This is a genomic window from Gordonia sp. NPDC127522 (assembly GCF_042672305.1).
GTDB classification, from domain to species: Bacteria; Actinomycetota; Actinomycetes; order Mycobacteriales; family Mycobacteriaceae; genus Gordonia; species Gordonia hongkongensis.
Map to the genome: position 1 here is coordinate 112,630 of NZ_JBHXVK010000008.1, position 47,161 is coordinate 159,790.

General features: G+C 68.3%; 39 protein-coding genes and 1 pseudogene (1 of these 40 cut by a window edge). 24 read left to right on the forward strand and 16 right to left on the reverse strand.

The genetic code is table 11. The features are described 5' to 3' along the window. Nucleotides 1-126, forward strand: partial view of an SDR family oxidoreductase gene (locus ACFVHY_RS15070; protein WP_259935351.1) — the 3' portion only. Its footprint begins 735 nt before the window's first position; only the last 126 of its 861 coding nucleotides appear in the window; the start codon falls outside the window, past its left edge; its stop codon occupies nucleotides 124-126. A 9-nt stretch (nucleotides 127-135) separates the two neighbouring features. On the opposite strand, the gene ACFVHY_RS15075 is transcribed toward ACFVHY_RS15070, so the two are convergent. Further along, on the reverse strand, nucleotides 136-1,422 hold the full coding sequence (locus ACFVHY_RS15075; protein WP_390273148.1) for a lipase family protein: 1,287 nt from the start codon (nucleotides 1,420-1,422) through the stop codon (nucleotides 136-138). Nucleotides 1,423-1,512: 90 nt separating this feature from the next. On the opposite strand from ACFVHY_RS15075, the gene ACFVHY_RS15080 reads away from it, so the two are divergent. The 4 genes from ACFVHY_RS15080 to thpD all read left to right on the forward strand — a co-directional run bounded on the left by ACFVHY_RS15080 (nucleotide 1,513) and on the right by thpD (nucleotide 5,966). Continuing rightward, nucleotides 1,513-2,187, forward strand: coding sequence for a FadR/GntR family transcriptional regulator (locus ACFVHY_RS15080; protein ID WP_083207500.1), 675 nt, complete (start codon nucleotides 1,513-1,515; stop codon nucleotides 2,185-2,187). Further along, nucleotides 2,184-3,371: a CynX/NimT family MFS transporter gene (locus ACFVHY_RS15085; RefSeq protein WP_390273151.1), complete on the forward strand. Its 1,188-nt coding sequence runs from the start codon at nucleotides 2,184-2,186 to the stop codon at nucleotides 3,369-3,371. Before ACFVHY_RS15080 ends, ACFVHY_RS15085 begins: the two co-directional genes overlap by 4 nt. Before the next feature lie 74 nt (nucleotides 3,372-3,445). After that, on the forward strand, nucleotides 3,446-4,795 hold the full coding sequence (hpnE, locus tag ACFVHY_RS15090; protein WP_390273154.1) for a hydroxysqualene dehydroxylase HpnE: 1,350 nt from the start codon (nucleotides 3,446-3,448) through the stop codon (nucleotides 4,793-4,795). 235 nt (nucleotides 4,796-5,030) lie between these two features. Beyond that, nucleotides 5,031-5,966, forward strand: a complete 936-nt coding sequence (gene thpD / locus ACFVHY_RS15095) for an ectoine hydroxylase (protein ID WP_390273157.1) — start codon at nucleotides 5,031-5,033, stop codon at nucleotides 5,964-5,966. A gap of 32 nt (nucleotides 5,967-5,998) precedes the next feature. Here the strand turns inward: thpD and ACFVHY_RS15100 are convergent, their stop codons facing one another. Genes ACFVHY_RS15100 through ACFVHY_RS15110 form a run of 3 tightly spaced genes read right to left on the reverse strand, consistent with a single transcriptional unit; the run spans nucleotide 5,999 to nucleotide 9,058 of the window. After that, nucleotides 5,999-7,138: a CoA transferase gene (locus ACFVHY_RS15100; protein WP_390273159.1), complete on the reverse strand. Its 1,140-nt coding sequence runs from the start codon at nucleotides 7,136-7,138 to the stop codon at nucleotides 5,999-6,001. Nucleotides 7,139-7,181: 43 nt separating this feature from the next. Continuing rightward, complete coding sequence (locus ACFVHY_RS15105; RefSeq protein ID WP_390273162.1) at nucleotides 7,182-8,189, reverse strand: MaoC family dehydratase; 1,008 nt, start codon at nucleotides 8,187-8,189, stop codon at nucleotides 7,182-7,184. Further along, the gene (locus ACFVHY_RS15110; RefSeq protein WP_390273165.1) at nucleotides 8,186-9,058 is read right to left on the reverse strand and encodes an HpcH/HpaI aldolase/citrate lyase family protein; all 873 of its coding nucleotides are present in this window, start codon (nucleotides 9,056-9,058) and stop codon (nucleotides 8,186-8,188) included. The genes ACFVHY_RS15105 and ACFVHY_RS15110 overlap by 4 nt, the downstream gene beginning before the upstream one ends. A 117-nt stretch (nucleotides 9,059-9,175) precedes the next feature. Here ACFVHY_RS15110 and ACFVHY_RS15115 point away from each other — a divergent pair, with 117 nt between their 5' ends. Together ACFVHY_RS15115 and ACFVHY_RS15120 are read left to right on the forward strand one after the other, a co-directional pair. Continuing rightward, nucleotides 9,176-10,327, forward strand: coding sequence for an acyl-CoA dehydrogenase family protein (locus ACFVHY_RS15115; protein WP_390273168.1), 1,152 nt, complete (start codon nucleotides 9,176-9,178; stop codon nucleotides 10,325-10,327). Between the two features lie 35 nt (nucleotides 10,328-10,362). Next, entirely contained in the window at nucleotides 10,363-11,118 is a 756-nt protein-coding gene (locus ACFVHY_RS15120; RefSeq protein ID WP_390273171.1) for a GntR family transcriptional regulator, read from the forward strand. A gap of 264 nt (nucleotides 11,119-11,382) precedes the next feature. On the opposite strand, the gene ACFVHY_RS15125 is transcribed toward ACFVHY_RS15120, so the two are convergent. Next, the gene (locus ACFVHY_RS15125) at nucleotides 11,383-12,864 is read right to left on the reverse strand and encodes an MFS transporter (protein WP_390273174.1); all 1,482 of its coding nucleotides are present in this window, start codon (nucleotides 12,862-12,864) and stop codon (nucleotides 11,383-11,385) included. A 93-nt stretch (nucleotides 12,865-12,957) separates the two neighbouring features. On the opposite strand from ACFVHY_RS15125, the gene ACFVHY_RS15130 reads away from it, so the two are divergent. Both ACFVHY_RS15130 and ACFVHY_RS15135 read left to right on the forward strand, forming a co-directional pair. Continuing rightward, nucleotides 12,958-13,449: a MarR family winged helix-turn-helix transcriptional regulator gene (locus ACFVHY_RS15130; protein ID WP_390273176.1), complete on the forward strand. Its 492-nt coding sequence runs from the start codon at nucleotides 12,958-12,960 to the stop codon at nucleotides 13,447-13,449. Next, the gene (locus tag ACFVHY_RS15135) at nucleotides 13,446-13,577 is read left to right on the forward strand and encodes a hypothetical protein (protein WP_390273178.1); all 132 of its coding nucleotides are present in this window, start codon (nucleotides 13,446-13,448) and stop codon (nucleotides 13,575-13,577) included. The genes ACFVHY_RS15130 and ACFVHY_RS15135 overlap by 4 nt, the downstream gene beginning before the upstream one ends. A 107-nt stretch (nucleotides 13,578-13,684) precedes the next feature. Here the strand turns inward: ACFVHY_RS15135 and ACFVHY_RS15140 are convergent, their stop codons facing one another. Further along, nucleotides 13,685-14,557: a siderophore-interacting protein gene (locus ACFVHY_RS15140; RefSeq protein ID WP_390273180.1), complete on the reverse strand. Its 873-nt coding sequence runs from the start codon at nucleotides 14,555-14,557 to the stop codon at nucleotides 13,685-13,687. An 88-nt stretch (nucleotides 14,558-14,645) separates the two neighbouring features. On the opposite strand from ACFVHY_RS15140, the gene ACFVHY_RS15145 reads away from it, so the two are divergent. Both ACFVHY_RS15145 and ACFVHY_RS15150 read left to right on the forward strand, forming a co-directional pair. Beyond that, nucleotides 14,646-15,707, forward strand: a complete 1,062-nt coding sequence (locus ACFVHY_RS15145) for an enoyl-CoA hydratase/isomerase family protein (RefSeq protein ID WP_390273182.1) — start codon at nucleotides 14,646-14,648, stop codon at nucleotides 15,705-15,707. Nucleotides 15,708-15,777: 70 nt separating this feature from the next. Next, nucleotides 15,778-16,554, forward strand: coding sequence for an enoyl-CoA hydratase (locus ACFVHY_RS15150; RefSeq protein ID WP_058249749.1), 777 nt, complete (start codon nucleotides 15,778-15,780; stop codon nucleotides 16,552-16,554). A 90-nt stretch (nucleotides 16,555-16,644) separates the two neighbouring features. Here ACFVHY_RS15150 and ACFVHY_RS15155 read toward each other — a convergent pair whose 3' ends face one another. Beyond that, complete coding sequence (locus ACFVHY_RS15155; RefSeq protein WP_390273185.1) at nucleotides 16,645-17,532, reverse strand: LysR substrate-binding domain-containing protein; 888 nt, start codon at nucleotides 17,530-17,532, stop codon at nucleotides 16,645-16,647. A 91-nt stretch (nucleotides 17,533-17,623) separates the two neighbouring features. On the opposite strand from ACFVHY_RS15155, the gene ACFVHY_RS15160 reads away from it, so the two are divergent. From ACFVHY_RS15160 to ACFVHY_RS15180, 5 genes are all read left to right on the forward strand, one after another. After that, nucleotides 17,624-18,862: an acetyl-CoA C-acetyltransferase gene (locus tag ACFVHY_RS15160; RefSeq protein WP_390273188.1), complete on the forward strand. Its 1,239-nt coding sequence runs from the start codon at nucleotides 17,624-17,626 to the stop codon at nucleotides 18,860-18,862. After that, nucleotides 18,859-19,626: a 3-oxoadipate enol-lactonase gene (pcaD, locus tag ACFVHY_RS15165; protein ID WP_390273191.1), complete on the forward strand. Its 768-nt coding sequence runs from the start codon at nucleotides 18,859-18,861 to the stop codon at nucleotides 19,624-19,626. Before ACFVHY_RS15160 ends, pcaD begins: the two co-directional genes overlap by 4 nt. Continuing rightward, complete coding sequence (locus ACFVHY_RS15170) at nucleotides 19,623-20,456, forward strand: CoA transferase subunit A (protein ID WP_390273194.1); 834 nt, start codon at nucleotides 19,623-19,625, stop codon at nucleotides 20,454-20,456. The genes pcaD and ACFVHY_RS15170 overlap by 4 nt, the downstream gene beginning before the upstream one ends. 10 nt (nucleotides 20,457-20,466) lie before the next feature. After that, complete coding sequence (locus tag ACFVHY_RS15175) at nucleotides 20,467-21,126, forward strand: 3-oxoacid CoA-transferase subunit B (RefSeq protein ID WP_390273196.1); 660 nt, start codon at nucleotides 20,467-20,469, stop codon at nucleotides 21,124-21,126. Nucleotides 21,127-21,533: 407 nt separating this feature from the next. Further along, entirely contained in the window at nucleotides 21,534-23,051 is a 1,518-nt protein-coding gene (locus ACFVHY_RS15180; protein ID WP_390273199.1) for a tannase/feruloyl esterase family alpha/beta hydrolase, read from the forward strand. A gap of 332 nt (nucleotides 23,052-23,383) precedes the next feature. Here ACFVHY_RS15180 and ACFVHY_RS15185 read toward each other — a convergent pair whose 3' ends face one another. The 4 genes from ACFVHY_RS15185 to benA form a co-directional block, all read right to left on the reverse strand. Further along, on the reverse strand, nucleotides 23,384-26,128 hold the full coding sequence (locus ACFVHY_RS15185) for an AAA family ATPase (RefSeq protein ID WP_390273201.1): 2,745 nt from the start codon (nucleotides 26,126-26,128) through the stop codon (nucleotides 23,384-23,386). Between the two features lie 29 nt (nucleotides 26,129-26,157). Next, on the reverse strand, nucleotides 26,158-28,992 hold the full coding sequence (gene benC, locus ACFVHY_RS15190) for a benzoate 1,2-dioxygenase electron transfer component BenC (protein WP_390273204.1): 2,835 nt from the start codon (nucleotides 28,990-28,992) through the stop codon (nucleotides 26,158-26,160). Nucleotides 28,993-29,077: 85 nt separating this feature from the next. Beyond that, nucleotides 29,078-29,635: a benzoate 1,2-dioxygenase small subunit gene (gene benB, locus ACFVHY_RS15195; RefSeq protein ID WP_390273207.1), complete on the reverse strand. Its 558-nt coding sequence runs from the start codon at nucleotides 29,633-29,635 to the stop codon at nucleotides 29,078-29,080. Nucleotides 29,636-29,670: 35 nt separating this feature from the next. Next, nucleotides 29,671-31,065 (reverse strand): benzoate 1,2-dioxygenase large subunit, encoded by a 1,395-nt coding sequence (gene benA / locus ACFVHY_RS15200; RefSeq protein ID WP_390273209.1) that lies wholly within the window; start codon nucleotides 31,063-31,065, stop codon nucleotides 29,671-29,673. A 220-nt stretch (nucleotides 31,066-31,285) separates the two neighbouring features. Here benA and ACFVHY_RS15205 point away from each other — a divergent pair, with 220 nt between their 5' ends. From ACFVHY_RS15205 to catC, 4 genes are all read left to right on the forward strand, one after another. Next, the gene (locus tag ACFVHY_RS15205) at nucleotides 31,286-32,269 is read left to right on the forward strand and encodes a LysR family transcriptional regulator (RefSeq protein ID WP_390273211.1); all 984 of its coding nucleotides are present in this window, start codon (nucleotides 31,286-31,288) and stop codon (nucleotides 32,267-32,269) included. Then, a complete protein-coding gene (locus ACFVHY_RS15210) occupies nucleotides 32,266-33,369 on the forward strand; it encodes a mandelate racemase/muconate lactonizing enzyme family protein (RefSeq protein WP_390273214.1) in 1,104 nt (367 codons plus the stop codon). Before ACFVHY_RS15205 ends, ACFVHY_RS15210 begins: the two co-directional genes overlap by 4 nt. Nucleotides 33,370-33,431: 62 nt before the next feature. Further along, nucleotides 33,432-34,298: a catechol 1,2-dioxygenase gene (gene catA, locus ACFVHY_RS15215; protein WP_390273217.1), complete on the forward strand. Its 867-nt coding sequence runs from the start codon at nucleotides 33,432-33,434 to the stop codon at nucleotides 34,296-34,298. Next, nucleotides 34,298-34,579, forward strand: a complete 282-nt coding sequence (catC, locus tag ACFVHY_RS15220) for a muconolactone Delta-isomerase (RefSeq protein ID WP_165629568.1) — start codon at nucleotides 34,298-34,300, stop codon at nucleotides 34,577-34,579. The genes catA and catC overlap by 1 nt, the downstream gene beginning before the upstream one ends. 268 nt (nucleotides 34,580-34,847) lie before the next feature. On the opposite strand, the gene ACFVHY_RS15225 is transcribed toward catC, so the two are convergent. Beyond that, nucleotides 34,848-36,017, reverse strand: a complete 1,170-nt coding sequence (locus ACFVHY_RS15225; protein WP_390273220.1) for a metallophosphoesterase — start codon at nucleotides 36,015-36,017, stop codon at nucleotides 34,848-34,850. A 108-nt stretch (nucleotides 36,018-36,125) separates the two neighbouring features. Between ACFVHY_RS15225 and ACFVHY_RS15230 the strand changes: the two genes are divergently transcribed. Continuing rightward, nucleotides 36,126-36,968 carry a sulfurtransferase gene (locus tag ACFVHY_RS15230; RefSeq protein ID WP_390273222.1) on the forward strand — a complete coding sequence of 281 codons (843 nt, stop codon included), beginning with the start codon at nucleotides 36,126-36,128 and terminating at the stop codon, nucleotides 36,966-36,968. 248 nt (nucleotides 36,969-37,216) lie between these two features. Here the strand turns inward: ACFVHY_RS15230 and ACFVHY_RS15235 are convergent. Continuing rightward, nucleotides 37,217-37,818: pseudogene (locus tag ACFVHY_RS15235) on the reverse strand (TauD/TfdA dioxygenase family protein); the annotation flags it as partial. Nucleotides 37,819-38,229: 411 nt separating this feature from the next. Here ACFVHY_RS15235 and ACFVHY_RS15240 point away from each other — a divergent pair. Further along, nucleotides 38,230-40,383 (forward strand): acyl-CoA dehydrogenase, encoded by a 2,154-nt coding sequence (locus ACFVHY_RS15240; RefSeq protein ID WP_390273248.1) that lies wholly within the window; start codon nucleotides 38,230-38,232, stop codon nucleotides 40,381-40,383. Between the two features lie 249 nt (nucleotides 40,384-40,632). Here the strand turns inward: ACFVHY_RS15240 and ACFVHY_RS15245 are convergent, their stop codons facing one another. The 3 genes from ACFVHY_RS15245 to ACFVHY_RS15255 all read right to left on the reverse strand — a co-directional run bounded on the left by ACFVHY_RS15245 (nucleotide 40,633) and on the right by ACFVHY_RS15255 (nucleotide 44,033). After that, nucleotides 40,633-40,950 (reverse strand): hypothetical protein, encoded by a 318-nt coding sequence (locus ACFVHY_RS15245; RefSeq protein ID WP_010842754.1) that lies wholly within the window; start codon nucleotides 40,948-40,950, stop codon nucleotides 40,633-40,635. A gap of 77 nt (nucleotides 40,951-41,027) precedes the next feature. Beyond that, entirely contained in the window at nucleotides 41,028-42,929 is a 1,902-nt protein-coding gene (locus ACFVHY_RS15250; protein WP_390273225.1) for an alkyl/aryl-sulfatase, read from the reverse strand. 111 nt (nucleotides 42,930-43,040) lie between these two features. Beyond that, a complete protein-coding gene (locus ACFVHY_RS15255; RefSeq protein ID WP_390273228.1) occupies nucleotides 43,041-44,033 on the reverse strand; it encodes a TIGR00341 family protein in 993 nt (330 codons plus the stop codon). A gap of 119 nt (nucleotides 44,034-44,152) precedes the next feature. Here ACFVHY_RS15255 and ACFVHY_RS15260 point away from each other — a divergent pair, with 119 nt between their 5' ends. Together ACFVHY_RS15260 and ACFVHY_RS15265 are read left to right on the forward strand one after the other, a co-directional pair. After that, nucleotides 44,153-45,268 (forward strand): ADP-ribosylglycohydrolase family protein, encoded by a 1,116-nt coding sequence (locus ACFVHY_RS15260; RefSeq protein WP_390273230.1) that lies wholly within the window; start codon nucleotides 44,153-44,155, stop codon nucleotides 45,266-45,268. Between the two features lie 142 nt (nucleotides 45,269-45,410). Further along, nucleotides 45,411-46,712, forward strand: coding sequence for an MFS transporter (locus ACFVHY_RS15265; protein ID WP_390273232.1), 1,302 nt, complete (start codon nucleotides 45,411-45,413; stop codon nucleotides 46,710-46,712). The last annotated feature ends 449 nt before the right edge of the window (nucleotides 46,713-47,161 follow it).

Here is a 47,161-nt window from a genome sequence, read left to right on the forward strand (position 1 = left end):
ATGGGACGGGCGGCCCAGCCCGACGAGATCGCGCCGTCGTACGTGTTCTTCGCGGCCGAGCAGCTCTCGTCGTACTACACCGGCGAGGTGCTGGCCCCGATCGGCGGTGAGACGCTGCCGGGGTAGGCCGTCGGGTCAGGGCACCGGGAGCGGCGCCAGGCTGTTCCCGCGCGGCAGCGAACCGCAGTTGCTCTGCGTCGGGGCACCCGCGAACCGCTCGGTGAGGTACTGCAGTGCCAGCGGTTCGAACGGGAGGAACGCCTCCTGATGGGTCAGGCCGTTGAGCTGCCGGTAGGTGATGTCCACGCCGCGTGAGCAGTACTCGTTCGCGAGGCCGATCACGTCACCGGTGATCATCAGGGTGTCCCCGATCGCGTTGTAGTGGCCCACCGCGAGAAGCATCTTCGTCGACGGGGTGCCCGACCGTCCCATGATGTTGTCGTTGATCGCCCGCACCACCTGCGGGACGTCGAGCAGGCCGGTGTACGGCGGCCTGACCATGTCCGCGCTGGTGAGTCCCGGATACTTCGACGCGAACTCCGAGATGCACTCGTCGCTGACGTCCTGGGCGACCTGTCGGCCGCGGGTCGAGAGGAACGTCGAGGTGTCGAGCCGGTAGGTCCGCTGGTAGGCGACCACGAGCGCCGGGATGACACCCGCCCACTTCGCACTGCCGTTGATGTAGGGCAGGTTGTGCGCGAGGTCCACCGGCAATCCGCCCGCGGCGGCGCCGACGATGTTCAGTTCGGGCGCGTAGCGCGGCGCGACCTCGGCGCCGAACTGCGTGGGGATGGACCCGCCGGAATATCCGACGAGGCCGACCGGGGTCGACCGCGGCAGCCGCAGGAACGACTGTGCGGCGCGGACGCCGTCGAGTGCGGCATAGCCCGACTGCCGGCCGATGGTCCACTGCAGCTTCTCACCCTCGTAGTCCGGGACCACGACGGTGTACCCAGCGGCGAGATAGCCTGCGATGACGCCCTGTTCGGCGGTCGCGGTGCCGTTGGTGTAACCCCCGCTGAGTGTGTACGACGGATCGCACTGAGACCCGAGCGCGTCGTAGGCCATGTGGTACGAGACCAGGCGCGTCGGCCCCGGGGTCAGCGGTCGCAACACGGTGGCGACCGTCACCACGCTCTCGCCGAACTGGTCGGTGGTGCGATAGAGCACCTGCGAGCCGGTGATCGGGGTGGACATCGTGGGTGTCTGGAACCGCATGGGACGGCTGCGGAGCACCGCTCCGGGAGCCACGCCCGACAGTGAGGCGTCGTAACGGTAGAACGGGTCGGCCGACGGCAGTGGCGAGCCCGGCCCGGGTGCGGCCTGGGCGGGGGGCGTGCCCGCGAACACGCCGAGCAGCACGCCGACGACCACACCGATGACACCCACGCGCAGCCAACTCGTGCGCACCCCGAACGACATGGCTCATCTAAGCATCGAACGGGCCGTCCCGTCCGGGAAAGGCATGCTACCGGTCGGGTCGCTCAAACATGGGATGTTAGGTTGTTTGGCGTGTCCGGACCCATCAACCCGCCCCAGCGAACGAGCGAACTCGTGGTGCAGCGCATGCAGGAGTTGATCGCAGCCGGTACCTGGCCCCTGGGCGAGCGGATTCCTGCTGAGCCCGAGCTCGTGGCGCAGTTCGGCGTCGGGCGCAACACGATCCGGGAGGCCGCGCGCGCACTGGAACACGCGGGCATGCTCGAGCCCCGACGGGGCGACGGCACGTATGTGCGCGGCCGGAGCCCACTCGCCGGTGCGATCGCGCGGACCTCCGCGCCGTCGGAGCTCCGCGATCTGCTCGAAGTGCGACGTGCACTGGAGAGCGAGGCCTCGGCCGGTGCGGCCGCCCGGGGCGACGCCGCCGACGTCGAACGTCTCCGCCTGTTGCTGGCGTGCACCGAGGACGCTATGGCCGACGGTGATCTGGATCGATACACCGAGGCGGACATCGCATTCCACGCCGAGCTCGTCGTCGCGTCCCGCAACGCGCTGCTCATCGCAATGTACGACGGAATCGCCGAGGCGATCGCCCGGACTCATCCGTCGGTCTTGCGACGTCCGCTGGCCGAGCAGTCGCACCCGCGCGGTCATCGGGACGTCGTCGACGCGATCGAGCGCGGCGACGCCGACGCGGCGCGCGCGGCGGTGTATGCCTACGTCGACTTCACCGAGGTGTCGGGATGAGTGCGCAGGCGCTGTCCACGCGCGAGAAGTCCGGCGTCGGGGTCATCGTCACCGCGGTCGGAGTGATGCTGGTCGCCGCGAACCTGCGACCGGCCGTGGTGGCCGTCGGACCGCTCATCGGCGTGATCTCCGACGACGCCGGCTTCAGCAGCGCCGTCGCCGGTCTGCTGACCGCGCTGCCGGTGCTGTTCTTCGGGATCTCGGCGCCGGTGGCTCCCCGTCTGGCCAACCGGTTCGGCATCGAACGGGTCATCTTCGGGGCCCTGCTCGTCTTGATCGTCGGCATCCTCGTCCGGCTCATCCCGTCGCCGGCCGCCCTGTTCGGGGGTTCGGCGGTCATCGGCGCCGCCATCGGCACCTGCAACGTCGTGCTCCCGGCGCTGATCAAACGCGACTTCGCGCACCGCTCCGGGCTCATGACCGGCCTCTATTCGATGACTCTCTCCGGCGGGGCGGCGGTCGCGTCCGGGGTGAGCGTGCCGATCAACGACGCACTCGGCGGGGACTGGCGACTGGCGTTGGCCGCGTGGTCGCTGCTCGCGGTGGTCGCCGTGGTCGTCTGGATTCCGCAGCTGCCGCTGGTTCACCGGGTGACCTCGGCGGCGCCGACATCGTCGTTGCTGACGAACCCGATCGCGTGGGCGATCACGGTCTTCATGGGCACGCAGTCGATGATCTTCTACACGTTCGTGGCCTGGCTGCCGCAGTACCTCGTCGACGACGGTATGTCGCCGCTGCGGGCGGGTGCGGTCCTGGCGTCGGCGCAGGTGGTCGCCCTGATGATGTCGCTGGTCGCGCCGATCGTCGCCGGCCGCTTCGCCGGCCAGCGGGTCGTGACCCTGACGGTGCTCGCGGTGTGCGCCGTCGGATTCGTAGGCCTCCTGAGCACGGATGTGTGGCCGGGTTTCTGGGCGGCCTGCGTCATGGTCGGGCCCGGTTCGTCGATCAGTCTGGCCCTGCTCTTCATGGTGCTGCGCAGCTCGGGATCCGAACAGACGGGCCAGGTGTCCGGGATGGCGCAGTGCGTCGGCTACCTGGCGGCGGCGGCCGGCCCGATCGTCATCGGCGCCATCCACGACGTCACCGGCTCGTGGACCCTGGCCATGGCGGTGCTCGGTCTCGTGCTGGTGCCCCAGGCCCTCTCCGTCCTCGGCGCCGCCAAGGACGTCAAGATGACCGGCTGACGAGGTCTGCGCCGGGCCCCGGACAATTCGTCGCACAGCCGGTATCGGTCAGCCCTGACCGCTAATCTGTCGCCATGCATTGTGTGGTCGTGGGTGGGGGACTGGCCGGACTGGCGTCGGCGATCTGGCTGTCGGAGGCGGGGCAACGCGTCACCCTGCTCGAACGTCGGGGTGCACTCGGCGGCCGCACCATCTCGATGCCGCTGCACGCCGTCGACGACGTGCCCGACAACGGGCAGCACGTCTTCGCCAGCGGGTACGAGCACCTCATGCGCTATCTGGACAGCGTCGGTACGCGGGAGCATGTGGCCTTCCCGGGTCACATGACGGTCCGGATGCCGGGTGGGGCGACGCGCCGATCGGCGTTCACCGGCCTGCCCGGACTGCGGGCCGCACTCGGCGACCTGCCCGGGGTGACCGGCCTCGACCGGTTACGCACGGCGCGTGCGCAGATCAGGTTGATACGGCAGGCATTTCGGCAACCCGACTGGCTCGACGACGTGACCGCCGATGAATGGTTCCGTCGCAGCGGACTGCCGCAGGCGGCACGGGATGCGTTGTGGGACGGCATCGTCATCGGCCTCACCGGCGACAAGCCCGACATCTCCTCGGCCAAGGTCCCGGCCGATCTGCTCGTCACGGGAGCCCGCCGGGCGCGGGAGACGCGTACGCCGATCTCGATCGGGTATCCCACCGTCGATCTCGACACGTTGTTCATCGACGGCGCCGAGAAGCGCTTCGCCGACGCCGGTGTGGAGGTCCGACACCGTGCGGTGGTCTCGTCGATCGACGTCACCGACGGGACGGTGAGCGGGGTGACGCTGGCCGACGGCGAGAAGATCGCAGCCGATGCCGTCATCTGCGCGGTACCGGTGTGGAGCGTGAAGGGTCTGCTCGACCAGGTGCCCGGGCACGAGCGGATCTATCGCGCCGTCGAGAACCTGACCCCGGTGCCCATCGTCAGTGTGAACCTCTACCTCGACCGCTCGATCGGGATGATCGACTGGGGCGAGATCCTCTACGGCGGAGAGGGAGTGCTCGAACAGGTCTGGGACCGCCAGCGCATGCACGGGCGCACACCGAGGGACAACTATTTCTACTCGACGACGGTGTCGGCGTCCTACGATCTGATCTCGAAGACGAACGCCGAGATCACCGAGATCCAGATGGACATGCTGCGCCGCTACTTTCCGCAGGCGGCTGGTGCCGAGGTGGTCCACAGCCACGTGGTCCGGATGCCGAAATCGACCTTCGCGCAACGACCCGGGACCGCGGGCCTCCGCCCCGACCAGCGCACCGAGGTCGACGGCCTCGCCCTCGCCGGTGACTGGACCCGCACCAACTGGACCACGACGATGGAAGGCGCGTGTCAGAGCGCGGCGCGGGCCGTCGACATCATCCTGGAGTTCGCCCGGCGCGGTTGAGTCGAGGACTTTCCCCGCGGCGCATACCAGCATGGTTGCGGGGGTTTGTCGTCCCTGGCAGGGTGCACATATACGGCCGTTTCCCGAAGGGCGTGCAGAACTCCGCGCCGCGGACGCCGTACCTCGCGACGCGTCGTCGTGCGACGGTCGCGCACAACACAATCACCTTGCCTGCCGCCGGGGCAGAACTGCTCCGCGAGCGGCCTGCCGGATGAGGGAAAGGACCGTTGCGATCGTGGTAACTCACACAGCAGCCAGAACTCCAGAAGCCGCCGATGTCTCGCCCGGCGCGCAGTCGACGAGCACACCCGTCGACGTCTACCGCACCCGGCTCGCGCAGCGCAGCCAGATCGAACCGCGCCCACACAACACCGTGTGGGGGAGCATGGGAAACCCGGGCCCGCTGTCCGCGCCCGAACTCCGGCACTATGCCGATCGCGGATACCACACGGAGACAAACATTCTCGCGGACGCCGACATCGCCGACTGCCTACGCGAGGTGGAGTCGATCACCGAGCGGCTCGGCGACGACGATCGGGTGATCCGCGAATCGTCGAGCGGGCAGGTGCGATCGCTGTTCGCGGTGCATCAGCTCAGTGACGTCATCGCCGAGATCTGTTCGCGTGAAACGATTGCCGGGGTGGCCCGGCAGATCCTCGACGACGACGTCACGATCCACCAGAGCCGCATCAACCTGAAACCCGGGTTCGCGGGCGGTCCGTTCTACTGGCACTCGGACTTCGAGACGTGGCACGCCGAGGACGGCATGCCCGCCCCACGTGCGCTGAGCGTCTCGCTGGCCTTGACGCCGAACCACACCACCAACGGTCCGCTGATGATCATCCCGGGTTCGCACCGCCGGTTCGTCAGCTGCGTGGGCGAGACACCTGATGACTACCACCGGGAATCGCTGACGTCGTATCGGCCGCCATTCGGGACACCGGAGGAGGAGGACGTCGCGAGCCTCGCCGACGAACTGGGCATCGACACGATCACCGGCCCCGCCGGGTCCGCACTGTATTTCGACTCGAACTGCCTGCACGCGTCCGGCGGGAACATCACGCCCTTCCCGCGCAGCAATCTGTTCGTCGTCTTCAACGCGAAATCGAACGCCCTCCAGGCGCCGTTCGGCGGGACCGCGCCACGCCCGGATCATCTGGCGCACAGGTGAGTTGATGGGGGCGAGCGAGGGGTGGTCGCTCCTCAGAACCCCGTCGACGAGCCCAGCTCCGGGGCCGGCCCGGCGAAGTAGTGCTCACCGTCGAAAATGGCCGGCAGGCCGGCGGCCAGGTAGGTGCCGATGCCGGGCTGCTCCAGCTCGGTGAAGAGCGGATTGCGCTGCAGAACACCTGATTCGACGACCTCGTCAAAAGTCCGGTAACGCTCCCAGAGCACGGAGGTCTGCGCCAGCGCGGCCTCGACCTCGGCAGACGTGTGTCGCGCGAACCACGCCGCGAACAGCGGTGTGAGGACACCGCGGTGAATGTATCGGTCGTCCTCCCTGGCGAAGTCCGCTCTCAGCGCCCGTTCGACGGCCGCGACCGCCTCGCCGGTCCCGGTCATCTCGACCAGACCGCGGAAATGCCGCGGGGTCAGGGCGACGAGCATGAAGCGAGAGTCATCCGCGGTGACGAAATCGGTTCCGTAGGTGCCGTATACGTCGTTCCCGGTGGCCGGTCGGGTGCCGCCACTCAGCTGCGGCTCGGTGAGATAGCCGAGCGTCCCGGCGATCGCGAGAGCGGTGTCCTCCAGGGGCAGGGTGATCTGCGCCCCCACCCCGTTCTGGTCGCGGCGCCGGACGGCGGCAGTGATCGCCAGTGCGGCATAGAGGCCGCACGCGACATCCCACGCCGGCAGTACGTGATTGACGACGCCGGCGTAGTCGGTGGGGCCGGTGATCGACGGGAATCCGAGTGCCGCGTTGACCGTGTAGTCGACTCCGGGAGTGCCGTCGGTCCGGCCGAGCAGTTCCAGGGTGATGACGTCGGAGCGCCGCGCCGACAGCGTCTGGTGACTCATCCACGACCGTCCGCCCGCGTTGGTGACCAGGATTCCGCCGCCCGGCCCGCTGTCGATGACAAGATCTTGAATCATCGTCTGTCCCTGAGGGTCACGGAAGTCGACGGTGACGGACTTCTTGCCGCGGTTGAGACCGGTCCAGTAGATCGAGTTGCCGTCATCGGTGACCGGCCAACGGTTGATGTCGGCGGCCCCGCCGATCGGGTCGACACGGATCACCTCGGCGCCGAGCTGCGACAGGGTCAGGCCGCACAGCGGTGAGGCGACGAAACTCGACACCTCCACGACGCGGAGGCCTTCGAGCGGACGGGGATGCGAGCTCATGCGCGGAAACTCCTGGAGTGTGGAATGGGGATTCGGCAGACGATCACGCCATCAGGACGCGGAAACGCCAATCGAGGACCTCGCGATCGGAGTCGTCAACGTGTGCGACGACGGTGGAGCGCAGGCGCAGGACGCCGCCGCCGGCGGCGAGCGGCGTCGCCTCCTCGACGAGGATCGTCGAACTGAGGGTGTCGCCCTCGTGCACCGGTCCGGTGTGGTCGCACGAGTCCCAGCCGGTCACCGTCACCAGGTTCGGCAGCGCCCGGTTCGCCTGCGCGAGGGCCAGTCCGATGGTGTGCCCGCCGTAGACCAGCCGACCGCCGGCGGCCGCACCGGCCACCCGCTCGTCGTGGTGGGTGGCTGCGATGTTCAGCGAGAGCCGGGCGAGTTCGGGTGCGCTGGACACCACGTCGGCGCTGGAGGAGAAGGCGCGTCCGGCCAACTCGGGTGAGAAATGTTGTCCGCGTGCGGATTCGCGATAGGTGTCGAGGTCCCATTCGGGGATGAACGGTTGCGCATCGTCTCCCGGTCCGATGGTGCTCAGGTCGTCCGCGTGCACGGTCCGCCCGGGATCGGCGTCGGGTGACAACGGCAGCATCGCGCACCGGTAGAAGTCGAGGACGGTGACGCCGGTCTGATCGGTGGTGACCATGTGGAGCGCGGCGAGCCCGGTCGGCGCACGTCCTGGCTTCGGTGTGTTCTCGCGCAGCCCGACCACTTCGGTGACGGTCGTCAACGTGTCGCCGATCCGGGGGTGGCTCAGGAACCGCAGGCCGCGGTAGAAGAGGTTCGCCTTCACGTGGTGGGTGGCCAGCGTGGATTGACCGATCGCGACGTCGGTGACCAGGCCGGGATGGGCGAGGACGCCACCCACCACGCGATCCGAGAGATGGGCGTCGAGCGATAGTCGAAGGCGGTCACCGAGAATCGCTTGGTGCGTCGCGGCGAGACCGGATGTCAACGTGAGCGACGGCGCGTCGTCGAACAACTGTCCATGGGACAGTTCGTCGAAGAACGGGCCGCCCACGGCGACCGGCTCGGACGCGCTCATTCGGACGCAGCCTTGGCGAGGACGCGCCGCGCGGACACGGCGAGCGCCTCGTCGAGCATTCGGCCGTCGAGCTCGGCCGCACCGGCACCCGCGGCGGCTGCCTGCTCAAGTGCGTCGAGCACCCGTCGTGCGTCCTCCACGGCGGCGGCGTCCGGGGTGAAGATGTCGATGGCGGACTGCAGTTGAGCCGGATGGATCACCCAGGTGCCGTCGAAGCCGAGGTCGCGGACCCAGCGCTTGGCGCCGCGGAAGGTGTCGTCGTCGGCGATCGTCAGATGCGGTCCGTCGATGACGTCCACGCCGGCCGCGCGCGCGGCGAGCAACACCGAGTCCTGGACGACGTGCCACGTCCGCATCGGCAGGCCGGGGCTGCGTCCCAATGATGCGGCGAGATCGGCGTAACCGATGAGGACGGCATCGAGCCGGTTTGTGGCCGCGCAGATGGCGCCGGCGTCACGGATGCCGCGCGGTGATTCGAGCAACGCCTGCAGGCGGACCGGCGCTCGGCCGAGCTGCTCGTCGGCCGACCGGAGGTCGGCGGGCGAGTCGGCCTTCGGCAGCACCACCGACATCAGGTTCGGCATCTGGACGCAGGCGGCGAGATCGGCGGCGGCCCAGGGCGTGTCGATCGCGTTGATGCGCAGGGAGATCGCGCGGTCGGCGCCGAACTCGGCGACCAGGTCGGCGGCCGCTGCGCGTGCGGAGCCCTTGTTCGCCGGGGTCACCGCGTCCTCGAGGTCGAGGACGACCTCGTCGGCGATCGAAGCCAGCGCCTTACGGGCCTTGCGGTCGTCGGAGGCGGGCGCGACCAGGACGGCTCGTCTTCTCTGCACGGTTGCTCCAGGGGTCGAGATCAAATGTGCGGCCATATGTGATGCGGTTCCGGTTGTATCAGACCGCGGCGAGCTTTGGGAAGTGTTGACAGGTGCGGCGGGGATCGACAAAATGGCCGTACAAATCTGGCCGTAGATCGTAGGGACACAGTCATGAGCTCGCTTTCCGCCGAAGAGGCGTTTCTGGTCGACACCGTGCGATCCTTCGTCGACCGCGAGGTGAAGCCCTCGGTCCAGGATGTCGAGCACGCCAACGAATACCCCGAGAAGTGGATCGACCAGATGAAGCAGATCGGCATCTACGGTCTCGCGGTGCCCGAGGAGTTCGGTGGCTCACCGGTGTCGATGCCGTGCTATGCGCGGGTCACCCAGGAACTCGCGCGCGGGTGGATGAGCCTCGCCGGTGCCATGGGCGGGCACACCGTCGTCGCGAAACTGCTCACGCTGTTCGGTACCGACGAGCAGAAGCAGCGCTATCTGCCGCGGATGGCGACCGGCGAACTGCGCGCCACCATGGCGCTCACCGAGCCGGGCGGCGGCTCCGATCTGCAGGCGATGACCACCGTGGCGAAGCTCGATGGCGACGAGTTGGTCATCAGCGGGGCGAAGACCTGGATCAGCAACGCGCGGCGCTCCGGCTTGATCGCCCTGATGTGCAAGACCGATCCGGGGGCGCAGCCGCGGCACCAGGGCATCTCCATCGTGCTCGTCGAACACGGTCCGGGACTGACCGTCTCGCGCGACCTGCCCAAGCTCGGCTACAAGGGCGTCGAGAGCTGCGAACTGTCCTTCGACGGCTACCGTGCGCCACGGTCGGCGATCCTGGGCGCGGTTCCCGGCAAGGGGTTCGGCCAGATGATGAAAGGGCTGGAGACCGGTCGTATCCAGGTGGCGTGCCGCGCGTTGGGGGTGGCGACCGCCGCCCTGGACGACTCACTCGCCTACGCGCAGCAGCGGGAGTCGTTCGGTCAGCCCATCTGGAAGCACCAGTCGATCGGTAACTACCTGGCCGACATGGCGACGAAGCTCACCGCGGCGCGTCAGCTGACCTGGCACGCGGCCGAACAGTACGACCGGGGTGAGCGCTGCGACATGGAGGCGGGGATGGCCAAGCTCTACGCCTCCGAGGTGGCGATGGAGATCGCCCTGAACGCCGTCCGCATCCACGGTGGTTACGGGTACTCCACCGAGTTCGACGTCGAGCGATACTTCCGGGACGCGCCCCTGATGATCGTCGGCGAGGGTACCAACGAGATCCAACGCAATGTCATTGCGGCGCAACTCGTGTCGCGGGGCGGGATCTGATCGGCACGCCGTCGTCCGGCGGGAGAGTGGGTTCCATGCGCGAGTCCGAGCAGTCCGCACCTGCGTACAAGACGCTGGCCGCGGAACTGCGCGCGCAGATCGTCGCGGGCAGATACGCCGGCGGTGTGCGGCTGCCGACCGAATCCGAGCTCTCCCAGGAGTACGGGCTCAGCCGGCAGACCGTCCGCCGCGCATTCCTCGAACTGGTGACCGAGGGCTCGGTGTACCGCGTGCCCGGCCGGGGAACGTTCGCGACCGAGACCGCGGGTCAGTACCTGCGCCAGCTGGGTTCGATCGAGGACCTGATGAACCTGTCGACGGACACCGAGATGCAGGTGATCGAATCACCCTCGCGCCGCGTGGATCTCGAGGCGGCCGGTCGTCTGCGACTGGACACCGACGTGGTGTACCGCATCGTCTTCCAGCGATTCCACGACGGCGTTCCGTTCGTGGTGACCACCGTGTGGTGGCCGGAGTCGGTCGCACGCCTCGTGATCGACGCCCCGGAAGTCGAGACCGGAGCGCGGAGTGATCACACGATGATCGGCCTGCTGGAACCTCATCTGGTGCACCCGATCGAGGAGTGTGCGCAGTCGATCACCGCCACCGTCGCCGATGCCGAGACCGCCGCCCGGCTCGGATGCCCGGTGGGGCACACGGTGCTGCGTGTCGACCGGCTGTACACCGATTCACGCGGCCGGGCAGTCGAACTCGCGGTCAGCCACTTCCTCCCCGAGCACTACACGTATCGGGTGACGCTCCGTCGCACCGCCGACCCGCGGCCGGAGTGAGCCGGCGCCCTCTGCTCCTTGAGGAGCGCCCGGAGCTTGCGAAGGGCGCGTCACGAAGGGTCTTGGTGAGTCGGGTTGCGAAGACCCTTCGTGACGCTCGCAAGCTCGCTCCTCAGGGAGCGGGGGTGACGCTCGCAAGCTCGCTCCTCAGGGAGCAGGGGTGACGCTCGCAAGCTCGCTCCTCAGGGAGCCGGGGGTGACGCTCGCAAGCTCGCTCCTCAGGGAGCAGGGGGCCATGCGCCCTCTAACGAAGCGGTACCCGCATCAGCCCCGAGCCGGAAGCAGTTGCTGCTCCGGCACATTCGACGATCCGCGACGCGATGGGATGGTCAGTGTGATCGCCATCCCGACGAAGGCGGCGGCCGCGGCGACGAGGAAGCACCAGGTGAACGTCGACTCGTCGGGCACCTCGGTGCCGCCGAGCGAGATCGTGGCGCTGGCCAGAATCAGTGCCATCACGGCGGAGGCGACGGTGGTGCCCAGCGAACGCATGAGTCCGTTGAGTCCCACGGCGGCACCGGCTTCGGTGGCCGGCACCGATCCCATGATCAGGGTCGGCATCGCCGCGTAACCGACCCCCACACCGATGGCACACACTATCGAGGCCAGCATCAGCTTCCAGGCCGCGTCCATGAGGAAGAAGGCGAGCAGGTAGCCGCATCCCAGGATGGCGGCGCCGATGGCCAGGGTGATCTTGGCGCCGATCCGGTTGATGAGGATGCCCGAGATGGGCGCGAAGATCATCATCATCAGTCCGCCGGGCGCCATCCACAGGCCCGCGGCCAGAAGCGACTGTCCCAGACCGTAACCGGTGGCCTCCGGGAGGCGGAGCAGCATCGGCAGCACGATGGACTGGGCCATCATGCCGAAGCCGATCGCCGCGGCGGCGATGTTGGTCAGCAGGACGGCGGGCCGTGCGGTGGTGCGCAGGTCGACGAGCGGCTCACGCTGGCGCAGTTCGAAGAATCCCCATCCGATCAGCACCAGGATTCCGCCGATGCCGAGTCCCAATGTGGCGCCGGACGTCCAGCCCCAGTCGTTGGCCTTCGACACCGCGATGAGGAAGGCGGACAGTCCCACGGCCAACCCGATGGCGCCGGGGATGTCGATGCGGCCGCCCGCGGCGTCGTTCACGCGCGGGACCAGGACGAGGACCGCGACCGTGACGAGGACGCCGAGACCGGCTGCCACGTAGAACAGGGCGTGCCAATCCCAGGTCTGCACGATCCAGGCCGCCAGCGGTAAGCCGATCGCACCGCCGACGCCGAGCGTGGCACTCATCGCGGCGACGGCCATCGAGGTGATCCGGGGCGGAGTGATCTCTCGGATGAGGCTCATACCGACGGGGATGAATCCCATGGCCAGGCCCTGCACGCCGCGTCCGATGATCAGCGGGATGAGCGAATCACCCAGCGCGCAGATCAGCGAACCGACCGTGAGCAGCACCGCACTCACCAAGAGGACACGCTGCTTGCCGAACATGTCGCCGAGGCGTCCGGCGATCGGCATGGCCACGGCGGCCGCGAGCAGGGTCGCGGTGATGATCCACGATGCGTTGCCGATCGACGTCCCGAGCAGACGGGGCAGGTCGGGCTGGATCGGGATGATCAGCGTCTGCATCAGCGAGGCGACCAGGCCGCCGAAACACAGCACCACGACGCTGCCGATCGCGCCGGCGGGTGCCTTCTCGACGGCGTCGGACGCGTCGTCGGTCAGCTCGGGCGCGGAACCTCGTACCTGGGTCATGGGAGAGACCTCCTTCGAGGTATGCAGCATACATATGTACTGTACACATGCAAATCGGACAGTAGATTGTCCACGTCGAGAGATGGAGGAGAGATGTCGGAGGACCATGCGCCCTGGCAGTCGCCGGTGCATCGTGACCTGGCGCAGGAGTTGCTGCGGATGTCGCGGCGTCGCAGCCTGGTGCACCCCGGCGTCGGGCTGGAACGCTCGGCCTTCGCGATCCTCTGGATTCTCTCCGACGGTCGGCCGCGGACGTTGCGGGAGCTGACCGCCGACCTCCAGCTCGAACAGTCGACGGTCAACCGGCAGGTCAACGCCGCCATCAAACACGGCTACGTCGAGCGGTTCGAGGTCGAGGACTCGTTGTCGAAATTGATCCGCCCGACGGAGGCCGGGCGAGAAGCGTTCCGGCGCGACGGTCTGCTGCGTGCCGAACGGCTCGAGCAGGTCTTCGCCGATCTGGCCCCGGGCTCGCCGCAGGCCCTGCTCCACGAGCTGCGTGCCTTCAACGACGCCTACGAGCGGACCCAGCACCGGCACGGCGCGGCCGATGAATCCGACACTGGGAGAAGGGGATTGGCGTGACCCGGTTGCACATAGGTGGTGACGGGTCGGAGTCGGGGATGGATTCGGCGGTGGCCGCCGCCTTGCGCGCGGACGGTCACACCGTGATCGGGGTCGATCAGCGCGACGCCGAGGTCATCGCGATCTGACGGCACCCGAGGGGGCCACCCGGGTGGTCCGACGCCGGCGCAGCGGCACGGGCCCGGTGGCGTATGCGTCGTCGAAGATCGTGCTCCCGCGGCATGGTCGTCGAGTACTAGAGCCCGGCCCGTTCGAGCGCCTCGTCGAATTCTTCGGACGCCTGCTTCTCGCTCTTGCCGTCGTCGAGCGCCTGTCGATAGACGGCGAACAGTTCCGCGCCCCGCTCCACATAGGCCTGCGTCCATCGCTCGGCGTCGACACGCCAGTAGCCGATGATGTCGTAGGACCGGCGGTCCCAGCGAAGATTGCCGCGCAGGTGCTTGCGGATCGCGCGCGACTCCGCCGCCTCGCCGGCGAACCAGCAGTACGCGCCCGAGGTCGGCAGGGTGAGTCCGCAGACCGTGTCCGCGAGACGGCTCGGCGTGCGGGAGTTGCCGCCGACGAGCGTGATCAGCTCGACGTCGCGCTCGGGCAGATAGACCAGTTCGGTCGGGGCGGGCACCTCGACCACGGCGGTGACACCGTCGGTCGACGGCAGTTCGTCGAGGATTCGGGCCAGGGCAGGGAGTCCGGCCAGATCGGCGGCGAGGATCAGGCGTTCGACGCCGGCGGGTGGTGCGTACCAGCACCGCGCGTGCGTCATCACCACGTCGTGCCCCGCTTCGGCGCGCTGGGCCCACAGTGTTGCAGGGCCGGCCGCGTGGATGACGAAGTCGACGACCATGGTGCCGGCGGAGTGGTCGACCGAGCGGATCGAGTAGTTGCGGCCGTCGGGTGCGGGGTCGGTGTCGTAATAGGCCCACGTGCCGTCGCGACATTCCATATCCGGTGTGACACGCTCGGGGTCGTGTGGGAAGTAGATGCCCACGGCTTCGTCGGCGCCGCCGGGCAAGCCGAGTCCTGGCAGATCGTTCACGTCGAAGACGATGCGACGCAGATTGGGCGTCAGGTCGGCGACGTCGGCAACGCGTGCTCTGGAATAGCCCATGAGGTAACCCTAACCTGAGTCGGGCTGGACCCCGGTTACTAGGATATGCAACCATCGGAGAACTGTCGGTGTGGAGAGGAGTTCGCCCGTGTCGGAACCATCGGTCTTGACGGAGGAGAACGGGTCGGCGCGGTCGCTGATCCTGAACCGTCCGAAGTCCATCAACGCGATCGATCACGAGATGGTCGGCTCGATGGCCGAGCACCTCGCGGCCTGGGCCGCCGATGACGCGGTCGATGTCGTCGTACTCTCCGGCGCCGGTGAGCGGGGCCTCTGCGCCGGTGGCGACATCGTCGCCATCCATCGCGACGCGTCCGCGTTGAGCGGTAATCCCCAGTCGACCGATCGTGACGCAGAGCAGTCGCCGTCGGCGAAGTTCTGGTTCGACGAATACCGTCTGAACGCGCTGATCTCGGGCTATCCCAAGCCCTACGTCGCGATCATGGACGGCATCGTGATGGGCGGCGGGGTGGGGGTCTCCGCGCACGGCGACATCCGCATCGTCACCGACCGCACGAAACTCGCGATGCCCGAGGTCGGTATCGGCTTTGTGCCCGATGTCGGTGGCACGCATCTTCTCTCACGCGTTCCGGACGGACTCGGAACCTACGCCGGCCTCACCGCCGGTCACCTGCGCGGCGCCGACGCCATCGCGATGGGCCTGGCCGATCACTTCGTCCCGTCGGAGTCGCTGCCGGCGTTCCGCGCCGCCATCGGCGAGTCGGGAATCGAGGCGGCACTGTCCGCGCACGCCGTCGACGCACCGGCCTCCGAGCTCGCCGAACACCGTGAATGGATCACGGAAGCGTTTGCGGCCGATACGGTCTCGGAGATCGTCGAACGATGCCGCGCGGTGGGTTCGCCCTTCGCGGACAAGACCGCCGACGCGATCGAGGCGAAGAGCCCGACCGCACTGGCCGTCACCCTGCGTTCGCTGCGCGAGGCAGCCGGCGACGCGACCCTGGAGGACACCTTGGTGCGCGAGTATCGCGTGTCGGTGCGTTGCCTGCTGCATCCCGACATGGCCGAGGGCATCCGCGCCCAGGTGATCGACAAGGACCGCGATCCGAAGTGGGCCACGTTCTCCGAGGACGCCGTCGACGCCTTCTTCGCGCCGCTGCCCGACGACCTCACGTTTCCGACCGCCTGACCGAGACCTTCCCCGGGTGGGGGTCAGCCCGTAACATCCCGCCCGTCATCGAACCGAAAGAGGACTCACCGTGACCGAACACCAGACCATCATCGTCGAGACCAGCGGCCGGGTGGGCATCATCACCCTCAACCGCCCCAAGGCACTGAACGCCCTCAACACCGAGCTGATGAACGAAGTGGTCGGTGCCGTCCGGGAGTTCGACGTCGACCAGGGGATCGGCGCCATCGTGATCACCGGCTCGGAGAAGGCGTTCGCCGCGGGTGCCGACATCAAAGAGATGTCGTCGAAGTCCTACGCGGACGTGGTGAACGAGCAGTTCTTCGGTGCCTGGGATGAGCTGTCGCGGGCGCGCACGCCGATCATCGCCGCAGTCACCGGCTACGCCCTCGGCGGCGGCTGCGAGCTCGCGATGCTGTGCGACACCATCATCGCCGGCGACAACGCCGTCTTCGGTCAGCCCGAGATCAACCTCGGCGTCATCCCCGGGATCGGCGGTTCGCAGCGTCTCACCCGCGCGGTCGGCAAGGCCAAGGCGATGGACATGGTGCTGACCGGGCGGCAGATGAAGGTCGACGAGGCCGAACGCCTCGGCCTCGTCTCGCGCGTCGTACCCAAGGAGGACTGCCGCGCCGCCGCCATCGAGGTCGCCGAGGTCATCGCCTCGAAGTCGCTGATCGCGTCCGCCGCCGCCAAGGACGCGGTCAATCGCGCCTTCGAGTCGAGCCTCGTCGAGGGTGTCCGCGCCGAGCGTGCGCTGTTCTACTCCACGTTCGCGACCGACGACCAGACCGAGGGCATGGCTGCCTTCGTCGAGAAGCGGGACCCGAACTTCACCCACCGCTGATCCGAGACATTCGCAAACCCACCTTTTTTCGGTGTTTCCACCCCCTGTGTGGCGGGTGGAAATACCGAAAAGGGGTGGGGTTTGCGGCGTTCAGGAGAGGGTGCGCAACACCGCCAGGGCCCGCTCGACGAGTGGGGTCCGACGCCCGTCGGGTAACGCGACGGCCAGTTCGACCTCGTCGTCGGTGTCGAGCGGGCGGTAGACGACGCCGGGCACTCCGAGCGCCGAGGTGGGTTCGGGGACCAGGGCGACTCCCACCCGCGCTGCGACGAGTGTCACCAGCGTCGACGTCTCCTCGACTTCGTGCCGGATGCGGGGGACGAATCCCGCGCGTCCGGCGGCCGCCGACAACACCCCGTGCATGATCGACTTCCCGCTGCCCGCGTGCACGATGAAGTCGTCGCCCGCCAGCAGCGCGAGGTCGACGGGCGTATCCGATGCGCCGTGGGCGAGCGGATGATCGTGGGGCAGAGCGACGATGAGGCGGTCGCGGCGGATCGACTCGACCCGCAGTCCGGTGGTGTTGATGGGCATGCGCAGTAAGGCAAGGTCGATGTCCCCGGACGCGAGCGCGGCGATCTGTGCCGGTGCCAGCATCTCGCCGCGAACGCGGACGTCCACATCGGGGAGTTCGTCGCTCAGTGCGCGTACGAGCGCGGGCAACAACGAGTAGGTGGCCGAACCCACGCACCCGATCGCGAGGTTTCCCTGCCGCCCGTCGGCGATCCGCTGCGCCTGCTGGGCGGCGGCGTCGACCGAGTCCAGGATCGCGACGGCGCGCTGCAGGTAATCCGCACCTGCCGGGGTCAGCTCGACACGACGCGTCGACCGGACCAGCAGTGCGACACCGAGCTCGTCCTCCAGCTGGCGGATCTGCTGAGACAGCGGTGGCTGGGCCATGTGGAGCCGCTCGGCGGCCCGGCCGAAGTGCAACTCCTCGGCGACGGCGCGAAAGTAGCGCAGGTGTCGCAGTTCCATGGAGTCAGTCTAGAGCGTTGATATCTGCTGCATATCAAACACCGCAATACGGATACTTCTGCATATCGCTGCGTGTTCCTAGGGTGGACTCATGGCTTCTCTCACCACGGACGCGGGTACCGACATCGTTGTCTGTTCGCCACTGCGTACCCCGGTCGGGCGCATGGGCGGGGCGCTGTCGACCGTGCCCGTCACCCGCCTGGCCACCGACCTCCTTCGCGAACTCGTCGGGCGCACCGGACTCGAGGAGGGTGATGTCGACGACGTGATCCTCGGGCAGGGCTATGCCAACGGTGAGTCGCCGGCGCTCGGTCGCATCGCGGCTCTGGACGCCGGTCTGGGAGTCGGGGTACCCGGAATGCAGATCGACCGTCGCTGCGGTTCGGGGTTACAGGCGATCCTGACCGGGGCGTCGATGGTCGCAACCGGGGGCGCGCGGCTCGTCGTCGCCGGTGGCGCCGAGTCGATGTCAACCGTCGAGCACTACGCGCTGGGCCTGCGGTCGGGGATCAAGCAGGGTGGCGTGGAACTCCGCGATCGCCTCGACCGCGGGCGTCTGACCGCGGGCGGCGAGTCGCACCCGGTTCCGGGCGGGATGATCGAGACCGCCGAGAATCTCCGTGCGCGGTACGGCATCTCGCGGACCGAGCAGGACGAGTTCGCCGCCCGATCCCACGAACGGGCGATCGCGGCGCACGACAGCGGTCGCTTCGCCGACGAATTGGTGCCCGTCACCATCCCGGGCCGACGCGGCCGTCCCGACACCGTCGTCCATCGCGACGAACACCCGCGAGCGGACGCGACTGCGGCATCGCTTGCAGCGCTGCGTCCCATCAGGCTCAAGATCGACGCGGAGTCGACGGTCACGGCCGGAAACGCCTCGGGCCAGAACGACGGTGCGGCCATGGCCGTGGTCACCACGCGCGCCGAGGCGGAGAGCCGCGGACTGGAACCCCTTCTCGCACTGCGCTCGTGGGCCGTCACCGGGTGCGAGCCCGAGGTGATGGGCATCGGCCCGGTCGGTGCCACCGCCGCCGCCCTCGACCGCGCCGGCCTCACGCTGGACGACATCGATCTCATCGAACTCAACGAAGCCTTCGCCGCCCAGGTGCTCGCCTGCCTGGCGGAGTGGAAGGTCGACCCGACCGATGAACGACTGAACCCCAACGGGTCCGGCATCTCACTGGGTCATCCCATCGGAGCCACCGGCGCCCGCATCCTCGCCACCGCGGCGTACGAAGCGCGCCGGCGCGACGCCCGGTACGTCCTGGAGACGATGTGCATCGGCGGCGGACAGGGACTCGCCGCGATCTTCGAGGCGACCCGATGAGCGCGCAGGTCTACGCCGTCGTCACCGGGCGCCCCGACGGACCGGCGGTCGTACTGTCCAACTCGCTGGGGTCGACGCATCGGATGTGGGACGCCCAGATGGCCGCGCTCGAAGAGCGGTTCCGCGTGGTGCGCTATGACACCCGCGGGCACGGCGATTCGCCAGTGCCACCGGGGCCGTACTCGATCGACGAGCTGGCCGACGACGTGATCGCGCTGCTGGACCGCCTCGACATAGAACGAGCACACCTCGTCGGCCTCTCGCTCGGAGGGATGACCATGATGCGCGTCGCCGCACGCAATCCCGAACGAGTGGATCGGCTGGCCCTGCTGTGCACGGCGGCGTATCTGCCACCGGCGCAGGGTTGGACGGACCGTGCCGCGCTCGTGAGAGCCGAGGGCACCTCGGCGGTCGCCACGGCCGTGGTCCAGCGGTGGTTCACTCCTGGCTACCTCGCCGCGAACACCGACGCGCGACAGGGGTTCGAGGCGATGGTCGCCGCCACCCCCGCCGAGGGATACGCGGCCTGCTGTGAAGCGATCGCCGCCATGGATCAGCGATCCGGCCTGTCGTCGATCATCGCCCCCACGCTGGCGATCGCCGGTGCCGACGACCCGGCCACCCCGCCGGATCTGTTGCGCGACGTCGTCGATGCCGTGCCGAACGGCCGCCTGCTGGTGGTCCCGGACTCGGCCCACCTGGCCAACGCGGAACAAGCCGACACCATCACTCCCGCACTCATCGAACATCTGGAGCAGCCATGAGCACTCGCGACAGTGCCGCCACGACAACGGTTCTCGACCGTCCCGGCGGTCCGATCAAACTCGCGGCGTCGGCGGCCGAGGCGGTCGCCGACATCCCCGACGGTGCGAGTATCGCGGTCGGGGGCTTCGGGCTGGCCGGCATCCCCGGCTTCCTGATCGACGCGCTCCTCGAGCAGGGGGCGGCGAACCTGACCATCGTCTCCAACAACTGCGGAGCCGACGGTGCGGGTCTGGGTCTGCTGCTGGAGGCCCGGCGCATCGATCGGGTCGTCGCGTCCTACATCGGTGAGAACAAGGAGTTCGGGCGCCAGTTCCTGTCCGGCGAGGTCACCGTCGAACTCACGCCTCAGGGCACCCTCGCCGAACGGATGCGCGCCGGCGGAAGCGGGATCGGGGCGTTCTTCACCCCCACCGGCGTCGGTACGCTCGTCGCCGAAGGCGGACTGCCCTGGCGTTACCACTCCGACGGCACCATCGCGGAGGCGTCCCCGCCCAAGGAGGTGCGGACCTTCCACGGTCGGGAGATGGTCCTCGAGGAGTCGATCGTCACCGACTACGCGCTCATCCGGGCCGCCGTCGTCGACACTGACGGCAACTGCCGATTCCACGCCGCCGCCCGAAATTTCAACCCGCCGGCGGCGATGGCCGGGCGCATCACGATCGTCGAGGCGGAGAAGGTGGTCGGGGTCGGCGAGCTCGGACCCGACGAGATCCATCTGCCGGGCATCTTCGTGCAGCGGATCGTCGAGCTCGCCCCGGAGCAGGTCGCGCGCAAGGGGATCGAGAAGCGTACCGTCCGTGAACGTCCCACCGCATCGCCGTCAGCCTAGGAGTGTCGACATGACCTGGACCCGTACCGAGATGGCCGCCCGCGCCGCCCGCGAACTCACCCCCGGCGACTACGTCAATCTGGGGATCGGTTTGCCCACCATGATTCCCGACCTCATGCCCGACAACTCCGGCGTCCACCTGCATGCGGAGAACGGCATTCTCGGCGTCGGCCCGTTTCCCTACGACGACGAGGTCGACCCCGACCTCATCAACGCGGGCAAGCAGACCGTGTCGGTGCTGCCCGGGGCGTCGTACTTCGATTCGGCTACGAGCTTCGCGATGATCCGCGGCGGCCACGTCGACGTCGCGGTCCTGGGTGGCATGCAGGTCGCGATGAACGGCGACCTGGCCAACTGGATGGTGCCCGGGGCGCTCGTCAAAGGTATCGGTGGCGCCATGGACCTCGTCAACGGTGCAGGCCGGGTCATCGTGCTGATGGACCACGTCACCAAGAAGGGGGAGCCCAAGCTCTTGGAGCACTGCGCGCTCCCGCTGACCGGCCGCGGCGTGGTGAGTCGCGTGATCACCGACCTCGGTGTGTTCGACATCGCCGGAACGGGATTCGACGTCGTCGAGTTCGCCCCGGGCGTGGACCTGGGGACGGTCGAGGACCGGACCCGTGCGCCGGTCACCGACCGTACCGAGGCCTACGCGACGGCCGGGGCGTAGGCCTGCCGCAGGTACAGGCCGTCGGGTGCTGGTGATCCGTACCGGATCATCGACCGGGCGTTCGGTGCGGCCGTCCATTCGGTCGGCGTGTATGGCCGCACCCGTTGATCAGCGGAGTCGCGTGGCCAGATGACTGGGCGGTGTCCGAGGATCCGAAAACCGGTGCTGGGCTGGATTGCATGTTCGATCCGTCGCAGTGATGAGTCGGTTCGGCGCCCCTTGGTCGGCACTAGGCATTTCCCGTAGTCGTACCACGGATATGTCTTGTTACCGTGCAGGTCGGATGGTTCGTACTCGCGACGGGCCCGGTGACGCGCTGCGTCGAGACTGTATGGCGCAGAGAATAGTTGAGAGGACTTTTTCGAATGCAGGAGATAGGCCGTGTGTCGGCGGGTCAATGGATCACCATGCCGGACGACGTCGACGTGGAGAATCGCGTTCTCGCCAATTGTGATGTCGACACCATTTCGGCCGCGTTGGCGGGTTTTCCGGGTGTGACCGTGACGGATGTGTCCGTCAACCGTTCGGGCACAGTCGAAATCCCCGAACACGTACTCGGGATACCGGGCTTCACCGCGGAATCGATGCCGGACTATTGCGCCGTGCACATCGAACGTGCATGTTCGGACAAGCACACCGAGAAGATCACGGTGTGGGTGCCGCTGGTGTGGAATGGTCGGTTCATGGGCACGGCCGGCGGCGGCAATCGGTTGACGGTGGGACTGTCGCCGTTGGTCGCGGCGGTGAAGAATGGTTTCTCGGCCGCGAACACCGATGGGGCTGTCGGTGGGGATGACCGGGTGTTCGATTGGCAGTTCGATCTTTCGTCGGGTGCCAATGACGATGTCCTGGTCGACAACTGGGTGCATGAGAGCACCCATCAGATGACGGTGATCGGCAAGGCCGTGACGGCCGCCATCCATGGCGAGGCGCCGCGGGTGTCGTATTTCCAGGGTGGGTCGGGCGGGGGACGGCAGGGTATGGCCTCGGCGATGTTGCATCCCGATGATTACGACGGCATCTGGTCGCAGATGCCCGCGATGAACTGGACGCGGTTCATTCCGGCGGAGTTGTGGCCGGCGCTGGTCATGAAGGAACTCGGTGTTCTGGCTGTGGCGAAACTCGAGGCGTTCCGTGAGGCCGCGGTGGCCGAGTTCAACGCCGAGCACGGCCTGGGGTGGGCGTTCATCGCCAGTCCCGACACCCCGTCGTTCGACCCCTATACCGTTGTCGGCCAGGACACGAGTGCCGGGCCGATCACCGACAACGATGCGCGTGTGATGAAGACGATCTGGGACGGACCGCATACACCCGACGGGCAGCGACTGTGGTTCGGGCTCCGACCGGGAGTCGAGTCGTGGGGAGCGATCGCGCCGGGTCTCGGGTTGTGCTGTGTGAAGTCCGATGCAGATGGACAGTTGACGCCGGACCCGGTGCCGGTGGCGGTGTCGTGGTTCCAGACATGGCTGCTCGAGGACCCGACCTGGGACTGGACGAGTCTGGACTTCGACGAATACGCCCGGCTGTTCGAGTTCGGTCAGGAGAAGTTCGCGCATGTCGCCATCGACGATCCTGATCTCACGGCCTTCCGGGACAACGGATCGAAACTGCTGATCACCCATGGAACCGATGACGAGGTCATCTTCGTGCAGGGCACCTGCCACTACTACGATCGCCTGCTCGAGACCATGGGTGGTTTCGACGAGGTCGGGCAGTTCGCCCGACTACTCCTGTGTTCCGGGGAGGGCCACGGGTTCCCGATCACCGACGGCGCCAACATCGATCTGGCCGCTGGGATGGCCGCGTTGATGAAGTGGGTGGAGCAGGGCGTTGCTCCCGACCACATCGATCCGGTCGGTCCCGCAGTGAGTGATGTGGAATCGGCCCGCGGACTCGTTGTCACCTACGGCGTGAAACGAGCCTGAGACAGCGCACTGCTCACCGTCACGTGCTCGCCACCGCCCCGCGATCTGACAGGACGTGGGGCGGTGGCACTTCCGCTGAGAGCCAACGTTCTCTGCCCATGCAATCGGAAGTGCCTCACGCGTGAGCAGGGCAGCGAACTCGCTCGACACGCTCAGTTCACCGTCGCGCCCGGAACCGCAGCGCACTCTGCCGAACAGCGCCCGCCGAGGGTCATGGCTCAACCTCGTCGACATGGAGTGCCGCGGGCGGCGAGCCCCTTCTTCTGGGCGGCGTCGCACTCTCGGCACGATCAGCCGTACTCAGCCGGGCGGCAAATGCGCACGGAGCGAGGTCATCTGCGGGTGGCGGCCAGCTCGGCGCGGGACCGGACGCCGAGCTTCGCGTAGATCCGGGTCAGGTGATACTGCACCGTCTTCGGTGAGATGTAGAGTTCGGCCGCAACTTCCCGATTCGACAGACCGCGCGCGACGAGGGCGGTCACTGCCTCCTCCTGAGGAGTGAGTTCGACGGCATCCTTTACAGCGGCGCGGTTCTCACCACGCGACGTCGCGAGACCGCCGGCTTTCAGCTCGCGTTCACAGCGATCGACGTAGGTGGTCGCGCCGAGCGACAGGTACAGGTCGCGGGCGGTCCCGATGACAGTGTCGGCGGCCCGGCGCTTGCCCGCACGTCGCAACGTCTGACCATAGGCGAAGTTCACCCGCGCCTGGTCGTAGCGCAGGCCGAGACCGTCGAGGAGTTCGATGCCCTCTTCGAAGGTGCGTCGTGCTCCGTGGATGTCACCGGTCGCGCCGAGGTGGCGGCCGCGTGCGTATTTCATCCGGGCTGCCGACGACCGGTGGCCCCGCTCGGCAGACCGGATCTCATAGCGTCGCAGCAGGTCGTCGGCGGCCTCGTGCCGTCCCTCGAGAACCAGTGCGTTGGCGAGGACGTCGACCCACGGCCACAGGCCCGGCTCGGACAGGGCCGGGACGGACTCGGCCATCGCGACCAGCGGTGTCAGTATTCGCCGGACCCTGCCGTAGTCGGCCGCGGCCTCCGCCAGCTGGGCCCGGGCCAGCAGGTCGGGTATCCGCATGATCTCGTAGTCGCCGATGGAGGTGCTGCTCTGCGCGATACTCCCATGCGCGTCCTCCCAGTTCCCGCGCAGCGAATGGATCTGGCTCGCAGTCCAGTTGAGCAGGGGCGTCGTGAGCGCGATGCCGCTGCTGCGGGCCAGCGCGCGACCGGTCTCGACGCCACGCAGGGCCTCGTCCCAGTCGCCGGTGAGGAACTGGACCCGGGCGAGCCAGGCCATCGCCCACAACGTGATCCGGGTGGAGCCACCGAGCTGCGCCATCGACACGGCGGTTTCGAGATCGGTACGCGCCGCGTCGATCTCGTCGAGGCCGAGCTCGAGCCAACCGCGTCCCATGATCGCGCGCTGCGCCTGCGCGCCGTACCGAACTCGTTCGGAGACGGTCTTGTACTCGGCGCGTGCGGCATCCGGGTGTCCCGACCACGCCAGTCCCAGCCCGCGGATGACGGCGGCCTCCACCCGGGCTGCCGACCCGGCGTCGGCCATCGCATTCGCACGATCGGCCCAGTCGACCAGTTCGGTGCCCTGGCACCGGACCAGATTGTGCAGGACGTAACGCTGCGCGATCAGGGCGGCGACATCGGGCTCGCGCTCGACGTTGACGATCGCCCACGCCCGGTCGAGACGCAGCTGTGCCTCCGCGGACCGGCCCCGCAGGATGGCGAGGTACGCCAGGGTCGCGTTGCGCAGCGGTGTCTCGCGCAGGCTCTCCACGGTCGGGACCAGCGCGCCGGCGCCGGTACAGTCGCCTGCGGCGAGCAGCGAATCGACCGCGAGCGTCACCCGTGTGTCGCGCTGCAACGGATCGGGGGTGAGCCGGCCCGCCTGACGGTACAGCCCGGCCGCCTCGGCCCACGCACCGTCGGCGCCGCGGGCACGTGCCAGGTCGACGAGGGCGTCGGCGAGAGCGGCGTCGACCGTCGAGGTGGCCGCGACGCGGTGATGGAGCTGTCGGGCGGGGTCGTCGACCAGGTCCGCGGCCCGGCGGTGGGCGTCGCCCACGGTCTTCATGCCGAGGACCTCGAGGACGGCGGCCCGCACCAGGGGGCCGGCGAGCCGCGGTTGCGCCTCCGCGGGTGTCAGCGCCCCGTCGTCCGTCACCAGACCGGTTGCCTGCGCGGCGTCGATCGCGGCAAGGGGGTCGGTGATCCCGGCGAGCGCGATCGCGGTGGCGAGGGGCTCAGCGGGGTCGAGGATGGCGAGCGCCTCGATGAGCGCCCGTCCCGGTGTCCCGGTGTCCGGCAACCGGCCGCGGACCGTCGTGACCACATGGGCCGGCGCGGGCAACCCCACACCGGTGCGGGACCAGGCGCCCGCCGGGACCTCATCGAGCAGGGCCACGATGTCGCGCGGATTCCCGCCGGTGTGCCGGGCCAGTTCCTCGCGCATCGCCGGGTGCAACACGATGCCGCGCTGCGCGGCGATGTCCGCCGTACCCGGTGCGTCCAGGCCCTCGAGTCGTAGCTCGTCGAGTGTGTTGCCGACGAGCCGGGCACCCGGCCGAGACATGGTGATGACGGCGAGGATTCGGCGATCACGGTGTTCGCGGGTGAGCGAGACCAACGCCTGCAGCGACTCCTCGTCGGCGAGGTCGGCATCGTCGACGGCGATGAGTACGGCTGTGTCGCCGGGCATCTGGGTCGATGTCTCCGCAGTGGCGGTGACCGCTGCGAGCAGTGCGTCGAGCAGGTCGTGCGGGGTCGGGTCGGTAGCTGTGACGGTAGCGGTCGCGGGTGTGGCGTCGAGCCGGTCCTGTACCAACTGCCGGATGAGCGCGCCGGGTGTGTGGGCTCGCCACGGTGAGACCGCGGCCCACAACGTGGGTCCGATTGTCGGAGCGGCCAGTCGCCGCCGGACCAGGTGCCTCAACAGCGTCGACTTGCCGATGCCGGGATCTCCCGTGACGGCCAGAAAACCCGACTCCGACACGGCGTCCAGCCGCGACGACAGCAACTCGATCTCGCGGTCGCGGCCGACACACCCGCCGGTGACCATCATCGGTCCATACTAGGGGCTCGCAGGGCGGCTCAACCCTGGTCACCGCCGGCGACGGGCAGCACGGTCCCGGTGATGTACGACGCCTCGTCCGAGGCGAGGAAGCAGATGGCGGCCGACTGCTCGTCGAGGGTGCCGTACCGGTGCATCGTCGACGACGAGAGGGTCTGGTCGATGTGTGCCTGGTACCACCGCGCTTCGGTGTCGCTGCGCGGTTCGGGGGTGCCACGAGAGATGCGGCGCGGTGGTGCGTCGGTTCCGCCTGGTGCCGTGGCGACGACCCGGATGCCCTCGTCGGCGTACTCCAGCGCCAGGGACGCGGTGAGCGCGTTGACCGCGCCCTTGGCCGCGGAGTAGGGAATCCGGTGGATTCCCCGGGTCGCGGCGGACGAGACGTTGACGATCACACCGCGCCCCGATCGCACCATCGACGGCAAGACCGCGCGACAGGTGAAGAGCGTGGTCATCAGCGACCGGTCGATCTCGGCGCGGATCTGCTCGTCGGTGAACTCGGTGAACGGCTTGAAGTTGATCGCGCCGCCCACGTTGTTGATGAGGACGTCGACGCGGCCGTAGGAGTCGATCGCACGCCGGACGACGGCCTCGGCACCGCCGAAGGTCTCGAGGTCGGCGACGGCCGACACCGCACCGGGCCCGGTGCCGGCGAGTTCGCGGGCGACGTCGTCGACGAGTACGGAGCGGTCGGCCAGCACGACCTGCCCGCCCTCGGCGCTGATCCGCCGCGCGGTCTGCTCCCCGATACCCTGCGCGGCACCGGTGATCACCACGACCTTGCCGGTGAACCGGCCCGGAGTGACGAAACGTGGTCGCCGAGAGCCGATCTCGTCGGACATCGCTCGTCGCATGGTCTGCTTGGAGCGGTCGGCGTGGGCGACGATCAGATCCCGGGCGGCGTCGTGGTCGCCGGAGGTGAACGCGGTCACGATGTCGAGGTGGTCCTGAGCGCACAGCGGGTGACACCATGTCGCGTTCCGCAACACCTCGCTCATGCGGCCTTTCACACCGAGGGCCTTGTAGGCCTCGAGCAGGTGATCATTGCCGGTGAGCAGGAACAGATAGTCGTGGAACGCGGCGTTGGTCTCGGTGTACTCGGCGGAATCGACGAACCGGTCGCCGTCGACGTGGGGCACCGTGGCGTCGGCGAGCAACCGGTAGCCCGCCAGCTGTTGCGTCGTCAGTCGGCCGAAGGTCAATTCCAGAGCGCCGAGTTCGAGTGCGGCTCGCGCCTCGAAGAGGGCGTCGGACTCCGAGATCCCCGGATGTTCCTCGCCGATCTGATACCCCTGCGAGCCGACAACGGTCGGCGGGGGAGACTCGTCACCGCCGGGAGACGCCGGCACCACGGCCGGAATGTACTCGTGGAGTTGCGAGATGTCCGATGCGCCGAAGACCTCTTGTCCGGCTATCGAACGCGCCGGGCCGCCCGGCTGTGATGCAGTGAGCTGCACCGCACCTGCATCGTGGTCCAGGATCGCCTCGCCCGACCCGCTGCGCCAGATCGGCTGACCGGCGATCGCGCACCGTGTGTCGTCGATGGTGCCAGGGCGGGGGCCCGACCACGGGTCGAGTTCGGTGGACGGGAGCGTCTCTTGTCCCGCGATCGCTCGTGCATCCGGTGCGAGCAGCACTGTGTCGTCGATGGCCGGTGAGTCGACCGGCGGCAGCGGAATCGTCGGCGGTGAGTCACTGTCGGGCACCTCGTCGCGGATGACCACGGTGTCTGTCACACTGCCCGGATCCGCGCAGGCATCGGCCTCCGGTGTTTCTTGCGCGGCGAGCGCGAACTTTTCGTAGTAGAAGCCGGTCGGTTCGATTCCGGCCTGCGTGACATGCTGCCGGACCGATTCCACCATCGGTGGAGGGCCGCAGAGATAGATCGCCACGTCGCCGTCGTTGAGGTGGCGCGGGCCGATCAAGCTCATCACGTAACCCTTGTTGGGTGCCGAGCTCGCCGGATCGGAGACACAGTGGTCCCAGGTGAACCCGGGTAGTCGGCCGGCGAACCACTCGATCTCGTCGACGGCCACCAGGTCGACGTCGGTCGACACCCCGTAGATGAGGTGGACCGTGCGTCGGCTGTTGTCCGAGTGTAACTTTCGCAGCATCGACAGGATCGGGGCCACCCCGGTGCCACCGGCCAGCAACAGCACCGGACGGTCCGCCTCGCGGAGGAAGAAGGAGCCGTGCGGACCGGTGAAGGCGATCGACTCACCCCGGGCGGCGCGGTCGGTGAGATAGGTCGACATGGCCCCGCCGGGCGTCAGCTTGATCAAGAAGGTCAGCCGATCTTCGTGCGGTCCGTTGGCGAATGAGTACGACCGGGTGACCGGGTTGCCCTGCCCGTCATCGCTGCCGGGGATCTCGATGTTCACATACTGACCCGGCAGGAACGCCAGTTGGCCGCGATCTTCGATGCGGATACCCAACCGGACGGTGGATTCCGACAGTCGGTCGAGCTCGACCACGGTCCCGGTGAATCTGGCCGCCTGTGTCTTGGCGATGTCCGACGTCGCCGGGATCTGCAGGACGAGATCGGATCTCGGCGTCATGCAGCACGGCAGCGCGTAACCCTGTGCCGACTCGTCGTCGCTGAGGGCGTCCTCGATGTACGTGCCGCCGTCGTAGTCTCCGGACTCGCAGAACGATTTACACGTGCCGCATGCGCCGTCGCGGCAGTCGAGCGGAATGTTGATGCGCTGACGATACGACGCGTCGGCGACGGTCTGATCCTCTCGGCACATGATGAATCGGGTGATCCCGTCCTCGAAAGACAGTGCCACCTGATGGGTGGTCGCGTCGGTGTCGCCGGTGCCGCTGCGGACACCCGCCTCCGTGGTGACAGTCATGGAACGGTCCTTGCTGACGGGAAATGGGCTGACGGGAAATGGGCTGACGGGAAATGGGCCGATGGGGAATGGGATCGGGGACCGGTCAGAAGTGGTACACGTCGACGACGTGATGGATGTAGTCGTTCTTCAGCACGATCGTCTTGCGCCTGATCAGCGGATGCTCGCCGGAGAAGTCGATCGTGTAGAACGAGGTCCCGTAATACGGGTCGACGGTGTTGTACCGGAAATACATGGTGTGCCAGTTGAATCGGACGTCGACGAGGTCACCACGCCGGTCGATGACCTCCACGTTGGTGACGTTGTGACTCGTCCGTGGCTCCGGCAGTGACGTCGCCGAGGACCGCTCGGTGCGGATCCGGAACACCCGATCCTCGAGGCCGCCCTTGTTGCCGTAGTAGATGAGCGAGATCTCGCGGTGGGGGTCCTCGGTGAGGCGGTCCCGGTCGTCCCATGACGGCATCCAGTAGACGACGTCGTCGGCGTAGCAGTCGAGCCACTTCTCGAACTCGCGGTCGTCCAGAAAGCGCGCCTCACGGTACAGGAACTGCTCGATCATGTTCTGGGTGATGAGCTTTCCGCCGGTGGATATGGCCGACCCGGCGGGATCGGCAGCGGCGGAATGGGTCTCAGCGGTGGTCATGGTGCTCCCTTCAGGGCGGTGGGCTGGGCGGCGGTCTACTGGGCTGGGGCCGCTGCTTGTTCGGCAGCCGCCTCTTCCTTCGCGGCAGCCGCGCGCATCCGCTCGAGCCAGTAGCCGTGCTGGACCGGGTAGAGCCCCTCGTCCTCGTTCTTGACGCCGGCCGAGATCACCCCGGTCATGCCCAGCGATTCCGCGACGGGGTCGGGCCCGGTGAGCCAGTGCTCGGCCCCGCGGCTCATGTCGTTCCACGGCGCGGCCTGGGCCCGGAACGTGAGCTGGCACGACCGGAACTCCTCGAGGTCGTCGGGAGTCGCCATCCCGGACGCATTGAAGAAGTCCTCGTACTGGCGGATGCGGTGAGCCCGCGCGGAGTCGCTCTCACCCTTGGGCGCGATGCAGTAGATCGTCACCTCGGTTTTGTCGGGCGCGATCGGACGGAAGTGGCGGATCTGCGTCGAGAACTGGTCCATCAGATAGACATTCGGGTACAGGCACAGGTTGCGCGACCCCTTCACCATGAACTCGCCCTTGGCGTCGCCGTGGATCTCCTTGAGCTCGTCCATGCGGTCCCACAGCGGACGGTCCTGCGGGTTGGCCGCCCAGGTCCACAGGCACAGGTGACCGTTGGGGTAGGACCAGTAGCCGCCCCCGGACTTCCCCCAGCCGCCGGCGTCGAGTGCCTTGGTGTCGTTCTTGGACTCGCCGGTGCCGCGTCGCGATGTGGTGGCCGCGTAGTTCCAGTGGGTGGCGGTGACGTGGTAGCCGTCGGCGCCGTTCTCCGCCTGCACTTTCCAGTTGCCGTCGTAGGTGTAGGTCGACGCGCCGCGGAGCACCTCGAGTCCGTCCGGCGACTGGTCGACGAGCATGTCGATGATCAGTCGGGTGTCGCCGAGATGCTCGTCGAGCGAGGCGACGTCGCCGTTGAGGCTGCCGAACAGGAAGCCGCGGTAGCTGTCGAAGCGGGCGACCTTGGTCAGGTTGTGCGAGCCGCCGACGTCGAAGGTGTCGGGGTAACCGGCCCCATCGGGATCCTTGACCTTCAGAAGGGTCCCGTCGTTGCGGAACGTCCAGCCGTGGAACGGGCAGGTCAGTGTCATCCGGTTGTCGGTCTTGCGCCGGCAGATCATCGCGCCGCGGTGCGCACAGGCGTTGATCAGGCAGTGCAACCCGCCGTTCTTGTCGCGGGTGATGACGACGGGCTGCCGGCCGATGTAAGTGGTGAAGTAGTCGCCAGGCTCGGGGACCTGGCTCTCGTGTGCGAGATAGATCCAGTTGCCCTCGAAGATGTGCTTCATCTCCAACTCGAAGATGTCCTCATCGGTGAAGATCCGCCGGTTGGCGCGGTAGACACCGGCGTCTCGGTCGTCGACGACCGCGTCGCCGAGGACCGAGTTCACATGGTTCAGGTGTTCCGATACGGACGCGGTCATGGTCGTATACCTCCAGAAAGTGGGCTGCTCTCTGCACTGTGGCAGCAAGTGGTGGCGATCACACCCGGGTAATTGCCAGTCCTGGCCAAGCAACATATTGATCAATGGCGTCGATCAATCGCCGTAATTTGTGTCTTTGTCATGTATGGATCGACGCTCTACCGTGGGACGTGTCCGCGGTCACAACCGCGGTGTCGATCAGTACGAGACGAGGCGGGTCATGGAGCTACGGCACTTGCGGTACTTCGCCGCCGTGGCCGACACCTGTCATTTCGGGCAGGCGGCGGAGTCGTTGCACGTGGCACAGCCCGCGCTGTCGTACGCAATCCGCCAGCTCGAGGCCGAGCTCGACGTCACCCTGTTCACGCGGACCACCCGTCAGGTGTCGCTCACCCCGGCCGGGCAGTACCTCAGGGCCCAGGCCGAGCGAATTCTGGCCGGCGTGGACGAAGCCGTGGACGGCGTGCGTCGGATCGCCGCCGGCCGCAGCGGCCTCGTCCGGGTCGGTATCACCGGTATCGCCGCGTTCTCCCATCTGCCGCGCATCGCGCGGGTCGTCAAGCGGGAGTTGCCCGATGTGGATCTCCGTATCCAGTCGGACATGCTCACGCCGGGCCAGTGCGACGCCCTGCGCGCCGGCACCCTCGACCTCGGGATCCTGCGCCCGCCGGCGATCGGGGAGGACATCGAGACGACGGTGATCGATGTCGAGCCGATGGTCCTCGCGGTGTCGGTCGATCACCGACTGGCCGCCGAGCCCGTGGTCTCGGTCGCCGACCTCCGTCACGAGCCGTTCGTGCTGTACGACAGCCGGGACTCCGCCGTCAATGACGCCGCGATACGAACTTGTCGCGCAGCGGGTTTCGTTCCCCACCGGGCGCACCAGGCGCCGGGTACCGCGGTGCTGCTGGCCCTGGTCGCCGCCGGGCTGGGGGTTGCCCTGCTTCCGGCCTCGGTGCGTTCACTACCGCTCGACGGATTGGTGGTGCGCGACCTCGTCGATGCCGACACTGTCGAGGTGGCACTCGCCTGGCGGTCGGGTTCCGACGACCCGGTCGTCACCGCGGTCGCCGACGTCATCGCCGCTGCCTTCGCCGATTCCGTCTTCGCCGATCCCGCCGCCGCAGAGTCGCGCGACACCCAGCTTGCCGACCACCGTTCCGTGAGGACCCGACTGGGTGCTCGATCTGGAGAGAAGCCGTGAAAATTACCGCTGTGGAGGCGATTCCGTTCGCCATCCCGTACGTGAAGCCGCTGCGGTTCGCCTCCGGCGAGGTGCACGCCGCGACCCACGTGCTGGTCCGGGTGCACACCGACGCCGGCGTGGTCGGCGTCGCCGAGGCGCCGCCCCGCCCGTTCACCTACGGCGAGACGCAGGACGGCATCATCGCCGTGATCGAGGGCATCTTCGCGCCCGCGGTCGTCGGCCTGACCTTGCTGGAACGTGAGGTGGTCGCCGCCCGGATGGCGCGCACGGTCGGCAACCCGGCGGCGAAATCTGCTGTGGACATGGCGATCTGGGATGCGCTGGGCAAGGTGCTGGGACTCCCGGTCGGCGACATGCTCGGCGGCTACACCGACCGGATGCGCGTCAGTCACATGCTCGGGTTCGCCGAGCCGGCCGCGATGGTCGCCGAAGCCGAGAAGATGGTCGACACCTACGGGATCCGCACCTTCAAGGTGAAGGTCGGACGTCACCCCGCATCCCTCGACACCGCGGTCGTCCGCGCGCTCCGCGAGCGGTTCGACGGCGACGTCGAACTCTACGTCGACGGCAATCGGGGTTGGACCGCGGCCGAGTCGGCGCGAGCCATGCGGGAGATGGCCGACCTCGATCTGCTGTTCGCCGAAGAGCTCTGCGACGCAGCCGATGTGCTCGGCCGCCGGTGGCTCGTCGAACAGCTGCCGGTGCCGTTCATCGCCGACGAATCGGTGCCCACCCCGGCCGACGTCACCCGCGAGATCCTCGGCCGCTCGGCGACCGCCGTCAGCATCAAGACCGCGCGTTCGGGTTTCACCACCTCACGTCGTACGCATCACCTCGCCGAGGGTCTCGGCGTCCCGGTCGTCATGGGCAACCAGATCGACGGACAGATCGGGACGGCGTGCACGCTCGCCTTCGGCAGCGCCTTCGAGCTGACCTCACGCTACGCGGGTGAGCTGTCGAACTTCCTGGACATGACCGACGACCTGCTGACCGAGCCGCTCCAGATCCGCGACGGCCATCTGCACCGGTCGACCGCGCCGGGCATCGGTTTCGAGATCGATCCGGACAAACTCGACCGTTATCGCACCGACAACTAGATCCGCACGCCCGCAGCACGTCTCGTGGCAGCCCCGCGAACCTCAGTAGCAAGGAGAAGAACATGACCACCACCGAACATCCCCAGGAAGTCGCCACCGCCGCGGCGTCCGGCGCCTCCGCCACCGAGCGGTTCCACGCGGACAAGTCGCCGTTCGAGGCAGTGAAGGACACTGCGCCGGAACGCGTCTCGACCCTCATCAACGAGGTCCTCGCGGGCGTGCACGAGGTGATCCGGAAGCACAAGGTGACCTACGACGAGTACAACGCGCTCAAGGCGTGGCTCATCAACGTCGGCGAGGACGGCGAGTGGCCGCTGTTCCTCGACGTCTGGGTGGAGCACGTCGTCGAGGACGTGGCGACCTCGCATCGTCAGGGCAACAAGGGCAGCATCGAAGGCCCTTACTACGTCCCGGACGCCCCGGAACTCGGCGCCAAGGGCACTCTGCCGATGCGGGACAACGAGTCCGGCGATCCGTTGGTGTGGACCGGCCAGGTCCGGTCGTGCGACGGCACCGCCCTCGCCGGCGCCACTGTCGAACTCTGGCACGCCGACGACGACGGCTTCTACTCGCAGTTCGCGCCGGGAATCCCGGAGTGGAATCTGCGCGGCACCTTCACCGCCGATGACGAGGGCCGCTTCGAGATCACCACCATCCGGCCCGCGCCGTACATGATCCCGACCGATGGCTCGTGCGGGAAGATGATCTCCGCGGCCGGCTGGCATCCGTGGCGTCCCGCGCACCTGCACCTCAAGGTCTCGGCGTCAGGCCACGAGCAGCTCACCGCACAGCTGTACTTCCCGGGCGACCCGCACAACGACGACGACGTCGCCAGCGCCGTCAAGCCCGAACTGGTGCTCGACCCGCAGGACGACGGCAAGGGCGGCTTCACCGTCTCCTACGACTTCGTTCTGGACCCGGCGAAGTAATGCTGTTCCATGTGCGGATGGACGTCTCCATCCCCGACGACCTCGACCCCGACGTGCGGGCCGACACGGTCGCACGGGAGAAGGCGTACTCGCAGGATCTACAACGCGCCGGCAAGTGGCCGCACATCTGGCGGATCGTCGGGGAGTACTCCAACTACTCGATCTTCGACGTCGAGTCGAACGACGAACTGCACACCCTGCTGTCAGGTCTGCCGCTGTTCCCGTACATGCGGATCAAGGTCACCCCACTGGCTACTCATCCGTCCGATATCAACGGCTGACGGCCGCTGCTCCTCGAGAAGCGAGCCCACCCATCTGCTCCCTAATCCGAAAGAACGACCTCACCACCGACCTCGGAGCACTTGACAAGCTATAGGACCGTCTCGCTTCGCTCGCACCTCAGGGAGCATGGGGGCTCGCTTTCGCTCCTCTCGCATCAGGGAGCATGGGGGCGCGTCATCCTGCTCCCTGAGGAGCGGCCGGAGCTTGCGGAGGCCGCGTCACGAAGGGTCCTGGTGACACCCTTCGTGACGCTCGCGAGCTCGCACCTCAGGAGGCAGGCGGCGCCGATCGCAGCGTGAGGATCGTGATCTCCGGCGGCGTGAGGACACGGACCGGCGGGCCCCAGGCGCCGGCGCCGCGGGTGGTGTAGATGGTGGTGTCGCCGATCTGGTCGAGCCCGGTGATGGTCGGTTGCTGGGCGCGGACGAGGTAGCGGATGGGCCAGAGCTGGCCGCCGTGCGTGTGCCCGGACAGCTGGAGGTCGACACCCAGATCGGACGCCTCGACGGCCTGCTTGGGCTGGTGGGCGAGGAGCAGGGTGAAGTCCTCGGGAGACGTTCCCGCCAGGGCCGCGGGGAGGTCGGGCTCGTACGGTTCCGGGGCGGTGGCGTCGTGGACGCCGGCGAGTGTGATGGTCGCGCCGTCGACCTCGATGGGCACCCGTGCGTTGCGCAAGGTACGGACCCCGAGTTCCTCCCACACGTCGAGCCACCGGCCGCCGTCGTCGGCGTAGTACTCGTGGTTGCCGCTGACACCGAAGACCCCGAGCGGGGCGCGGAGGTCGGCGAGGGGTTCCAGGGTGTCGCGGACGTTCGGGATGGTGCCGTCGGTGAGGTCGCCGACGAGGACGACGAGATCCGGCTTCTGCTCGTTGACGTCGTCGACGACGCGCTGGGTGAACGACGCGTCGCGGGCCGGGCCGACGTGCAGGTCGGAGATCACCGCGATGCGCGTTCCGTCGAACTGCGGCGGCAGACTCACGAACGTGGCGTCGACATCGACGACCTGGGGGCGAGATGCTTCCCACACCCCGTAGCCGGTGACCCCGAGCGCGATGATCACGACCGCGGCGGTCGCGACGCGGAGCTTGCCGAGTCGACGGGCGGCGCGGGCCGGAGTGTCCTGCACTCCCGACCGCCGCCGCCGGATCGAGCGGACGACGTGTGCGGCGAACGACACGAGGCCCACCACCGCGAGGCCGAGGAACAGGTAGAAGACGGCGGCGAGCCAGATCAGCCCGATCGTGCCGATGGGCCGCGCCCACGACGGGTCGAGCACCCGTCCGGTGGCGAAGCCGATGAGGGCGAGCGCCCACAGGACGACCAGCGCCACGTCGGCGATGATCGACCAGGGGCGCGGCATCGCGGTCGCGCGGACGATTCGCCGGTGCAGCCAGAACGTGATGAGTCCGAAGACGACGGCAGGAAACAACGCCACGGGATGGACTCCTGAGGGTGGTGACGACAGGGCGACGGAGGCCCAGGTGCCCGGTCATGGGCGGATTGCCCCATTCTGCCATCGGTTCGCGTTGGTACCCTCGCCGCCATGGCCGAGGTCCTCATCACCCCGCTCGAGCTGGCCGAGATGCTGCTGGCGACTCCGCCGATCTTGCTGGACGTGCGCTGGCAGCTAGGCGACTTCGATGGTCGGCACGCCTATCGCGAGGGTCACATCCCCGGGGCGGTCTACGTCGACCTCGACTCCGAACTGGCGGCCCCGCCTTCCGGACCGGTCGGCGGCAGGCATCCGCTGCCCGCCGTCGCGGACCTCCAGGCGGCGGCCCGGCGGTGGGGGATCGACGACGGCGTCCCGGTGGTGGTGTACGACGACTCCGGCAATCTCGCGGCCGCCCGCGCCTGGTGGCTGCTGCGCTGGGCGGGTGTCGCCGATGTGCGACTCCTCGACGGTGGTCTCACCGCGTGGCGTGCCGAAGGTCTACGGACGACGACGGGGGACGGCGGGCGGCAGCGAGCGGGCAACGTGACCCTGAGCCCCGGACACCTGCCGGTCGCGACCATCGACGACGTCGCGGCCGGGCCGATGCACCTGCTCGATGCCCGGGCCGCCGAACGCTATCGCGGCGACGTCGAACCGGTCGATCCGCGCGCCGGCCACATCCCCGGGGCGATCAGTGTCCCGACGGCGGACAACGTCGACACCTCCGGCCGGTTCCGTCCGGCGGAGGAGCTACGACGCCGGTTCGCAGATCTCGGTATCGACGCCGGGGCCGGCTCCGATGTCGTCGTCTACTGCGGTTCCGGGATCAATGCCGCGCACCAGCTCGCGGCGCTCGCCATCACGGGGATCGACGCGACGCTGTTCCCCGGATCGTTCTCGCAGTGGTCGTCGGACCCGGAACGGCCGGTCGCCGAGGGCGACCGGCCCTGAGGCGAGAGGCGCGCAAGCCGCACCCTCTGCTCCCTGAGGAGCGCCCGGAGCTTGCGGAGGGCGCGTCACGAAGGGTTTGCCACGCACCTCGCCAGGACCCTTCGAGGCTCGTCGCTTGCGCTCCTCGCACCTCAGGGAGCGGGGGGTGACGCGCGCACGGGTCAGGCCGCGAACACCGACAGTCGGGCGGGTTCTTCGACGACCGAGTAGTGCGTCGCGTCGCCTTGGACCTGGCTCGCCTGACCGTGCTGGTACTCGGAGCTGGTGAACTCCTTGTAGTGCTCGGCCTCGCGGCTGACGTCGACACCACCCGACGGCTCCTTCTCGCCGACGTAGTCGTACAGATTGGTGTGAGTGGCACACAGCTCTTCGGTCAGCGTGCGCAGCGGTTTCGGTAGCTGCTCGTAGGCGGCCACCGTCGACGCCCAGGTCGTCGCGCCGCCGTAGCTCGGCAGCGTCACCGCCCGGAGGATGGACGCCTTCGGGATGCGATCGACGAACGTCCCGTCGGAGTGCCAGCTGTTCACGGCGCCTTCGACGGTCAGCAGCCGTCCGCCGCGTGAGGTCACCGTCGGATACGGTGCGGTGGGATCGCCCAGGAGTTGGCGAAGGCGTACTGGCTGTCGTCGTCAAGCTGGCCCTGGCCCTCGAAGGCGATCGTCTTGTTGATCGCCAGCGCCAGGCGGATCGCCTCCACCCGCTCCGGGGCGAGGTCACCGCCGAGTCGCACCTGGCCGATGCGTGCCCCGATGTGCTCGCCGAGCTTGTCGACGGTGATCCCCGCGTCGCGGTAGGTCTGCTGAGCTGCCTGCTCGCGCTCGGTCCGGTCCTCGATCTGCGCCACGGTCATCTCTCGTCCTCTTCTCAATATCGTTTGATGGCAATCGAATTCATCAGACCACCGCGATGGTGGTGCGATCGAGGGAAGCGCTCACCGTGAGCGGAACGCTTCAGTCCGCCGAGGCCTCCGCCGCGTCGTCGATCTCGCGACGGGCATCAGCCGGGACGCGCACCGTCCTCACCGCCCGAGGGCCGGTACATGAGGGACCTCGTCGATGCCGTGCCGTTCGCCGACCCGGTCGAGCTGCGGGCCCGTCCGGAACGGATTCGAGGAGTTTGTCTCAAGCCTCCACGCCGGAGCCGGCGGAGATGGTGTGATCGGGTGACCGACGAGCAGGGCGCAAGACCGCCCGAGGGTGCGGGTCCGCCACTGCATGGCGCGGCACCGGCCCGGCTCGACACCGCGATCCCGGGAGTCGCCATGAGCATCGCCCTGACCGATGACCACGTCGAACTCGCCTCGGTGGTGCGCGAATTCGCCGTCGACCGAAAGGTGCGGGCGCAGGCGCGAGACCGACTCGACGCGCCCGAGGAGGCCAGACCCACGTTCTGGGCGGAGATCGCCGAACTCGGCTGGCTGGGCCTGCACGTCGCCGAGGAGTACGGCGGTTCCGGCTTCGGGATCGCCGAGTTGGTCGTCGTGACAGAGGAATTGGGCCGCGCGGTGGCGCCGGGCCCGTTCCTGCCCACCGTGATCGCGTCGGCGATCCTGACTCATGCCGACGACGAGACGAAGGCCCGCTGGCTGCGGTCGCTCGTCGACGGCACGATCACCGCGGGCGTCGCGGTCGTGCCGGGACTGACCGAGGCCGATGGGACGATCTCCGGTCAGGTCGACGCGGTACTCGGCGCACCGCTCGCGGATCTGCTGGTACTCGTCGCCGACGACGACGTGCTGGTGCTGGAGTCGTCGCACGCCGGTGTCGAGGTGGGCGCGCACGCCGATCTCGACCCGACCCGACATTCGGCGAGGGTGACGCTGTCGGAGGCCGCCGTCGTCCGGTTGCCGAGACTGGCGGCCACCGCGCTGGCGCTCACCCGGACGCTCGTCGCGGCCGAGGCCGTCGGCGGGGCGCGGGACGCGCTCGACACCGCGGTGGCCTACGCGAAGGTCCGCGAACAGTTCGGCCGGACCATCGGTACGTTCCAGGCCGTCAAGCACCACTGCGCGAACATGCTCGTCGGCGCGGAGGCCGCCACCGCGGTGGTGTGGGACGCGGCGCGGGCGGCCGACGAGAACGCCGACGCGCTCGGGCTGGTCGCGGCATCGGCGGCCGCGCTGGCACTGCCCACGTACACGACGAACGCCGAACTGAACATCCAGGTGCACGGCGGCATCGGCTTCACCTGGGAACACGACGCGCACCTGCATCTGCGCCGCGCCACGGTGCTGCAGGCACTGTTCGGCGGACAACAGCCGGCTCGTGACGTGTACGAGTTCTCCGCAGGCGGTGTCACCCGTGCCAACAGCCTCGACCTCCCACCCGAGGCCGAGGAACTGCGTGCGCGCGTACGGGCCGACATCGCCGAGATCGCCGGCGTCGGCGAGTCCGCGCTGCGCGAGAAGCTCATCGACACCGGTTACGTCATGCCGCATTGGCCCAGGCCATGGGGACGCGCCGCGGATTCCGTCGAACAACTCGTCATCGAGGAGGAGATGGCGGCCGCGGGTGTGAAGCGGCCCGATTACAGCATCACCGGGTGGGTCATCCTCACCCTCATCCAGCAGGGCACGCAGGACCAGATCGACCGGTTCGTTCGGCCGGCGCTGCTCGGGGACGAGGTGTGGTGTCAGTTGTTCTCCGAGCCCGGTGCGGGGTCGGACGCGGCGGCGGTCAGCACGAGGGCCACGCGCGTCGACGGCGGCTGGCGCATCAACGGCCAGAAGGTCTGGACCAGCGGCGCCCACCTGTGCCGGCGAGGGCTGGCAACGGTGCGGACCGACCCGGAAGCCCCCAAGCACAAGGGCATCACCGCGATGTTGATCGACATGTCGGCGCCCGGTGTCGAGGTACGTCCGCTGCGGCAGATCACCGGCGGCTCCGAGTTCAACGAGGTGTTCTTCACCGACGTCTTCGTCCCTGACGAAGACGTGGTGGGCACACCGAACGACGGCTGGGCCGTGGCCCGCGCGACCCTCGGCAACGAGCGGGTCAGCATCGGCGGCAGTGCGCCGGGTAGCGAGGGTGCGGTCCAGCAGATGGTGACACTCGTCCAGGGCTACGGGGACCGGGTCGAGGGGGCGGCGACGAAGGTCGGTGAGTTCCTCGCCGTCGAAGACGCGCTGCGACTGCTGAATCTGCGTCGCGCCGCCCGATCGGTCGTCGGCGCCGCGCCCGGACCCGAGGGAAACGTGACGAAACTGCTTCTCGCCGAGCATCTCAGCGACCGCGCGCATCTGGCCGCGGAATTGCTCGGACCCGACGTCGCGTTCTCGTCCGGTCCCGGCAAGCTGGCCGGCCTGCTGATCCTCGGGGCCCGCGGGATGTCGATCGCCGGCGGGACGTCGGAGATCACCCGCAACCAGATCGCCGAACGCATCCTCGGCTTGCCGCGCGACCCGCTCATCCGCTGAGCGCCCAGAGCTTGCGGAGGGCCACCCTCTGCTCCCTGCGGAGGGCCACCTTCTGCTCCCTGCGGAGGGCCACCCCTACGCTCCCTGAGGAGCGCCCGGAGCTTGCGGAGGGCGCGTCACGAAGGGTCTCGCAACCTGTCTCACCAGGACCCTTCGTGACGCTCGCAAGCTCGCTCCTCAGGGAGCTGGTGGTGGCGCTCGCAAGCTCGCTCCTCAGGTCGGGGGTGCTTCGCTCACACCTCGGGGCGTTCACCGTCGCCCGGGCGGCCGGTCACCGGCCGGGCGCAACGCCCACGACGGCACCCAGTGCGTGACCTTCTCCTGTCGGTCCTTCGAGGTGATCGTGTAGGTGACCTTGCCGTACCAGGCACCCCATTCGTCGCGCCCCCACTCGGTGAGGACGCCGAGGTGCACCGACCGGATCTGTAAACCGTCGGGATGGTACTCGCCGCTGAAATGCGGTGCATTGGGGTAGAGCGCGCCAAGGTCGATGAGCACCGCCTTGTGGCCGACCCGCACGAAGGCGGGCCGGTGTGGTTGGCCGTTGTCCCCGCCAATCCACTTCATGCCCACCCAGTCAGTTTCGCACGTGTGTTCGAGCGGTGTCACCCTCGGTCGGGTCGGCCGGGCCGCCCTGGCGGGAACTAGGGTGTCACGATCGCGAAATCGGGATCGGGGTCGTCCAGGTAGCCGGCGAGTTCGCCGAATGCGCCCGGATCACCCGCGACGCCGACGTCGCCCGCTTCGACGGCCGTACCCAGATCCACGAGCCCGAGGAGCAGCGTCAGCAGGGTCTGCTTGGTCAGGGTGAACGTGGCTGCGACGGGGTCGTCAGCGCTTGCCTGATCCACGTCGAAATGGACCAGGAGGCCGTTGCGCAGCTCCGACCGGTGGCGTCGGTCGGCGTCGGTGATGTGCCAGTCGAGGACGATGTGGGCGTCCCAGGCCGCGGGTCCGTCGACTCGCAGGGCGACCGCGTCGAAGAGCTGGTCGACCGACATGGCGGCCACGATGTCGGCGGCCGCGGCCGTGGTCGGGGTACCGACCGGTCCGTTGCGCAACTCGTATGCGCCCATGAGGTAGAAGTTGCGCCAGGTGCCGTTCTCGGAGCCGTAGCCGAGTTGCTCGAGCGTGTCCGCCTGGAGACTTCGCGCCTCCTCGTGAGTCGGGTCGGCGAAGATGACGTAGTTCAGGACCTGGGCAACCCATCGGAAGTCACCATCGTCGAAGGACCGCCGGGCCTTTCGGACGACCTCGTCCGCACCGCCCATGAATTCGACGTGCCGTTTCGCGGACTCCACCGGCGGATGCTCCCAGAGGTGCGCCGGATTCCCGTCGAACCATCCCATGTAACGCTGGTAGATGGCCTTGACGTTGTGGCTCACCGAGCCGTAGTAGCCGTGCGTGTGCCAGGCGTTCGCGAGCGCGGGAGGTAGTGCGATGTCCTCGGCGATCTCGAGGCCGGTCCGCCCCTTGTTCAGGTGCCGCAGGGTCTGGTCGTGGAGGTACCCGTAGAGGTCGCGCTGGAGGGACAGGAACTCCGTGAGTTCCGCGGTGCCCCAGGTGGGCCAGTGATGCGACGCGAAGAGCACGTCCGAGCGCGCCGCGAACTCGTTGATCGCCTCGGTCAGGTAGCGCGACCACACGTGCGGATCACGGACCAGTGCACCGCGCAGAGTGAGCAGATTGTGCAGAGTGTGGGTGGCGTTCTCCGCCATGCACAGTGCGCGCATCTGCGGAAAGTAGAAGTTCATCTCGGCGGGTGCCTCGGTGCCGGGGGTCAACTGGAATTCGATGGTGACGCCGTCGACGGTCTCGGTCTGCCCGGTGGTGGTGACGTCGAGGGTCGGCAGGATCAGGGTCGCTGTTCCGGTTGACGTGGACTGGCCGAGGCCCGCGCCGATCGCACCGCGCGGGCCCCTGGGCAGCGCGGCCCCGTACATGTACGCCGCGCGCCTCCCCATCGCCGTTCCCGCGTAAACGTTCTCGGCGACCGCGTGCTCGACCATGCCTGCCGGCGCGATGACCTGGCACTCGCCGGCGTCGACGGCCTCCTGGGTGGTGACTCCCTTGACGCCGCCGAAATGGTCGATGTGCGAATGGGTGTAGATGACCGCGGTCACCGGCCGATCGCCACGATTCTCCCGATAGAGGCGCAGGCCCGCGGCCGCGGTCTCCTGCGAGATCAGTGGGTCGATGACGATGACGCCGGTGTCGCCCTCGACGACGGTCATGTTCGACAGGTCCAGGCCGCGGATCTGGTAGATCCGATCTGTCACCTCGAAGAGGCCCTGTCGGGCTACGAGACCCGACTGCCGCCACAAGCTGGGGTGGGCGGTGGCAGGCGCCTCGTCGGCGAGGAAGGAGAATTCATCGCAATCCCACACCGGCTTCCCGTCCTGGCCGGCGATGGAGGGGGGATCGAGTTCGGCGACGAGTCCGCGCGTGGTGGCGTCCAGGTCGCGGGTGTCCTGGAACGGGAGGTGATCGTGGGCGGACGAATTCGCCTGTGCCACTGAAGGGGATGCGTCTCGAGAGAGAGCCATGTGCTTGACCTCGTCGATTCTCGGTTGAGTGCGTACGGTGACGTTCTCGGTGAGCGATGCGTACGTACCACTCTGTCAGAAGCGCGGATGCCTCGCCGGGGTTCGGCACTCTCAGTTGGCACCCGACCGCTCGCCGACGGTGTGGACGACGACGACCTCGGGGTCCCAGGGGACCAACTCGTCGACCGTCGTCTGGAGCTCGTCGATCGGCGGCAGGTCCTGTGGGGCGAGCACACTGACGGTGACCGTGCTGCCTGTCCAGCTGACACCGGTGACCTCGGACGATTCGTTCCCGCCCGATCCGAGCCACGACTCCGCGGCGGTCGCGATCTGCCGGGACCACAGTGACGAGAGCGAGTTCGCGACCATCGGGACGGTGACGACGACGAGAGCTACGGCCAGTGCGGCGTAGGCCCGGCGACGAGGGGCCCTGGGATGTTCCGCACCGGCGAGATCGGCGGCCTCGCGGCCATAGCCTGCGATCGTCAACACGACGAGGCTCGTGATGATCATCGCGACCACGTTCGACGCGAACAGCACGAAGGCGCCCAGTGCGAGCGACGGGGCTCCCGACCCCAGGCAGACGCCGACGACCCCGAGAGGCGGCACCAGGGAGATGGCGATGGCCACGCCGGGCAACACATCACCGACGTCGCGACGGGTGATGGCGATCGCGCCGACGAGGCCGGTGGCGAGGGCGGCCAGGAGGTCGACGAGCGTCGGTGACGTCCGGCCCAACACCTGTGAGTTGGAGAGCACGTTCGTCGGATTGGGTAGCAACTGGGCGAACACGACGCCCAGGATCGTCACCAGGATGACCCCGGCGATCACGTAACCGACACTCGCGAGCATGAGTCGACCACGGCCGGTGGCGATTCCGAGTCCGATGCCGAGGATCGGTGTCGACAGCGGCGCGACGATCATCGCCCCGATGACGGTCGCCGTGCTGTCGGCGACGACTCCCGAGACCGCGATGACGCCGGACAGCGTGAGCATCAACCAGAAGGCGCTGCGTTTGGCGGTGCGGTCCCCGACAGAGAAGTCGAGGCGTTCGTCGATCTCGTCCAGGCTGCGACGCTGTGAACCGGGGATGAGGGAGAGCACGATCGAAGCCCCTTCGTCTCGAGGTCCTCTGAAAGTACCCGTTCGCGGTCCGCTGTCCAGCAGAGTCGGCGCAACCGTGTGACCATGGATGAACGCCGGGGAAAGCACAGGGGGCGAACATGGATCGGTTCACCGGATGTCTGCTCGCCGGTGCTGTCGGCGACGCGCTGGGCGGGGCAGTCGAGTTCTCGACTCGGGACGCGATCCTGGAGAGGTTCGGACCCGCGGGTATCACCGCCTACTCCGAGGCGTACGGCGGCCTCGGCACCATCACCGACGACACGCAGATGACGCTGTTCACCGCGGAGGGTCTGCTGCGCGCCTGGGCCCGCGACCGCACGGGAGGCATCTCCTGTTATGCGGCCACGACGGCCCGCGCGTACCTGCGGTGGTTCATCACGCAGGGCGGCCATCCGCGGCACGGCGTGCTGGCGACGACCGAACGGTCCAGCTGGCTGGCAGGGCACCAGCAATTGCACAGCCGGCGGGCACCCGGCACCACCTGTCTCGAGGCGCTCCGGGTGACCACTCGTCCGGGCGCCCCGGCCGACAACGACAGCAAGGGCTGCGGAGGTGTCATGCGGGTGGCGCCGGTCGGTTTGTTCGCGGCCCGCGCGGACTGGTCTGCCGCAGGCACTTTCGACCTCGCGACCACACTCGCGGCGCTCACCCACGGCCATCCCTCCGGTTCGCTTCCCGCCGGCGTTCTCGCGGTCGCGGTCCGGGAGCTGACCGTCGGGGCCGGCCTGCCGGAGGCGCTGGCGACGGCGAAGGGCATCCTCCGGGATCGGGCCGGTCACGAGGAGACCCTTGCCGCACTGGAGACCGCGGAAGTCCTCGCCGGTTCGGGCCTGTCCCACGAGGCGGCGATCACGCGCCTCGGCGAGGGCTGGGTCGGAGAGGAGGCGCTCGCGATCGCTGTCTATTCCGCGCTGGTGGCCGACGACCTCGAGGACGCGGTGATCATCGCGGTCAATCACGACGGCGACTCGGACTCCACCGGCGCGATCGTGGGCAACCTGCTGGGTGCGCGCGACGGGGTCGAGGCGATCCCGCCGCGCTGGCTGGAGCCCCTCGAACTGCGCGACGTCATCGTCGAGATGGCGGGCGATCTACACGAGTTCGTGGACTGGGACATCACCGAGACCGATGAGCCGGCCGGGTCGGGCAGTTGGGTCGAGAAATACTGGGGACGCCGTCCGGGGGCGACTCCGGACCTTCGCCCCGTGGGCTGAGTCTCCGGCGCGACCGGCGCCATCGTCGTCACCCGTCAGAACGTGGCAGGTCAGCGCCTCGGCGTCGTGGCGACGAGGTGCGCAATACGACGGCCACGACCGGGTTGCCCGATGGTCACAGACGTCGGTTTGAGTTCTCCCCATGGCAATCGCTCTGAGATCCGACCGTGGAAACCGTGTGCTCGCAGGCGCTTCCGGGGTCGGGTTCATTCTCGCCATCTGCGGCTCGAATGCGATGACGCCGCTGCTCCCGGGATACATGGACACCCATGGGTTCGGGCCCGCCGCGGCATCGGTGCTGTTCGCCACCTACTTCATCGCCCTGATCATCATCCTGTTGATCTCGGCTCGCGGACCGCTCATCCGGCACAGCCGCACGGTGTTACCGCTCGCCCTCCTCGCGGCGATCGTCGGCGACCTCCTGCAGATCGTCGGCGCATCGGTCGAGGTGCTGCTGTTTCCGGGACGGTTCCTGACCGGGGCGTCGGTGGGCCTGAGCACGGGCGCCGCCGCGGCGATCATGGTGGCCGCCCGCGGCGAACGGGGTCGTGCGTTCATCGCCTCCGGTTCGCTCATCGGCGCCGGAAGCGGGCTGGTCGCGGCCATCGCGATAGCCGTGTTCCTGCCCTGGCAGCTGGTCACGGTGTACGCGATCCACGCCGCGGCGACCGCCGTATGCCTGATCGTCTTGCTCGTCGGTCTGCGTCTGGCTCCCGGTCTGCTTGCTTATGGCAATGATTCGTCGATGGACGATGGCTCAGCGCCGCAGTCGACACACGCTCACACCGGCGACCTCGACGTCCACAAAGGCGACCTCGACGTTGCGGGCGCCCGTCGTCGAGATCCCGGTGCCTATCTGGTCGGCGCGCTGGCGTGGGCGATCGGTGCGCTCGCGGTGGGCGCGATGCCCGCCGCGATCCTCGCCACCGGAGCGAGCGACTCGCTCCTCGTGGCCCAATGTGTCGGTGGCGCATGTCTGTTGGTCTCGATGGTCGCGAGTCTCGCCGGCGTGGGGGTGCGGCTCGTGACGACCCTACCGGCGGTCGGCGTGCTCCTGGTCGCCGGATGGTCGACGGCGGTGGTGGGTCTCGTCCTCGGCCGGCTCGACGTGATCGTCCTCGGTACGGTCGTCGGCGGGATCGGCCAGGCCGGGGGGTACCGAGTGGCGCTCGCCGCTGTCACCCGCGGTCTCGGCGCCGTCGAGCAGGGCCGTGTGGCGTCGCGGTTCTCCGCCTTCGCCTACAGCGGTGCGGGTGTGATGGTGGTGCTCGACGGTGTCGCCGGCCAGGCAGTCGGGACCCTCGGTGGCGCCATCGTCACCGGCGTCGTCTACGCCGCGGTCGCGGCCGTCGCCATCGGTCTGGTCATTCGACGAGCTTCACCGCGCCCCGATCCGAGAGTCCGCAGTACCGCAGGCGTGATGTCGGCACCGCAGAATCCCTGACTGGGCCGATACGCGCCAGTTGCATTGTCACGCAGCTCATACCTGAAGTCGCGCTTCTTTGGAGCCGGAGCCAGACCCAACGGGACCATGGAGCAAACATGCGCGCAGCTTGCGGAGGGCGCGGGGCCCACTGCTCCCTAATCCGAAGGAACGGCCTGCCCCTGCTCCCTGAGGAGCGCCCGGAGCTTGCGGAGGGCGCGTCACGAAGGGTCTTCGCAACTGGTCTCGCCAATGGGGTTTCTGTTCACCACGGTTCACCGTGGTTCACCGCTGAGGCGTGAGTGACAGCGACTGCTGAGCAACAAGATTCGACCCAACCGGGGCTGTGGAGAAATCTCGTCGTCGAACATTTTGGGATCTCCTGACCTGAAAGTGGGCGTTTTTCAGTCAGTTTCGATGTGGGAGTTCCGGGCATGCGCCGCCCCTGGTGAGGTTGGCCATCGCGATCA

Coding starts and splice junctions, on each gene's coding strand:
- ACFVHY_RS15075 (WP_390273148.1), bottom strand. CDS start 1,422: ATGTCGTTCGGGGTGCGCACGAGTTGGCTGCGCGTGGGTGTCATCGGT.
- ACFVHY_RS15085 (WP_390273151.1), top strand. CDS start 2,184: ATGAGTGCGCAGGCGCTGTCCACGCGCGAGAAGTCCGGCGTCGGGGTC.
- hpnE (WP_390273154.1), top strand. CDS start 3,446: ATGCATTGTGTGGTCGTGGGTGGGGGACTGGCCGGACTGGCGTCGGCG.
- ACFVHY_RS15100 (WP_390273159.1), bottom strand. CDS start 7,138: ATGAGCTCGCATCCCCGTCCGCTCGAAGGCCTCCGCGTCGTGGAGGTG.
- ACFVHY_RS15105 (WP_390273162.1), bottom strand. CDS start 8,189: ATGAGCGCGTCCGAGCCGGTCGCCGTGGGCGGCCCGTTCTTCGACGAA.
- ACFVHY_RS15110 (WP_390273165.1), bottom strand. CDS start 9,058: ATGGCCGCACATTTGATCTCGACCCCTGGAGCAACCGTGCAGAGAAGA.
- ACFVHY_RS15115 (WP_390273168.1), top strand. CDS start 9,176: ATGAGCTCGCTTTCCGCCGAAGAGGCGTTTCTGGTCGACACCGTGCGA.
- ACFVHY_RS15120 (WP_390273171.1), top strand. CDS start 10,363: ATGCGCGAGTCCGAGCAGTCCGCACCTGCGTACAAGACGCTGGCCGCG.
- ACFVHY_RS15125 (WP_390273174.1), bottom strand. CDS start 12,864: ATGACCCAGGTACGAGGTTCCGCGCCCGAGCTGACCGACGACGCGTCC.
- ACFVHY_RS15130 (WP_390273176.1), top strand. CDS start 12,958: ATGTCGGAGGACCATGCGCCCTGGCAGTCGCCGGTGCATCGTGACCTG.
- ACFVHY_RS15140 (WP_390273180.1), bottom strand. CDS start 14,557: ATGGGCTATTCCAGAGCACGCGTTGCCGACGTCGCCGACCTGACGCCC.
- ACFVHY_RS15155 (WP_390273185.1), bottom strand. CDS start 17,532: ATGGAACTGCGACACCTGCGCTACTTTCGCGCCGTCGCCGAGGAGTTG.
- ACFVHY_RS15160 (WP_390273188.1), top strand. CDS start 17,624: ATGGCTTCTCTCACCACGGACGCGGGTACCGACATCGTTGTCTGTTCG.
- pcaD (WP_390273191.1), top strand. CDS start 18,859: ATGAGCGCGCAGGTCTACGCCGTCGTCACCGGGCGCCCCGACGGACCG.
- ACFVHY_RS15170 (WP_390273194.1), top strand. CDS start 19,623: ATGAGCACTCGCGACAGTGCCGCCACGACAACGGTTCTCGACCGTCCC.
- ACFVHY_RS15175 (WP_390273196.1), top strand. CDS start 20,467: ATGACCTGGACCCGTACCGAGATGGCCGCCCGCGCCGCCCGCGAACTC.
- ACFVHY_RS15180 (WP_390273199.1), top strand. CDS start 21,534: ATGCCGGACGACGTCGACGTGGAGAATCGCGTTCTCGCCAATTGTGAT.
- ACFVHY_RS15185 (WP_390273201.1), bottom strand. CDS start 26,128: ATGATGGTCACCGGCGGGTGTGTCGGCCGCGACCGCGAGATCGAGTTG.
- benC (WP_390273204.1), bottom strand. CDS start 28,992: ATGACTGTCACCACGGAGGCGGGTGTCCGCAGCGGCACCGGCGACACC.
- benB (WP_390273207.1), bottom strand. CDS start 29,635: ATGACCACCGCTGAGACCCATTCCGCCGCTGCCGATCCCGCCGGGTCG.
- benA (WP_390273209.1), bottom strand. CDS start 31,065: ATGACCGCGTCCGTATCGGAACACCTGAACCATGTGAACTCGGTCCTC.
- ACFVHY_RS15205 (WP_390273211.1), top strand. CDS start 31,286: ATGGAGCTACGGCACTTGCGGTACTTCGCCGCCGTGGCCGACACCTGT.
- catA (WP_390273217.1), top strand. CDS start 33,432: ATGACCACCACCGAACATCCCCAGGAAGTCGCCACCGCCGCGGCGTCC.
- catC (WP_165629568.1), top strand. CDS start 34,298: ATGCTGTTCCATGTGCGGATGGACGTCTCCATCCCCGACGACCTCGAC.
- ACFVHY_RS15230 (WP_390273222.1), top strand. CDS start 36,126: ATGGCCGAGGTCCTCATCACCCCGCTCGAGCTGGCCGAGATGCTGCTG.
- ACFVHY_RS15240 (WP_390273248.1), top strand. CDS start 38,230: ATGAGCATCGCCCTGACCGATGACCACGTCGAACTCGCCTCGGTGGTG.
- ACFVHY_RS15245 (WP_010842754.1), bottom strand. CDS start 40,950: ATGAAGTGGATTGGCGGGGACAACGGCCAACCACACCGGCCCGCCTTC.
- ACFVHY_RS15250 (WP_390273225.1), bottom strand. CDS start 42,929: ATGGCTCTCTCTCGAGACGCATCCCCTTCAGTGGCACAGGCGAATTCG.
- ACFVHY_RS15260 (WP_390273230.1), top strand. CDS start 44,153: ATGGATCGGTTCACCGGATGTCTGCTCGCCGGTGCTGTCGGCGACGCG.
- ACFVHY_RS15265 (WP_390273232.1), top strand. CDS start 45,411: ATGGCAATCGCTCTGAGATCCGACCGTGGAAACCGTGTGCTCGCAGGC.